The 41946-nt window shown below is 60.6% G+C and carries 41 protein-coding genes and 2 pseudogenes; 18 read left to right on the top strand and 25 right to left on the bottom strand.

Features of this window, described 5'->3' with window-relative positions; translation table 11 throughout:
* A partial coding sequence (locus GTF44_RS19285; protein ID WP_171586963.1) for an autotransporter outer membrane beta-barrel domain-containing protein occupies positions 1-500 on the top strand: 500 nt, incomplete at its 5' end.
* Between the two features lie 370 nt (positions 501-870).
* Here GTF44_RS19285 and GTF44_RS19280 read toward each other — a convergent pair.
* The 4 genes from GTF44_RS19280 to GTF44_RS19265 are packed head-to-tail and all read right to left on the bottom strand — an operon-like array spanning position 871 to position 5351.
* Entirely contained in the window at positions 871-2475 is a 1605-nt protein-coding gene (locus GTF44_RS19280) for an amidohydrolase family protein (protein ID WP_171562845.1), read from the bottom strand.
* 4 nt (positions 2476-2479) lie between these two features.
* Positions 2480-3775: a TRAP transporter large permease gene (locus GTF44_RS19275; protein ID WP_171562849.1), complete on the bottom strand. Its 1296-nt coding sequence runs from the start codon at positions 3773-3775 to the stop codon at positions 2480-2482.
* Complete coding sequence (locus tag GTF44_RS19270; RefSeq protein ID WP_171562852.1) at positions 3772-4308, bottom strand: TRAP transporter small permease; 537 nt, start codon at positions 4306-4308, stop codon at positions 3772-3774. Before GTF44_RS19270 ends, GTF44_RS19275 begins: the two co-directional genes overlap by 4 nt.
* A gap of 50 nt (positions 4309-4358) precedes the next feature.
* On the bottom strand, positions 4359-5351 hold the full coding sequence (locus GTF44_RS19265) for a TRAP transporter substrate-binding protein (protein WP_171562855.1): 993 nt from the start codon (positions 5349-5351) through the stop codon (positions 4359-4361).
* Positions 5352-5451: 100 nt separating this feature from the next.
* Here GTF44_RS19265 and GTF44_RS19260 point away from each other — a divergent pair, with 100 nt between their 5' ends.
* The gene (locus GTF44_RS19260) at positions 5452-6342 is read left to right on the top strand and encodes a LysR family transcriptional regulator (protein WP_171562858.1); all 891 of its coding nucleotides are present in this window, start codon (positions 5452-5454) and stop codon (positions 6340-6342) included.
* Between the two features lie 16 nt (positions 6343-6358).
* Here GTF44_RS19260 and GTF44_RS19255 read toward each other — a convergent pair whose 3' ends face one another.
* Positions 6359-7978: an amidohydrolase gene (locus GTF44_RS19255; protein WP_171562861.1), complete on the bottom strand. Its 1620-nt coding sequence runs from the start codon at positions 7976-7978 to the stop codon at positions 6359-6361.
* Positions 7979-8270: 292 nt separating this feature from the next.
* Here GTF44_RS19255 and GTF44_RS19250 point away from each other — a divergent pair.
* Positions 8271-8465 (top strand): annotated as a pseudogene (locus GTF44_RS19250) (transposase); the annotation flags it as partial.
* Between the two features lie 369 nt (positions 8466-8834).
* On the opposite strand, the gene GTF44_RS19245 reads toward GTF44_RS19250, so the two are convergent.
* Positions 8835-9839 (bottom strand): LacI family DNA-binding transcriptional regulator, encoded by a 1005-nt coding sequence (locus GTF44_RS19245; RefSeq protein WP_171562577.1) that lies wholly within the window; start codon positions 9837-9839, stop codon positions 8835-8837.
* A 122-nt stretch (positions 9840-9961) separates the two neighbouring features.
* Between GTF44_RS19245 and GTF44_RS19240 the strand changes: the two genes are divergently transcribed.
* Genes GTF44_RS19240 through GTF44_RS19215 form a run of 6 tightly spaced genes read left to right on the top strand, consistent with a single transcriptional unit; the run spans position 9962 to position 14571 of the window.
* Entirely contained in the window at positions 9962-11149 is a 1188-nt protein-coding gene (locus tag GTF44_RS19240) for a CaiB/BaiF CoA-transferase family protein (protein WP_171562575.1), read from the top strand.
* Entirely contained in the window at positions 11146-11940 is a 795-nt protein-coding gene (locus tag GTF44_RS19235) for an enoyl-CoA hydratase/isomerase family protein (protein ID WP_171562573.1), read from the top strand. The genes GTF44_RS19240 and GTF44_RS19235 overlap by 4 nt, the downstream gene beginning before the upstream one ends.
* Positions 11941-11951: 11 nt before the next feature.
* Entirely contained in the window at positions 11952-12902 is a 951-nt protein-coding gene (locus GTF44_RS19230) for an MBL fold metallo-hydrolase (RefSeq protein WP_216365181.1), read from the top strand.
* Positions 12892-13848, top strand: a complete 957-nt coding sequence (locus GTF44_RS19225; RefSeq protein ID WP_216365180.1) for a 3-hydroxyacyl-CoA dehydrogenase family protein — start codon at positions 12892-12894, stop codon at positions 13846-13848. The genes GTF44_RS19230 and GTF44_RS19225 overlap by 11 nt, the downstream gene beginning before the upstream one ends.
* 9 nt (positions 13849-13857) lie before the next feature.
* Positions 13858-14247 carry a VOC family protein gene (locus GTF44_RS19220; protein WP_171562571.1) on the top strand — a complete coding sequence of 130 codons (390 nt, stop codon included), beginning with the start codon at positions 13858-13860 and terminating at the stop codon, positions 14245-14247.
* A 27-nt stretch (positions 14248-14274) separates the two neighbouring features.
* Positions 14275-14571: a hypothetical protein gene (locus tag GTF44_RS19215; RefSeq protein WP_171562570.1), complete on the top strand. Its 297-nt coding sequence runs from the start codon at positions 14275-14277 to the stop codon at positions 14569-14571.
* On the opposite strand, the gene GTF44_RS19210 is transcribed toward GTF44_RS19215, so the two are convergent.
* The 11 genes from GTF44_RS19210 to GTF44_RS19160 all read right to left on the bottom strand — a co-directional run bounded on the left by GTF44_RS19210 (position 14568) and on the right by GTF44_RS19160 (position 25356).
* The gene (locus tag GTF44_RS19210) at positions 14568-15476 is read right to left on the bottom strand and encodes a sugar kinase (RefSeq protein ID WP_171562568.1); all 909 of its coding nucleotides are present in this window, start codon (positions 15474-15476) and stop codon (positions 14568-14570) included. The genes GTF44_RS19215 and GTF44_RS19210 overlap by 4 nt on opposite strands.
* On the bottom strand, positions 15473-16537 hold the full coding sequence (locus tag GTF44_RS19205) for a zinc-binding dehydrogenase (protein WP_216365718.1): 1065 nt from the start codon (positions 16535-16537) through the stop codon (positions 15473-15475). Before GTF44_RS19205 ends, GTF44_RS19210 begins: the two co-directional genes overlap by 4 nt.
* Positions 16491-17207 carry an SDR family NAD(P)-dependent oxidoreductase gene (locus tag GTF44_RS19200; RefSeq protein ID WP_171562567.1) on the bottom strand — a complete coding sequence of 239 codons (717 nt, stop codon included), beginning with the start codon at positions 17205-17207 and terminating at the stop codon, positions 16491-16493. Before GTF44_RS19200 ends, GTF44_RS19205 begins: the two co-directional genes overlap by 47 nt.
* Entirely contained in the window at positions 17204-18328 is a 1125-nt protein-coding gene (locus GTF44_RS19195) for an extracellular solute-binding protein (RefSeq protein WP_171562566.1), read from the bottom strand. The genes GTF44_RS19200 and GTF44_RS19195 overlap by 4 nt, the downstream gene beginning before the upstream one ends.
* Before the next feature lie 76 nt (positions 18329-18404).
* Positions 18405-19292, bottom strand: a complete 888-nt coding sequence (locus tag GTF44_RS19190; RefSeq protein ID WP_367383423.1) for a formylglycine-generating enzyme family protein — start codon at positions 19290-19292, stop codon at positions 18405-18407.
* Between the two features lie 91 nt (positions 19293-19383).
* Entirely contained in the window at positions 19384-20133 is a 750-nt protein-coding gene (locus GTF44_RS19185; protein WP_216365179.1) for an SDR family NAD(P)-dependent oxidoreductase, read from the bottom strand.
* Positions 20130-20870, bottom strand: coding sequence for an SDR family oxidoreductase (locus GTF44_RS19180; protein ID WP_171562564.1), 741 nt, complete (start codon positions 20868-20870; stop codon positions 20130-20132). The genes GTF44_RS19185 and GTF44_RS19180 overlap by 4 nt, the downstream gene beginning before the upstream one ends.
* Positions 20867-22366 carry a sulfatase-like hydrolase/transferase gene (locus tag GTF44_RS19175; RefSeq protein WP_171562563.1) on the bottom strand — a complete coding sequence of 500 codons (1500 nt, stop codon included), beginning with the start codon at positions 22364-22366 and terminating at the stop codon, positions 20867-20869. The genes GTF44_RS19180 and GTF44_RS19175 overlap by 4 nt, the downstream gene beginning before the upstream one ends.
* Positions 22363-23853 (bottom strand): tripartite tricarboxylate transporter permease, encoded by a 1491-nt coding sequence (locus GTF44_RS19170; RefSeq protein WP_171562562.1) that lies wholly within the window; start codon positions 23851-23853, stop codon positions 22363-22365. The genes GTF44_RS19175 and GTF44_RS19170 overlap by 4 nt, the downstream gene beginning before the upstream one ends.
* Positions 23854-23856: 3 nt before the next feature.
* Entirely contained in the window at positions 23857-24315 is a 459-nt protein-coding gene (locus tag GTF44_RS19165) for a tripartite tricarboxylate transporter TctB family protein (protein ID WP_171562561.1), read from the bottom strand.
* A gap of 102 nt (positions 24316-24417) precedes the next feature.
* A complete protein-coding gene (locus GTF44_RS19160; protein WP_171562559.1) occupies positions 24418-25356 on the bottom strand; it encodes a tripartite tricarboxylate transporter substrate binding protein in 939 nt (312 codons plus the stop codon).
* A gap of 81 nt (positions 25357-25437) precedes the next feature.
* Here GTF44_RS19160 and GTF44_RS19155 point away from each other — a divergent pair, with 81 nt between their 5' ends.
* The gene (locus GTF44_RS19155) at positions 25438-26451 is read left to right on the top strand and encodes a LacI family DNA-binding transcriptional regulator (protein WP_367383424.1); all 1014 of its coding nucleotides are present in this window, start codon (positions 25438-25440) and stop codon (positions 26449-26451) included.
* Between the two features lie 75 nt (positions 26452-26526).
* On the opposite strand, the gene GTF44_RS19150 is transcribed toward GTF44_RS19155, so the two are convergent.
* The 7 genes from GTF44_RS19150 to GTF44_RS19120 all read right to left on the bottom strand — a co-directional run bounded on the left by GTF44_RS19150 (position 26527) and on the right by GTF44_RS19120 (position 34482).
* Positions 26527-27348 (bottom strand): universal stress protein, encoded by an 822-nt coding sequence (locus GTF44_RS19150; RefSeq protein WP_171562557.1) that lies wholly within the window; start codon positions 27346-27348, stop codon positions 26527-26529.
* A 12-nt stretch (positions 27349-27360) separates the two neighbouring features.
* Entirely contained in the window at positions 27361-28827 is a 1467-nt protein-coding gene (gene tcuA / locus GTF44_RS19145) for an FAD-dependent tricarballylate dehydrogenase TcuA (protein WP_171562555.1), read from the bottom strand.
* A 118-nt stretch (positions 28828-28945) separates the two neighbouring features.
* Positions 28946-29917 carry a D-2-hydroxyacid dehydrogenase family protein gene (locus tag GTF44_RS19140; protein WP_171562553.1) on the bottom strand — a complete coding sequence of 324 codons (972 nt, stop codon included), beginning with the start codon at positions 29915-29917 and terminating at the stop codon, positions 28946-28948.
* Positions 29914-30153, bottom strand: coding sequence for a hypothetical protein (locus tag GTF44_RS19135; protein WP_171562551.1), 240 nt, complete (start codon positions 30151-30153; stop codon positions 29914-29916). The genes GTF44_RS19140 and GTF44_RS19135 overlap by 4 nt, the downstream gene beginning before the upstream one ends.
* A 49-nt stretch (positions 30154-30202) precedes the next feature.
* A complete protein-coding gene (locus GTF44_RS19130) occupies positions 30203-31288 on the bottom strand; it encodes a 4-oxalomesaconate tautomerase (protein WP_171562549.1) in 1086 nt (361 codons plus the stop codon).
* Positions 31285-33312 (bottom strand): tripartite tricarboxylate transporter permease, encoded by a 2028-nt coding sequence (locus tag GTF44_RS19125; protein ID WP_171562547.1) that lies wholly within the window; start codon positions 33310-33312, stop codon positions 31285-31287. Before GTF44_RS19125 ends, GTF44_RS19130 begins: the two co-directional genes overlap by 4 nt.
* A gap of 69 nt (positions 33313-33381) precedes the next feature.
* On the bottom strand, positions 33382-34482 hold the full coding sequence (locus GTF44_RS19120; RefSeq protein WP_253261354.1) for a tricarboxylate transporter: 1101 nt from the start codon (positions 34480-34482) through the stop codon (positions 33382-33384).
* A 128-nt stretch (positions 34483-34610) separates the two neighbouring features.
* Here GTF44_RS19120 and GTF44_RS19115 point away from each other — a divergent pair, with 128 nt between their 5' ends.
* The 7 genes from GTF44_RS19115 to GTF44_RS19085 all read left to right on the top strand — a co-directional run bounded on the left by GTF44_RS19115 (position 34611) and on the right by GTF44_RS19085 (position 40347).
* A complete protein-coding gene (locus GTF44_RS19115; RefSeq protein ID WP_171562545.1) occupies positions 34611-35282 on the top strand; it encodes a response regulator transcription factor in 672 nt (223 codons plus the stop codon).
* A complete protein-coding gene (locus GTF44_RS19110) occupies positions 35279-36664 on the top strand; it encodes a sensor histidine kinase (protein WP_171562543.1) in 1386 nt (461 codons plus the stop codon). Before GTF44_RS19115 ends, GTF44_RS19110 begins: the two co-directional genes overlap by 4 nt.
* On the top strand, positions 36567-36836 hold the full coding sequence (locus GTF44_RS19105; protein WP_171562541.1) for an SMC-Scp complex subunit ScpB: 270 nt from the start codon (positions 36567-36569) through the stop codon (positions 36834-36836). Before GTF44_RS19110 ends, GTF44_RS19105 begins: the two co-directional genes overlap by 98 nt.
* A gap of 65 nt (positions 36837-36901) precedes the next feature.
* The gene (locus GTF44_RS19100; protein WP_253261355.1) at positions 36902-37501 is read left to right on the top strand and encodes a DUF433 domain-containing protein; all 600 of its coding nucleotides are present in this window, start codon (positions 36902-36904) and stop codon (positions 37499-37501) included.
* 9 nt (positions 37502-37510) lie between these two features.
* On the top strand, positions 37511-37891 hold the full coding sequence (locus GTF44_RS19095) for a DUF5615 family PIN-like protein (RefSeq protein WP_253261356.1): 381 nt from the start codon (positions 37511-37513) through the stop codon (positions 37889-37891).
* 826 nt (positions 37892-38717) lie between these two features.
* Positions 38718-39323, top strand: coding sequence for a DUF6088 family protein (locus GTF44_RS19090; RefSeq protein WP_171562536.1), 606 nt, complete (start codon positions 38718-38720; stop codon positions 39321-39323).
* Positions 39298-40347, top strand: a complete 1050-nt coding sequence (locus GTF44_RS19085; protein WP_216365178.1) for a nucleotidyl transferase AbiEii/AbiGii toxin family protein — start codon at positions 39298-39300, stop codon at positions 40345-40347. Before GTF44_RS19090 ends, GTF44_RS19085 begins: the two co-directional genes overlap by 26 nt.
* A 111-nt stretch (positions 40348-40458) precedes the next feature.
* Here the strand turns inward: GTF44_RS19085 and GTF44_RS22195 are convergent, their stop codons facing one another.
* Complete coding sequence (locus tag GTF44_RS22195; protein ID WP_367383422.1) at positions 40459-41277, bottom strand: Fic family protein; 819 nt, start codon at positions 41275-41277, stop codon at positions 40459-40461.
* On the opposite strand from GTF44_RS22195, the pseudogene GTF44_RS19075 reads away from it, so the two are divergent.
* A pseudogene (locus GTF44_RS19075) lies at positions 41260-41624 on the top strand (hypothetical protein); the annotation flags it as partial. The gene GTF44_RS22195 and the pseudogene GTF44_RS19075 overlap by 18 nt on opposite strands.
* Between the last annotated feature and the right edge of the window lie 322 nt (positions 41625-41946).

The raw sequence follows: 41946 nt of genomic DNA, 5'->3' as shown, positions 1-41946 counted from the left end.
ATCTGAGCTCTGACAGCCTTGGGAGCTTGATCGAAGGCAACAGCGGGACGGGCTATGCGCTGTCGATCGAGGCCGGACAGCAGCTTGACCTTGGCTCCCGGCTGTCGGTGATCCCGCAGGCACAGCTGAGCCTGTCCTCTGTCACGTTCAGTGACTTCACGGGTGAGGCGCAGGGGGAGCAGCGTGTGTCGCTGAGCGAGGCGGCCAGCCAGCAGCTGCGGCTTGGGCTTGAGTTTGCGGCGCAGGATCAGGGGGCGAGCGGTGTTTATGGGATCGTGAACCTGTACCATGACTTTGGGTCTGGCAGCGAGGTGCGGGTTGGGTCCGCATCGCTGACGAGTGAGAATGAGGCCTGGGCGCTTGGGGTTGGCGTTGGCGGCCGCTATGCGTGGAATGACCGGGTGGATCTGTTTGGGGAAGCCTCCTACGCCACTGGGCTCGGCAACGCTGGCGATGCCAGCGCCCTCAGCGCAAGCGCAGGCCTCAAGGTGATGTTCTAGGGGTTAAGTTCCGGATCTATTTTAGCATTCCTACTACTGGGCGATGATCCTGCGTAAGGTCTTTGACGACCTTCTCGCCGTGGCCCTGCTTGGTTCCGGGTTTCTGTCTCATCTCCACTCCTTGGTGGTTACGATGTGCCAGAAATCCTCCCTTATCCCGCCTTGCCACTCCTTGCTGTGCGCGCTCGCAGCGCAGATTTCGCCGCGTCTCCATCATCAACAGTGCCGCAAAGCAGCGAGAAAACCTACTAGTCGTTCCCGGCGCAGCGGGATCTCTTCTCGCGGGAGGCAAGTCGCAGCCAAAGCGTTGGTCCGAACTTCCCATGGATTCGGCGCTGTAGCGAACAGCAAATTGGACAAACCAAATCGGTTATGGACCGGCGGCGGCGAAGTCACGTAAGACGGTGCCGTTGTTTACGGATGTTCGGGTTCCATCCCGCATCGAGAGCGCGCCGTTCACAAGCACATGGGCAATGCCGCTGGCATAGCGGCGCGGGTGGCGGGCGGTGGCATTGCTGGTGATGGCCATGGGGTCAAAGACGCAAATGTCGGCGTGGTACCCTTTGCGCAGTTTTCCGCGCTGCTTCAGGCCAATACGCCTCGCCGGCAAGGACGTGATTTTTGCAAGCCCCTCGCCGAGGGTCAGGATGCTTTTGTCGCGGACATAATACTGCAGGAACCGCGCGGCCCAGCCATATCCGCTGAGCGAGCCGACATGATCGCTGAGAACCCCGTCATTGGCGATCGCGACGGTGTCTGAAATTACAGCGCATTCCCCCTGTTCCAAGCAAAGCTCGATATCCTTGTTCTGAAAGCTCTTGGATGACCACATCGCCGCCATCATGTTTTCGCCTTCCTCCAGCAGGATATCGAGAGCCGCGTCATAGGGATCGACGCCGCGCATACGCCCGATCTCTTCAAAGGTGGTGCCAACCAGATCCTTGTTGGTTGTCGCGTTGAGCAGGATGATATCGTGCCACTGCTGCGCCTTTACGATCAGCCACATCGGCTTTGGGTTTGCCTTGATTTGTGCGCGGGTCTCGGGGTCGGCAAGACGTTTGAGCACATCGTCGATGGATCCGGCCTGCGCCCATTTCGGCAGAATCGCGGCCATCAGCGTGTGGTTCCAGTCATGCGGGATAACGTCAAAGGCGATATCTGCGTCGTACCGCCGGGCGAGATCGATCATTTCCAGCGTATGCGCCATCGCGTGAGAGGGCGCGCCGAATTTGGGCTGAATATGGCTGATCTGAAGTTTGGCACCGGCCTGACGCGCGGTGCTGATCGCTTCGGTGAATCCCATATCATATTCGGTGTCGCGGTTGCGCACATGCGTCGCGTAAAGGCGCTCGTGCTTGGCAGCCACTTCGACCATGGGCACCAGATGATCGGGTGCGGCAAGGCTGCCGGGATAGTATTCAAGCCCAGAGGAAAAGCCCCCGGCCCCTTCCTCCATGCATTGATCGACGAGCTTGGCCATTTCAGCGACGTCCTCGGGGTGTCCGGCGTGAAGCTCGTCGCCCAGAACTGCGCGGTGGATGGTGCCGTGCCCGACAAATGCCACCACATTCACACCGAGGGGCGTTTCATCCAGCACGTCAAGGTAGTCGCCAAAACTGAGCCATTTCTTGTGCTCCGCCTTGTCGGTAAACCAGGGGGAGACTTGCCGGATCGCAGAATGGGAGCAGACCGGTGCGCAGGAGATGCCGCATTGGCCGATCACCTCGGTTGTGACGCCCTGGTGCACCTGGCTTTCGGCGCGACCATCGGCGATGAGCGTGAAATCGGAATGCGTGTGCATATCGATAAAGCCCGGCGAGACGGTTAGGCCCGTGACATCGATCACCTCCTCGGCCTGGGCGGTGATGTCTCCAACCTCTGTAATCATGCCGTCCTTCACGCCGACATCTGCGATGCGCACGGGCGCGCCCGTGCCATCGTGGACCTCGCCGCCTTTCAGAATGATGTCAAACATGGTCTTACCTCACGGATGCAGGGCCATAGACCCAGTCGGGTAAAAAGAGCGTCAAACCGGGGAAGAGGATGATGATGATCATGCCAATGATATAGGCGCCAATGAATGGCAGCACGGCCACGGATATGCGTTCAAGCGAGATTTTTGAGATCCGTGATGCGATGGTCAGGTTTGCGCCCAAGGGTGGTGTCAAAAAGCCGATCTCACAGGTGATGACGGTGAAGATGCCAAAGAGCACGGGGTCGATGCCGAGCGACACGACAAGAGGCAGGAACACAGCCGTAAAGAGGACGATCTGCGCGAGGCTTTCCATGAAGGTGCCGATGAAAATATAGAACACGCCGATTAACAGCAGGACCAAAAACGGGCTGGTGGTGATGGCCGTGATGCCCGATTGAACCGCAGCTGGCACGTCATAGAACGCGGTGAGTTGACCAAAGGCCAAGGTCGGTGTCAGCAGGATCAGGATGCCCGTTAGCAAGGCGGTAAACCGCAGCGCCTCCAGCACCTTCTTGACGGTCAGTTCGCGGTATATAAACAAACCCACGAAAAGGGCATAAAATACCGCGACGCCCGCCGCTTCGGTTGGGGTGAAGACCCCGCCATAGATGCCGCCAAGGATCAAGACGGGCGCGCCGATGGACCATTTGCCTTCCCAGGTCGCGTTCAGGAAAGGGCCCCAGGTGAAGCGGTCACCGACACCGCCATAGCCACGCCGACGCGCGATAATGTAGGTGGTCATCATCAGTAGCGTTGTCACGATGAAACCTGGCACGATGCCAGCCAGGAAAAGCCGGGGGATCGAGGTTTCCGACACCAACCCGTAGATGATCATCAGGTTGGATGGCGGGATCAGGCTGCCCAAAGCACCGGCGCTTGCGGTGATGGCTGCGGCAAAGGGAACGTCATACCCTTCTTTCTTCATGGCCGGCACGGTGGCCGATCCGATGGCCGCAGTGGTCGCCGGCCCCGACCCCGAGAGCGCGCCAAAGAGCATGCAGGCGAAGACGGTCACAAGGCCCATGGACCCGCGATAGGCCCCCACCAGCTTGGTGGCGATACCGATCATGCGGTTCGCCATACCGCCCGTTTCCATCAGCCGCCCGGCCAGCACAAACAGCGGAATGGTCAGTAGCGGAAAGGGAGTCAGGCTGTTGTATCCGGTCTGAGCCAGCAGCGTGTAGGGGATATCGATGAGAAAAAGCGCCAGCGCCGTGGTCAGGCCAACAGCGGCAAAAAGCGGCACGCCAATTAGTGTCAGAACGACAAAACAGATCGACAGAAGGAGCAGCTCGTTCAAAACAGGTGCTCCTCGTCCGGGGTCGCATCGCCGTCTTCGACCAGCATCCCCGGAAGGCCCTCGGCGCCATCGCGGTACCAAAGGACATAGGTCTGGATCAGGCGGATCAGCATCAGGCCATAGCCGATCACCAGAATGGTCTGAGGGTAGAATTCATTGATGCCCAAGCTGGGGCTGCGCGAGGGAAATCTCCACAGAACGGTCAGGTATTGCCAGCTGACCAGAACCATCAGGATGCTGAATGCCGCCCAGGCCAGATCGGCGGTGAAGATGGCAAATCGGCCAATCTTGACAGGAAAAGCCTGCACAGCAATCAGGATCCGGATGTGGAAGCGTTCGCGTACGCAAAGGGAGGCACCCATATAGACTGCCCAGACCATGCAGATTGCTGCGGCTTCCTCGGTCCAGTGCAGGGCGACTTCAAAGACGTAGCGCGCCACGACCTGACTGATCACCGCAACGGCGATGACCGAAAGGGCAATACAGCACAAAGCCTCTTCGAAGTGTTTTTCGAGCCAGCGGAGAATGAACATGGCGCGCGCCTTTTTAGGGTGCGGGGGCGATAAGCACCCCGCATGTCATCTTACTCGGTTGCTTCGTTGATCATGTTGACAAGATCGACGAACTCCTGCCCACGTTCGGCGGCAACCGCTTGCTGTACTTCCTGGGCGGCGGCGATGAAATCGGCGCGATCTGGGTCTGTGCGGGTCATCCCGCCCTCACTGGCTAGCCATCCACGGATCTCTTCGGTTTCGGCGCGCACCTCAGCGCTGAACCGTGCGCTGGCATCGGTGGCGGCGCGCATCACCTGTTCTTTCTGCTCGTCGCTCAGGCGATCCATGAAGCTGGACGAGGCAAAGAGTGGCGCCATCGATACGAAATGTTCGAGAATGACAAGGTTCGGCATGAATTCGTAAAAGCTCATGTCGCGGATAAAGGACGTGCCATTGTCACCCCCATCCACGGTGCCGGTTTGCAGCGCGGTGGGTGTTTCCGACCATGCCAGCGGCACCGGATTGGCACCAAACGCCTCAAACGTCTGGAGCATCACGGCGTTGTTCGGCGTGCGGATCTTGAGGCCAGCCATATCGGCCATCGTCTCAATGGGGCGCACTGAATTATAGAAGTCCCGGTAAAGTGCTGGACCGAAGGCAAGCAGATGTACGCCGGTGTCTTCCAACAGCTGAGCCTTGATGAAGTCACCCACTTCGCCATCCACCACGCGGGCCAGATGATCGGTGTTCTGGAAAATGTAGGGCAACACAGTCACGTCCATCAGTGGCCAATGTGGCGAGACATTGTTGGCGGTGATGAAGAAGCCATCAACCGTGCCCAACTGCATCGCGCGGAAGCCTTCATCTTCGGTGGCCACCTGGTTGCAACAGCGCAGGCGCACGTCAACGGTGCCATCGGTATACTCTTCTACCAATTCTTCGAAGATTGCGCCAAAGCGGCCATAAAGAGATTCTTCAGGCGCGCCAAAGCCCACGTTCATTGTAATCTCTTGTGCGGTGACCGTGCCAGCAGAAAGGGAAAGTGCGGCCAGAACGGCCAGCGTGTTACGTTTGAAGCTCATGATCAGTCTCCTTGTCGGTTCAGTGTTTTCAGCAAGCGTTGCACGGGAACGAACGCAGGGATAATATCATTTACAACTTTTTTGATACCTAATAGGCATCATGCGGTCTGATTTCCGTCGCCTTCGTTACTTTGTCGCTGTTGCAGAGGAGCTGCATTTCCGCCGCGCGGCCGAGCGTTTGGGTATTGCCCAGCCGGCGCTAAGCCGTGCCATTCGCACCATTGAGGATGAGATGGGCGCGGTGCTTTTTTCGCGCTCCAACCGTGTTGTGAACCTGACACCTGCCGGGCAGATCTTTCTGGAACGCGCCTATGAAATCCTCAGCCTTTCCGAACGCGCTGGGCGCGATGTGCGCAATGCCCATGAGGGCCGGGCGGGGACGTTGCGGATCGGATATACCGATTTCGCGATTGCGGGGCCCTTGCCCGAGTTGCTGAACGACTTCCAGATCTTGCAGCCCCAAATCACCTTGCGCCCGCAACATGGTGTCACGCTAACGCAGCTTAAACGCCTGGCGGAGGGTAAGCTGGACATCGGGTTTGTCACGGGTCCGGTCAATGCACCGGGATATGCGCAACGCCCAATTCATGCCGAAAGACTGGTATGTGTGTGCCCCGACAGCCACGCCTTTGCCCGGCGGGACGACATCCGGCTGGCCGATCTGGCGGACGAGGATTTTGTGCATGGTGGGGCCACGGACTGGCAGTATTTCTATGACTACCTCAATCCATTGTGCCGGCGCGCGGGGTTTATGCCGCGCATCGCGCAGGAGGCCTTCAACACAGCTGGCATTCTCGGCCTCGTGGCCTGTGGCATGGGCGTGACCGTTCTGACCGAAAGTGTTGTCCGGACACTTGGTCCGGGCCTTCGGGTGGTGCCCATCCGGGATGTGTCCGAACAGCTGATCACCTGTGCGATCTGGCGACAAGACCAGACGCGCGGGCCGATCAGCCATTTTGTTGACTATCTCGAAAACTTGCCTGTGGCGTAAGCCGCATTCAAACGCATCAGGCCGTGACCACCCCACCCAGAACGGTGCCCACGATGGGAATGTCGCGCAGGTGCGCAGGGTCCGTCGTCAACGGATCGCCGTCCAGAACGGTGAAATCGGCGCGCTTGCCTGTTTGGATCGAGCCGACCTGATCTTCCATCTTCAGGACATAAGCCGCCCCCATTGTTATGTTATGCAGGGCCTGGGCCACGGAAATCTGCTGGTTGGTGCCCAGTTGGCGGCCCGTTTCCGTCAGCCGGTTCACGGCAATCCACGCGGTCTGCAGCGGCGCCATCGGCGTCACAGGCGCGTCGGAATGGATCGCAAAGTCACCGTTGAAGACCTCCCACGCGTCGCGGGCGGCATCCATCCGCGCGGCGCGGTCTGGGCCAATCGTCTTCGTCCAATGCAGGTCGCCGAAGTAATGGACGTGGTTTGAAAAGATGTTCACCGTCAAGCCAAGCGCCCGCATCCGTTTGAATTGATCCAGACCGGCCAGCTGCACATGCTCTAGCGTGTGGCGGTGATCCGCATTGGGCGTGCGCATCATCGCATCCCGAAAGGTCTCGATCGCCAGTTCAGAGGCCGCATCTCCGTTGGTGTGCACATGGGTTTTGACCCCTGCACGGTGCAGCGCATCGACGGCGGCGCGAAAATGGTCCACGTCCATGTTCCAGATGCCATGATCTTCCATCCGGAAATAGCCGGGCGCCTTAAGCTTGGCTGTGCCGCCCTGAATGGCCCCATCGGTAAAAAGCTTTGCACGCCCCAGGTGCAGCTTGTCGGTCGAGCGCGTGCGCAGCGCCAGCGCGCGCTCTGCCTCGACTTCGGGATCTGCGCGCATGGCGTTCATCACAGGGACGTACCGCGCGGCAAAGCCATCATCGCTTGTCACGCGCGTCAACATGTCAACTTCCGCATCTTCGAGGTCAGACAGGAGGTCCGCCACCGTTGTGACGCCGCAATTGCGCGCCACCTGACCATAGGCACAAACGGCGTTTGCATCGGCAAGATCTGCGAAATTCAGCTTCGCCGCCGACATCACCGGGCCCATCGCCGCAAATTCCTGCAACTCGCCATTGGGTGTACCATCCGCCCCGCGCATTACGCCTTCGAGATTGGTCTGCACGTTGATCCCTGCCTGCATAAGGGCCGCAGAGTTGGCGGTCAGGAGATGAAAATTGGAATGGATGACAACCACGGGATGGTTGGTTGAGACCTGATCAAGCTGGTCCCTTTCAAGCCGGTTACCTTCTAGGAAATTGGGATCGAACCCCCACCCAACGACGGGAGCCCCCGGCGGCGTTTGAGCGGCAACTTTTCGCAATCTGGTGATCAGTGCGGGATAGTCCCGAAGGCCTGGCCAGGGTGTCCCGTCGGGATCAGTACGGGCGTAATGGCCGCAATAGGTGAACCGCCAGATCCCACCAGCCATGACATGTGCATGTGCTTCGATCAAACCGGGCATCATCACATGTGAAGCGAAACGGTCATCGTGCAAGGCCCGTCCCCACCCCTCGCCGCAATCGGGCCCACCGACGCCAAGAATAATCCCGTCCTGCACGGCAACATGCGTGGCAATGGGGCAGTTACGGTCCATGGTGATGATCTTCTTGGCGCTATAGACTGTAACCATTCGGATGAGCTTTCCTTTAGAGGGCGGGGTGGTTTCTCCAATAGTATGCACGATGTAACTTGGCATGCACTTGTTCATCAATCGGGGACGATTGCGCTTGCTTCTCTGCCAACGAGCACGTTTAGAAAGACTTCAAGCTCAGTCTCGGACTGGCGGCAATTGGAGAAGGGCTCGACATATCTGCAAAAAGAAACTTGGGGCACAGTCTGTCTGACGTCAGCGCCAATGGGACAGTTTAGGGTGATTTGATAAGGGAGGGTTTCTGGCACATCGTAACCACCAAGGAGTGGAGATGAGACAGAAACCCGGAACACGCAAGAGCCACGGCGAAAGTGTCGTCAAAGACATCCGCCGTGCGCCGCGCAAACAGTATTCCGCCGAGGAGAAGATCCGGATCGTGCTGGACGGCCTGAAGGGCGAAGACAGCATTGCGGAACTGTGCCGCCGTGAAGGCATTGCGCAGAGCCTGTATTACAGCTGGTCCAAGTAGTTCCTCGAGGCCGGAAAGAAGCGGCTGGCGGGCGATACGGCCCGCGCGGCGACCTCATGGAACAAGCAACAAGGTTTGTGTCCATTCCAACGTGTCTGGTGCAGGCGCGCAAGAATCCGTTCACCAATTCCGACACGATCAAGATGATGTTCAACCGTATCCCGGCTGAGAAGGAGATGTTCTGACTTAAAGAGCCGACGCATCGTTCCGGTGGCTACAATTGGTTCGGTGACCATCCTCGCGACGTGCTCGATTGGTTCGACAGTTTCATAGATTAGACAATTATGATCCTTGATCGTATGCGCTTAGCCTGAATGGCGCGCTGCAGGTGCCAGAAGCACAATCGCCTAGGCCGCTTCTTCCCTTTCAACCAGACCGTACCGGCGGCGTAGCGCTTTCGCGGATCACAAGCTCCGGCGGCGTCGTGATCCGGTGGATGGTGGCGCGTGCACCGTTCGGGGCGCAGATCATCCCGATGCTGACACGCCCCATCTCGGCCAGGGGCATTCGGACCACAGTAAGTGGCACGCGGAGATCACCGGCGAATTTGAGGTCATGGATCGCGATAACGGAGAGGTCTCCGGGCACGTTTCGCCCCATGGCGCGCGCCGCGCGTAGGGCACCCACCGCCGCGACTGCGTTGAAGCAGACCAAGCCGGTCAGATCGGGGTGGCGTGTCAGCAGGTCGTGCGTCGCGACCTCACCTTCCGGAGCCGTGGGGCCGGAGTAGATGACGCAAACCTCGTCCGCGTCGCCGCCCATCTCTTGACGCCATCCCTGCATCCGGTCTTCGGTAAAGGTCAGCCCGGGTTCGGTCGCCAAACAGCCGATCCGGCGGTGGCCAAGCCCTTTGAGATGCGCCGTGGCCATCGCCGCGGCTTCGGCATCGGGCAACAGGATCAGATGAGCCTCGATATCGAGCCGGGTCTGGAGCAACACAACCGGCACCTCCTGCAGTGCGGCCTGGACAATCAGCGCATCGGTCCAGGTGCCGCTGGCCTGCAGGATCAGCCCGTCCACACCCCCGCCGCCGATCATCTGGGCCAAGCGCGATCCGCTGGTACCCCCAACGGCGGCATCGCCCAAAAGGATCGCCTTGTTCTCGCGCTCCGCCTCTTCCTGGGCGCCGCGCAATATCTCTCCATAAACCGGGTTGGCGATGTCGTGCAGCACAACCGCGATCGTCCCTGACTTGGCCGAGCGCAGGGATTGCGCAGCGACATTGGGCGCATAATTCGTGTCGCGAAGGACGGCCTCGACCCGCTCTCGCGTCTCCTTGGCGATCCTGAGCGTCGTGTCCTTGTTGAGGACACGCGAGACGACGGCGGGGGAGACACCGGCGCGTTTCGCGATCTCTGCCAGAGTTGCCAAACCGGACCCTTTCGACGCTGTGTTTCGATGGAGCCTAGCAGATAGATATTGCGCGCGCCATAGATTTGGTAAATCGTATTACCAATAATAAAACGATTCGGAATCAAGAAGTGAGGACTGCGATGGCTGATACGCCGCAAGCTCTGGATGGTATTCGTGTTCTGGACTTCACCCAGATGATGCTGGGCCCCCTTTGCACCCAGACGCTGGCCGATATAGGGGCCGATGTCGTCAAGATAGAGCGCCCTGGCAAAGGTGAGTGGATGCGCGCGATGCCGATGATCGGGCAATTTGTCGGTGGCGACAGCGCGGCGTTCCATGCCTTTAACCGCAACAAGCGCTCGGTGGCGGTGGACCTCAAACACCCAGAGGGGCGCGCGCTGCTTCTGGAAATGGCGAAAAGCTGCGACGTGGTGGCCGAGAACTTCCGCACTGGTGTCATGGAGCGCCTCGGCCTCGGATACGAGGATTTCCGGGCCGCGAACCCCAAGATCATCTATGCCAGCGGCTCCGGCTGGGGCGCAGGCAGTTGGATGGCTGAGCAAGGGATGCCGGGGCAGGATCTGCTGATCCAGGCGATGTCGGGGCTGATGATGAATACCGGCCGGAGGGGCGACCCGCCCACCAATTGCGGCACACCGGTTGCCGATTTCGCGGCGAGCCAGGCGTTGGCCATCGGTATCCTCGGGGCGCTGATCGCGCGGGACCGGCACGCGGTGGGCCAGAAGGTCGAAACCAATCTCTATTCCGCCACGCTCAACATGATGGGGCAGGAGAATTTCGCTGTCCTGAATCAGGATATCACGCTGGAGCGGTCTGAGGCGGGTGTCGCATCCTGCTGGAACGACGCGCCTTATGGGGCGCATCCAACCGCCGATGGCTGGGTGGCGATCGCCATGTGCCCTCTGGGTAAGCTGGGGCCGCTTCTGGGAGACCCAGGGCTGGCAAAGATGGATGCCTGGGCGGAGCGGGATGCAGCGAAGCTGAGGATCGATGAGAGCACGCGCAAAATGACCACCGAAGAGATCATGGTGCTGTTCGGCGAGGCCGATGTGTGGTCCGCCCCGATCCGCAGCTCGGCAGAGGCGATGGAGGAGCTCGTGCGCCTGAACTCTCCACGGCTGGTGGAGATGGACCATCCTAAAGCGGGCGGCATCCGTGCCATCGCCAGCCCTGTGATCTTCAGCGAAACCCCGGCCAGCCTACGGTTTGTCCCGCCGCAGGTGGGGGAACATACCGACGAGGTTCTGGGCGAATTCCTGGATGTCGAGCGGGTTTCGGACCTGCGCGAAACGGGGGCCATCGGATGAGTGAGGAGCGGCTGCATCCCAACCTGGCGCTGGACCGCCGCGGCCCAATTGAGGTTCTGCGGGTGGATCGCGAGGAAGCGCTGGGCGCGCTCAATTTCGAGACCATGGAGGCGTTGGGCACCTATGTACAGGGCCTTTACGGGCGGCGGGATGAGGTCCGGGTCTTGATGCTGACCGGCACCGGGCGCGGCTTTGTCGCAGGCGCCGATATAGCGGGCTATCACGGGGCGGGTCAGACCGTGTTCGACGGGTTCCAGCGCCGCTCCCGCCAAACCTTCGACGCCATAGCGGGCCTGCCCCAGGCCACGATTTGCGCGGTCAATGGCTATGCGCTTGGCGGCGGGTTCGAATTGGCCATGTGTTGCGACTTCATCTTCGTGAACGAAAAGACCAAGCTGGGCCTGCCGGAAATCAAGCTCGGCCTTCTGCCCGGCGGCGGGGGGACACAGCGGCTGCCGCGCCTAGTGGGCGCGATGCGGGCCAAGGAATTACTGATGACGGGCCGGATGATCACGGCGGCGGAGGCAGTGGAGTATGGCGCCGCGCTTGAGGCCTGTGCGCCCGAGGCGCTGATGCCGCGTGCTCTGGAATTCGCCGAAAGCCTGGCCACCATGGCGCCCGTGGCGCTCTCCGAGGCCAAGCGGGTGGTCGATGACGGGCTCGATACGGCGCTCTCGGCTGGTCTGACCATGGAACAGCGCGTCTTGGGGGCGCTTTTCGCCACCGAGGACGGCAAGGAGGGCATCGCGGCCTTCATGGAAAAACGCGACCCGGACTTTAAAGGACAATGAGGCAAACAAACATGGCAAAATCCGTCATCTCTCACCAATCTGGCCCTTTCGCGGTCGTCTCCATGGGCCTGCCCGGCGATCATGAGGGCAAGACCGCGACGCGGGTGTTCTTCGTGCGCGGCGCGGAGAAAATCGCATTAATCGACAGCGGGCTTTATGGGGGCCTGGGTGACCTGAAACAGGCATTTGAGGAGCTGGGGTTGGCTTACAGCGACCTTGACCTGTTGCTTCTGACCCATGAGCATATGGACCATGTGGGCAATAACGGCTGGCTCAAGGCCGAGACCGGCTGCACCATTCTGGGCCATGCGGGGCGCGCCGACCGTGTGGCCGACAATATGCTGAACGCCAAGGCCATCGTTCATGCCTTCCCTGAGGGCGAGCATTTCGATCTGAATGCGGAGTATCTGGATTGGATGGGGCCGGTCGAAGGGCCGATTGAGCAATTCATCAAAGATGGCGACGTGATCGACCTGGGCGGCGGGGTGGAGTTGGAGGTGGTCGAGGTGTTCGGCCATTCTATGGCAGAGGTCGGGTTTTTTGAACGCTCCACAAAAACCCTGGTCATCGCCGACCCACTTTTGCCACCCTTCAACCCGGTGCTCTACCTTTACGAAGACCCCAATGTCATGCGCGCGACCTTCGACAAGATCGAACGGTTCCTGTGCAAGCGCGACGTCCAAGCGGTGTTGTTTGCACATGACGAGGTAAAAACCGCCGCCGAGACGGTGGAATTGGTGAACGATTGCCGACGGCGGGTGGATCAGGTGGAGACCTCGATGGTCACGCATATGACGGCCAATCCGGGGATCAGTTTTGGCGAGTTGCGCGACAAATGCTGCGACGACCAGAACATGGTGCGGGAATGGCGGGCGCTGGTGTCGATTGACGCAAGCCTGAAGGATTTCGCGGCCAAAGGCTTGGCGGAGCAGAGAAGGGACGGCTGGCATTATGTCGGGTGATCGGCCGGTCTGTGCGGTGCTCGGTGCTGGCACCATGGGCGCGCAGATTGCGCTTTCGCTCGCCCTTGGCGGGGCGGAGGTGCGGCTTTGGGCGCGCCAGGCAGAGAGCCTGGAAGCGGCCTTGGAGCGCTGCGGCGACGGGTTCGACTTTCTGAGCCGTGAGGGGCTGGTTGCGCCCGCCGATCGGCAAGCGGTTCTGGGGCGGATCGGTGTGCAGACCGGCATGGGCGCCGCCGTGGCCGGGGCCGGGTTTGTTATCGAGGCCGCGGCGGAGGATCTGATCGTCAAACAGGACTTGCTGAGCCGGGCCGAAGGCGTAGCCGCGCCGGAAGCGGTCCTGTCTTCAACCACCTCGGCGCTTTCAGCCAGCGATATCCAATCGGCATTGGCCCAGCCTGAGAATTTCTGTGTCGCTCACTACGCTCAGCCCGCTCATTTGGTGGAACTGGTCGAGGTCGTGCCGGGCAAAGCCACCGCCGACCGCACCACTGCGTTCACCACCGCAATACTGATGGACACCGGCAAGACCCCGGTCCTCTGCCCCGACATTCCCGGATTTCTCTGGGCGCGCATCCAGCACGCGGTGCTGCGCGAGTTCGCCGCGCTGGTCGGCCAAGGGCTGGTCACCGTCGAGGCCTGCGACACGATCCTGAAAGTGGGCTATGCCAGCCGTCTACCCGCCATGGGGGCGTTCGAACACGCCGATCTGGCCGGGCTCGACCTGATCAATTCAGACGCGGCCAAGGCGGTTTGGGCGGATCTGTCGAATGCCGCCGATCCCGGTGAGACGCCGGTGGGCACGCTTTTCGCCGAAGGCAAACTCGGTATGAAATCCGGGGAAGGGTTCTATGACTGGACCACCCGCGACCCTGACGCTTTCAAAGCGAAACGGGATGCCGAGATCGTCCGGCGGGTCAAAATCAACCGCGAATTAGACCGAGATTAAAGACAGCCGATGCCGCTCCACGCCTTCGACCACATCAATATTCACAGCGAAGACACCGCGCGCCTGGCCGAGTGGTATGGGGACATCTTAGGCCTGCGTATCGGCCCCCGGCCGGATGGCCTGGGGGTGGAGGGCCTCTGGCTCTATCTGGGTGATCAGGCGATCTTGCATCTGGTTGATGCGCCGAATGTGCACCGACCGGGCGCGGATGTAGTTCCGGCACTGGAGCATATCGCCTTCCGCGCCACCGGTCTGGATGAGTTTCAGAACCATCTCGCCCGCCGACAGATTGACTACACACCGTTCGAGGTGGCCGAGGTCGGGCTGGTGCAGATCAATCTCAACGACTGCGACGGCAACCATCTGCACATCGATTTCCCTCTCGAAGAGATGCCCTGACTGCCAACGCGCCGGAGGGAGGACGCTATGAGAACCAGCAAGAACCGCATCCTGACAACCCATGTCGGCAGCCTGCCGCGTCCGCACGACCTGCCGGGCGTCATCACCCATGCCTCAAGCGTGGTGGAGCATCCGGACTACATTGCCGAACGGATCATTCGATTTGCCGATCGCTGCGAGCGCAAGAATGTTATCGCCTCCACTGATTGCGGATTTTCCAGCCAGGCAATCTATAAGACCGAGGTGGAGAACCGGGTGGTCTGGGCGAAGCTCGCTACCCTGGCCGAGGGTGCACGGATCGCGTCAGAAAGGCTGTGGGGTTAGAGAATATCCGCCCGATAAGGGATCGGGTCGACTGCGCCGTAGCCCCTAACGGTGTCGGCGGCGACCATCACGGCACGTTCCGCGGCGATGCGGGCATCCCCGGTTTCGAGGAAATAGGCCAGCCAGGCCCCGGCGAAACTGTCGCCCGCCCCGGTGGAATCGACCGCTGTGACCTTCGGCACATCCAACCTGGTGTCTTCGCCGCCCATGCGCAAGACCGGCCCCCGGTCCCCCCGTTTCAGGATCACATGAGCTGCGCCAAAAGCAGCGAAACGGTCGAGAATGGTGGCTTCATCGGAGGTCCCAAGCAGCATCTCGGCCTCGTCATCGCTCGGTAGCACGATATCGGCCAAGGGCAGGAGACCAAAGATCGCCTCCCGCGCCTCCTCCAAGGTCCAGAGGTTCAGGCGCAGATTGGTGTCGAAAGAGACGAGCACCCCGGCCTCGCGCGCCACCTCGCACGCACGGGAGACAGCGGCACGCATGGTCGGGCTGATCGACTGGCTGAGCGCTGAGACATGCAGGATGCACGCCTTTCGGATGGCTTCTAATGGCAAATCGTCGGGGCCATAAAGGCTTGCCGCCGAGCTGCGGCGGGGGTAACTGAAACTGCGGCCAGAGGCATGGGGTTGGACAAAATAGACCCCAGTTGGGTCCTGCGGGCGGGTGAGAACGGTGGCGGCATCGACACCCTCCCGCGCCCAAAGCGCCAGCAACTCCTTCCCAAACGGATCGCCGCCCACCGCGCTGATATAGCCTGTGGTGGCCCCCTGCCGCGCCGCCGCGATGATCGCGCTTGAGGTGTCGCCACCAAAGCCTTGGCGATAAGCCGGGCGGCCGTCCACGGGGTCGGGCAGGCGCAGGAATTCGATTAGGGCCTCGCCGAGCGCCAGTATCTCAGTCATGCCGGTGTTATCAGGACTTTGCCCACGGCCCGCCGATCGGCCATCATGTCGCAGGCGGCTTGGGTCTCTGAGATCGGGAAACGCGCCGCCGTGATCGCCTCGAAATCGACGGTCCCACGCTCGATCAAATCGACGGCCTCAGCGAATTCATGGGTGAAGAGGATCGAGCCAACCGACGAGACCTCTTTAAGCGCGTTCAGATGGAGGTTGATCGGCACTTCGGAGGGTTGGATCAGCGAAAGAACCCCGATCACGCCTTGTTTGCGCACAGCGAACAGCGCCTGGTTATAAGCGTGAGGCGACCCGCTGGCTTCGATCACCACGTCATAGGCGCTGTCAGGCGGGGCGGTCTGGCCAATCACATAACCGCCCTTGGCGCTCACAGCCTCCGCCGCCGCGATGGCTTCAGGCTTTAGATCGGTGACCTCGACCTCCGCCCCCTTTGCCACGGAACTCACCACCGCCAACAGCCCCATTGGTCCGCAGCCCGTCACCAGCACCCGTTGACCTATCTGCACCCCGGCGCGGTTGACCGAATGCATCGCGCAGGCGAGCGGTTCGGCGAAGGTCAGATGATTGGGCGCGACGCCCTTGGCAACGCTATGGCAGCAGCGCGCGGGGAAGTCGAAACGCTCTCGGAAAAACCCGTCGATATGGGGTTTGGTGGTGGCCGATCCGGGGAAGCGTTTGGTGGGGCACATATTGATGTCGCCCGTCTGGCAGTTCTCGCAGGTCCCGCAGTTGATGACCGGGTTGATCGCCACCAACTGCCCGAACTCAAAGTCGTGGCCATTGGCGTCCTCCACCCAAGCGCAGGCCTCATGCCCAAGCGTCACGGGGTAATCCAGCGCAAACCCAGCATTCGCGAAATGCCGAAAATAATGCATGTCGGTGCCACAAATGCTGGCCGTGGCCAGGCGCAGGCGGATCTGATCCGGTGCGATCTCGTCGGGCATTTCGGCCTCTTCGATGTCGATCTGCCGGGCCTTGGTGAGCAGGGATTTCGCGTACATCTCAAAACCCGATGGAAAAGCCGCCATCGACCGGCAGGACCACGCCATTGATATGGGCCGCCTGATCGGAAGCGAGGAAGAACACGGCGTTGGCCACATCCTCTGGGCGGCCAAATTCGCCGCCCGGGATGCGTCCTTCGATCTTGGTCCGCCGTTCCGGGTCTTTCTCGAAGATCGCGCGGGTCATGTCGGTGTCGATGAAGCCAGGCGCCACGGCGTTGCAGCGGATGCCGAATTCGGCGCCATCCACCGCGACCGAGCGGGTCAGGCCGATGACCGCCGTCTTCGCCGTCACGTAGGCGGCTGCGAAGGGCAGGGCTAGGAGGCCACCCATCGACGAAATGTTCACAATCGCACCGCCCTGGTCTTTCTGAAGCGCGACGTAGCGCCCGCAGGCGGCAAACACGGCTTTGACATTGATATCGAGCCGCTCGTCCAACTCCTGCGTCGCCACCTCCCAAACCGGCTTTTTTAGATGCATCCCGGCATTGTTGACCAGGACATCAATGTGGCCCTCCGCAGTATGAATGGTATCGAGATACGAGGTATCGCGCCAGTTCATGAGGTCGGTCGTGGTGAAGCGCACCTCTCCCGATAAGGTGTCGATCTCACCCTCGGACCGCGCGACGACATAGACGCGGAACCCGGCCTCTAGGAACCGGCACGTCTGGGCTAGGCCCAGCCCTTTGTTACCCCCAGTGATGACGGCGATCTTCATGCGGCCTCCCAATCTCGGTATTTTCGGTAGAGCGCGTTGACGTCGCGCAGGAACGCCTCCTCTGACCGGTCATTGAGGAAGAAGGAGGGCATGATCTCGCAAACGGCATCGACAAAGCCCAGAAACCAAGGCGCGCGGGGGCGGGTCCAAGCGGCCTCCATCGTCGCCCGTGCGCCTGTTAGGAATCCTGTGTAGCGTGGATCGCCCCCCATCCGCTCCCAAGTTGCGCGATGTGCGGGCTGGCCATCATGCTCCAGATAGACGCCCGATTGGACGGGTTCGGACGCGACCCATCTGGCGAAACCCATGGCCTCCTCCTCCGACGCACTCTGCGCCGAGACACCAATCCCGGCGCCGCCGAGAATGCCGCGCCGGCGCTCGTAATCGGCGAAAATGGGCAAATGGCAATACTCCAACATATGTGGCCGAAACCCGAGCTTGGCATAGTTGATATAGCCGAAGAGACAGGGGCTTTGGGCGAAGTCATCGGTTGTGGCCATCATCTCCAGCACACGGATTGGGTTCCAGGTGACGGCCTCAGGGGGGCCAAGCCGGTAGAGTGTCTTAAGGACTTTGAGCGCCAGAAGGCCGTTGGCCTGAGAGACAAACTCCGTCTCTGAGACGGGCAGATCCTCTTCCCCCCGGCTGGCGACCAGTGTCATCATCATGTCGAAGGCATCGACCGGCAAAAGCGGGGTGACGAGCCGAAATTCCCGGTGATCGGCCCGCAGCAGTTCGTCCCAATGCGTCAAAGGCTCGGCGCAAAGATCGGGTCGACGGACGGCGACCTGGCTGGCCGCGTCAATTGGATAGGCCCAGAGCTGGCCGCGCCAATGGTAGCTTTCCAGGCTTCCGCCGATGGAACTCTCTGCCGCTTCCTCTGGCATCGTCAGAGGGCTCAGGCTCCCGCTTTCGGCGATCAGGCCGACATGGGGGTGATCCAACACGATCAGATCGTAGTCGCGGGCCAACGCCTCAATCGGCGCGTCGGCGAAGGCCTGAAGGCTGCGGCGATCCCAAGAAATCGAGATACCGGTCTGGGTTTCATAAAGCGCCGACGCCGCCTCAAGACAGGCATAGCCGCGTGGGTGGTCCCAGGTCATTCCTTTGAGGGTCGGCATGGATCAGGTCTCGGTTTCCTTGATGGTAAATGCTTTTACCATATATGCGTGACGACGCAAGCAAACATGTCATGGATCACTCCCTATCATAAACAAGCCGCAGGCCCGTATGAGAGGTCGAACTGTCCGGCGAAGTGCGGCTGCGCGCGGCAATCCTGTAGCGGTAGCAATAGCTGAGATGGCAAAGGAAAGACCCGCCTTTGACCAGCTTGTAGCCCCTCTTGCCGCCATGCACGGCGCGGACGGATTTCTTCAGCGATCGGACTTTGAACGGCTCCGCCGTCCATTCCCAGACATTGCCGACCATGTTGTAGAGTCCATAGCCGTTCGGCGCAAAGGACCGTGCAGGCGCCAGCCCGGCATATCCGTCGCGCCCCAAATCGGTCTCTGGGAAGGTCCCTTGCCAGATATTGCAGGGGAAATGGGTGATGTCGTCGGGCTCGGCGTTGCCCCAGGGGAACCGCGCATCGCCGAGGCCCCCGCGCGCGGCATGTTCCCATTCGGCTTCACTTGGCAGGCGGCCACCGGCCCAGCCCGCGAAGGCGCGCGCGTCATGCCAGGAGATATGGACAACCGGGTTATCCGGATCGAACTGGTGCGTGCTGTTCGGCCCGAAAGGCTCGCGCCAAGTGGCGCCGGGGGTCTCGCACCACCAAGGGGCCTCGGCCACCCTTGGGAGTGCGCGGTTTTCGGGCGGCAAGAGGCCCGCGAAGACGAAAGAGGTGCCAAGCCGTTCGGCGTCGGTGATATGGCCGGTGTCCTCCACGAAGTTCTGAAACCGCGCATTATTGACGGTGCAGGCATCCATGCGGAACGGCTTGACCCGGGTCCGGGTCAGAGGGCCTTCGCCATCGATGGGATAGACCGGGGTGTCGGTTCCGATCAGCGCGGCGCCGCCCGGGATCGCCACGGTTTCCGGCGCGGTTTCGCCTCGGCCCCGGCGCGGCAACGGCGCCCGCTGCACAGTCGCGGGCGTCCTGGCAGAAACCGAACCGCAGCAGCTTTGCATCGCCGAAAACCTCCATAGCCCGGATCAAATGCCGGGGTCGTGCCGCTCAATAACAGCTTGCGCCGCCGTCAAGCCGCTGAACCGTCCCCGTCACCTTACGCGCTTCGTCGGAGGCCAGATAGAGGGCCAGATTGGCCACATCGGCGGGCTCGGACGGGCCAAGCAGCGATTTCTGGTAGATCGGATTGCCCGGTCTAATGAAAGCCGCGACCCGGTCGGTCAGCACGACCCCCGGGGCCATCACATTCACGCGGATGCCATGTTCAGCCCATTGCATCGCCATCGCCCGGCTCATCGCCAGAACCCCGCCTTTGGAGGCCGTGTAGGCATCGGCGCCCTTGGTCCCAATCACCGCGCGAAGCGACGAGATGTTGATGATGGAGCCACCGACCGTCTTGACCATCTCGGGGATCACCCGCCGGCAGCAAAGCAGCGTTCCAAACAGGTCCACCCGGATCGTCCGCCAGAACTCATCAAGCGACAGATCGGTGATGGCGCCGTCCTGGGTCGAGCCGCCGCCGGCGCTGTTCAACAGTACATCGACGCCACCGAATTCAGCTACGGCGCGGCTGACGGCGGCATCCACACTGGCCTCGTCACTCACATCGCAGGCCACCCCAAGGGCCGATTGGCGTGAGGCTCCGATCTCACCCGCCAACGCCTCCGCCGCGTCGCGGTTGAAATCAGCAATCACCACATTCGCGCCTTCTTCGGCAAAGCGGAGAACACTGGCCCGGCCAATCCCGCTCGCCCCGCCGGTCACTAGCGCCGTCTTGCCCGTTAGCCGTCCCATCATGTCCCTTTCCTTGGTTCCGCCTTCACCCCGCCCACGGCCTGCTCCGTCGGCAGAAGTTCGATTAGTGAGACATTCACATGCGCCGGCGTGTCGAGCGCATAGAGGATCGCCGATGCGATGTCCTCCGGTGCAAGCTCGGTGATCCCCGACTGACCCATCGCTGCCAGTTTGTCGGGGTCGCCCACGGCGGCGGCATAGAACTCGGACGCCACCCGCCCCGGGGCAATCTCGGTCACCCGGATGCCCGTGCCAGACAACTCGAAGCGCAGGTTCTGGCTAATCCTGTGGACCGCCGATTTCGCGCCGCCATAGACAGTAGAGACCAGCGTGTGCAGCCCGGCTATCGAGCCGATATTGACGATATGGCCCCGACCCGCCGCCCGCATCTGTGGCAGGGCGGCAGCGATCAGCTGCGTTGGCGCGGTAACGTTGATGTCGAACGCCTCTTGCATTTGGGCGGGCTCAAGCCCGCCAATCCCGTCGATCCCATGACCAACACCGGCATTGTTGATCAGGATCTCTGGCTCGAACCGGTCGATCTTGGCAGCAATCCTTTCAGTGTCGCGCACATCGGCAGTGAGCGTCTCAACCCCGGTCTCCGCTGCCAGCGCATCCAGCCGATCCTGCCGCCGAGCCACGGCTAGCACTTGCCGCCCCGAGGCGGTCAGCGCACGCACCGTCGCGGCCCCAATGCCGCTGGTGGCGCCGGTCACAAGCGCCCGGTCCAAACGGGTCATTCCGCGGTGTCCTTCCTGTCGGCCTGCTCCGGAAAGAAGTTCATCAACCCGTCGGGATTGACCGGCGGTACCGGCCATTGGTGGCCGCGCATCAAGCCCAGCCCCCGGTTTGGCGCGGGCCGGTAACGCCGGTTTGGCAGGCCGGTCAGCGTGCTGCCGGTCAGCCAGTCCTGATCGCTGCCGTAAAGCGCCGCGATCAGGAGACCCTTGAGACGGTCGAGGATCTCGCCATACCCCGGATCATCTGCAAGGTCGGAAAGCTCCATCGGATCGGCCTCCAGATCAAACAACTGACACCGGTTCCCGGCAGCGTAATAGATCAGCTTGTGGCGACCATCATGGATCATCCGGCTGGACAACTCGCCTTCGCCGAATTCGCCATAAAGATGGTCGCGCCGCTCCCCCAGCATCGAGCGGCCCGTGACGGTTCCCGGCACTCTCACCCCCGCCAAATCGAGCAGCGTCGGCATGATGTCAGCCAGGCAGACAAGGCGATCATCGACCTGGTCGTTCCCGACCCGCGGGCAATCCTTCACGCCCAACAAAAGCATCGGGATACTCGCCGAGGCCTCATAGAAGTTCTGCTTCGCCCAGATGCCGTGATTGCCCAGGCTCTCGCCATGGTCCGAGGTGAACATGACGATTGTGTTGTCGAGCTGCCCCTCCTCCCGCAGGGTTCCGATCAGCCGTCCGATCTGCTGGTCGATCTGGGTGCAGAGCGCGTAGAAATGTTTGCGCGCCCATTGCGCCTCACCATGGCTCAGCTTGTAGCGCGCGCGGAAGGCCTGAAGCGTCAGCGGCAGGTCGTCGTCATCGGTCCAATCGCCGGAATAGGCCTCGTCCAGATCTACATCGCGGTAGAACTCCAGAAAGCGCTGTGGCGGCACCAGGGGCGGGTGTGGGTGGCGATAGCCCAGATACCAAAACGCGGGCCTTGCCGGGTCGCGGCGGCGCATGATCCGGCACATCTGCTCGGTCGCCCAATTTGTCGCGTGGGCCTCCTCCGGCAGGTGCCAGGAGGTCGCCGCATAGCCGTTATTGGAGATGCCATGGCCGAACTGCTTGCCTAGATAGCCCTGATCACCAAGGAAAATCTCGTAGTCGTCGGTCACGCCGTGATGCGTGCGGCCCTCGTCATCCATCAGGATATCGTCGAACCCCAGCCGATCCCGCTGCGGATAGGTATGGGTCTTGCCTACGCCGTAAGCCTGGTACCCTGCGTCGCGGAAGCTTTGTGCCATGGTCGGTAGTTGGGCGGGCATCGGCAGTTTGGCTTGGAAGGTCCTGTCGCCATGTTCACGGGCCGAGGTGCCGGTCATCAGCGTCCGGCGAGCGGGGATGCAAACGGGGTGTTCGGAATAGGCGTTTGTGTACCGTGTCCCGCATTGGGCCAACTGGTCCAGCGTGGGGGTGCGGATCGCCGGATGGCCTGCTGCGCCCAGAAGGTTGGCGGACCAGTGGTCGGTGACGATCAGAAGGACGTTAGGGCGCGTCATGGGGCCTCCTTAACGGGTGTGGGGCGGGCCGCCCGGGCGATAGAGGCCACGAGGATGACGGCGGTTAAGGCGAAGATCGGCAAGGCGATGGGGTCGGTTATGAAATCCCAGACGCTGCCGCGGCTGGCGATTAGCCCCTGGCGCAGCTTGGCCTCAAAGATGAAGCCAAGCGCCACGCCGATCACAATCGGCGCCACCGGGTAGTGTGCCAGGCGCAACAGGACGCCTGCCATCCCAGCCAGAACACAGACAATCAGGTCAAGCGGGTTGCCGCGGACCACAAAGGCGCCGACCAGCGAGAACAGCAGGATCATCCCCATCAACAACGGCTCCGGCACCCGCAGAAGGTGCCGGAACAGCCGAGCCGAGAAGACACCGGTGCCGACCATGATGAGATTGGCCAGAAACACCATCATGAAGGCAGCGGTCAGGACATGGGGGTTGTTGTTGACCAGATCAAAGCCGGGCGTGACGCCTTTGATCGTCATCACACCGAGCAGGACCAGCGTGCCGCCATCGCCCGGAATGCCAAGCGCCATGGTAGGGACCAGCGCACCGCCTGTGACCGCGTTGTTGGAGGTCTCCGACGCGATCAGCCCGTCGGGCTCGCCCGTGCCCAGCTTGTCGCGGTTTGGCGAGAAGCGTTTAGCGGCGGTGTAGGTGGCGAAAGTCGCGGCCATGGCACCCGTGCCCGGCAGGATGCCGATGAAGGTGCCCATGACACTGGCGCGCAGGAACTCCCGCCAACGGCGCAGCATGTCACCCATCGGCGGCAGCCGGAAGCCCACATTCATCTTGGCGCCCGGCGTGGCCTGGCCAAGATTGGCGGCGCGTACAAAAACTTCGGACAGCGCAAAAAGGCCGATCAGGATTGGGATCAAGGTCAGCCCGCCTCTTAGCATCCCGGTCCCGAAATGGAACCGGGTCATGCCGGTGTAATTGTCCGGTCCGATGGTGGTTAGCCACAGCCCGATCATGCCGCCGAGCAGACCTTTGGCCATGCTCCCTTCCGACAGCCAGGCGATGCAGGTGAGCGCGAAGAGAACGATGGCAAAGATCGCCGGCGGGCCGAAGGCAACCGAGACTCGTGCCAGGGCCGGGGCGGCCAAGATCAAGATGATGAGCGAGAAGATACCGCCCACAAAACTCGCCACCGTCGCCCAGCCAATCGCCAGATCCGCTTTGCCCGCCTGGGCCATGGGAAAGCCGTCCAGCACCGTCGCGGCCGATTGCGGGGTGCCGGGTGTGTTGATCAGGATCGCCGAGATCGAGCCGCCATAGACTGAGGTCACATAGATCGACAGGAACAGCGCCATCGACGCCTCGGTGGTCATCGCAAAGGTAAAGGGTAGCGCGATGATTAGGGCGGCAACCGTGCCGATCCCTGGCAAGACGCCTGCAAGTGTCCCCCAAAGCCCGCCAATCACCAGCGCGATCAGCACGGTTGGGCTGTTGAATTGGCCAAAGGCTTGCAGGATCAGGTCCATGACTCAAAGCCTCCCAAACCAGGGAGAGCGCGGAAGCAGGAGCTCAAAGCCGAAGGTGAAGAGCGCCCAAATCGTTAGCGGGGCGGCAATACTGAGGGTGATCAGCACCCCAAGCCGCCGATATCCAAGCGCATAAGCGAAGGCGAATAAGCCCGGGATCGCCGCGATAACAAATCCCAACCAGAGCATAGCAAACCCGGTGGCCACACCGACCCCCACCACCGCCAGAAGCCGCCGCATATTGCCGTAATCCGACAAGGGCGCAGGGTTGGCCTGCTTGGCCTGGACCAGGATGATCAGGGCCAGCGTGATCCAAACGATCAGATAACCGCGCGGCGCAAAGGCCGGGCCGACATCGCCGCCAAAGGTCGGCACATCGAAGGCAGGCGAGAAGGTGACCGACAAAAGCCCGATGCCCGTCAGCAGCAGCGTCGCCGCAAGTGTGAGTTCCAGATGTCGCATCGCTACGGATACTCTAGCAAATCTGCCGGCCCCTTACCTCTGTCGGGCGGTCCGCCGACCGAGGGCGCCGCCGTAACGTGGCGGCGGCGCGTAGGCGCACTGTCAGTTGTTCACAAGACCGGCATTGCGCAGAAGCTCTCCATTCTGCTCATAGGCGGCGTGGAAGAACGTGTCGAACGCGGCGGTATCCATATGGCGGATCTCGCGGTTGGCCTCGGTCATGTTGGTGACGAACCCGTCCGAAGACACCGCCGCCGCGCAGGCCGCATCGAGGGTTGCGATCACGTCATCCGGGGTGTCTGCGGGCGCAAAAAGCCCCATCCAGACCGCGATGTCGGAGGGGTGGCCAAACTCTCCACTCGTCGGCACATCTGGGTGAATCTCCGAGCGTTCCGGTGCGAAGATGGCCAGCGCGTTCAGCCCGAACCGCACATCGTAGTCTGAGAACCAGGCCGTCGCGTCGGCGCGCCCACCCATCACTTCATTCACCGCTTCGCCGCCGCCAGAGGTCGGCAGATACCCGATTTCGCTGTCGAACATGGCGCCCAAAGCGACCGAGGTGACATGGGCCAGCGACCCCGGCGCGGCGCCGGTGAAGGTAGCACCTTCGCCAGTGGCCTTGGCCTCAAAATCTTCCCAGCTTTCAATTCCGCCGTCAGGGCTGACCACCAGATAGAAGGGGCCAGAGGCGACCATGCAGATTGGTGTGAAGCTTTCGTCGTTATAGCTTGTGCCGCGCAGATGCGGCTGTGTTGTCGTAGTGCCCACTGGCATGAAGCCCAGGTTGTACCCGTCCGTGGGGCCGTCGGCCAATTGCGTTGCGCCGATGGTTCCGCCCGCGCCGACTACATTGGTCACCACAATCGACTGGCCAAGCTCGCGCTCCAGCTCTTGAGCCAGGAACCGTGCGGGCACATCGGCCCCGCCACCGGCGGCAAACGGGACCATGATGGTCACCGCGCGCTCGGGATACTCGGCCATGGCGGCGCCTGCGGCCAAGGCAAGCGCGCTCGCGCCGATCAGAGTGCCTCTCATCGTCATTGGTTTGTCCTCCCTTAGAATTTGGGGGAACTGTAGCCGCCGCCCCCTCGGCCTGATACTGTTGAATGTCTAACGTCAACAATTAGGGAAGAGAAGCTGACCAACCACCGATATACACAGAAGGACATCGCCCGGTCACTGGGGCTTTCCGACATGACCGTCAGCCGGGTCCTGTCGGGCCGTGGCACCGTCTCCGCCAGAACTCGGGACCTGGTGCTCGCCGCAGTTGAGGAGATGGGCTATGTGAAGAACCGCATGGCCGGATCGCTGAGTTCTGCGCGGTCGAACCAAATCGGCGTGATCCTTCCGTCCATGCAGATCGGCATCTTCCCCGAGGTTCTGGCCGGGATCACCAAGGAGCTTGAGAAGGCTGGATATAACCCGGTTGTGGGCGTCACGGATTACGATGTGAACCGCGAGGAGAGCCTCGTGGAATCCCTTCTGTCCTGGAACGCCGCCGGCCTTATCGTTAACGATTTCGTCCACACGACCCGGACCAAGAAACTGTTGTCCCGGGCCGAAGTGCCGGTGATCGAGATCATGGAAGTATCGGGCGAACCGATCGACCGCTGCGTCGGGTTCGATCACGGCGCGGCGGCCCGGGCATTGACTGATCACCTGCTGTCCAAGGGCTACCAGAGAATTGGCTTTCTCGGCTGGCACGGGACCGAGTTCGCCGCCTCCGCCCGGTTCTCGGCGGTTCGCGGCCACCTTGCCGCACGCGGCTATCCAATTGTGGCGCCGAACCTCTACGACGCTCCGCCAGGAGTTGCCGAAGGCCGAGCCGGCCTGATCCGCTTGCTCGAGAAGGACGATAAGATCGATGCCGTCATTTTTGGTAATGATCTGATGGCAGTGGGCGCCGTGTTTCTCTGCCAGGAGATGGGGTGGCAAGTCCCCGGACGTGTCGGGGTTGCCGGGTTTGGCGGCCTCGACATTGGTCAATCACTGCCCCGAAGGCTGACCACCGTTCGTTTCCCGCGCTATCGGGTTGGTCAGCGCGCGGCGCGGGCGGTGCTGAATGCTTTGGCGGGCCAAGAGGTTCCGCGCGTGACGGATCTTCAGTTTACGCTGATCCCGGGCGAAACCTCATGAGCCGCGCGCATCGAGATTGATGTCGAACTACGCCCATCCGAGCGGTTTTGGTCAGAACCGACCATGGCAATTCACTCAATGCGCCATGAGTAAAGGAATCTGCGTGTCATTCAGCGCATCGGTTGTCGCCCCGCCAATGAAATCATGGCTGAACTTACTGTGTTCGAAGGCGCCCATGAGGATCAGATTGGCGTTCTGGTCCGTCGCGTGGGACAGAAGCGTCGTTGCGATTGACCCTTGCTGTGGGACCGTCAGGGCCTCAACCGTTACCCCATGACGGGCGATGGTCTGCTGAAGCCGGCTTGTGTTTCGAGGTGTTGTTCCAACTGAAAGGAGCGTGACCCGCGCCCCGTCTTCGAGGATTGGCATCGCGGCCACAAGCGCGCGTGTGGCGGCTCGTTTGCCATCCCAAGCCACAATGACATCACCCGCAGAGGTCGTGGCGCTGTCATACCTGTCCGGCACTATTAAGACGGGGCGCCCGCTGCGCAAGGCAATAAGGTCGGGGTGGGCGGCGTATTCATCCTCATAGGGTGCGCCTGTATGATGTCCGATCACAACCAGATCGAAGGCACGGGCAAAGGCGGCGATGGGACCGTCGGTTTTCGGGTCAAGCTCCACAAACTCGGCCCGGTCGCCAAGCTCGGCTGCACGGGCCATGGCCATGAAACGGTCCGAGATCTCGGCCAGTGTCTTGCGGCCATTGGCCTCTAGCTGGTCTCGGACACTCTCAGGGACTTGGGCCGAGAAATGCCGATGCAGGAAGGCCAAGCCACCCATCTTGGCAACACCGGTCAGGTAAGCGTCGTGATGCTGGGCCAGACGCAAGGCGTGGCGCAGTCCGCTGCCTTTGGCCGGATCGCCGCTATAGGCGCAGAGAATGGATTTGATGCTCATAGTCTCCTCCCGTTATCTCGCGGCATGGGTGCCGGCGAGGCGTCCGAAGACGGCCCCGGATGTCAGGCCAGACCCACCTGGATAGCCCTCAAAGAACACGCCGCCCACCATCTCGCCACAGGCGAAGAGCCCCTCGATTTCGGTCTCGTGTCTATCCAGAACCGCGGCCTGGTTAGATACGGCGACACCTCCATAGGTGAACGTGATGCCGCCCGTGACCGGGTAGGCCCGAAACGGCGGTGTATCGAGGGTTTGGGCCCAGTTCGACCGCGGCACATCCAAACCCCGCGCGCTTCTGCCGTCTAGCACCGTTGGGTCGAAGGCGGTGTCGGCATCGACCGCCTCGTTGAACGTGGTCAATGTCTTGAACGCGGCCGCCTGATCGACTCCATCGAGTTTTGCGCACAAGCCTTCTAGCGTATCCGCTTCGACAAAATGGGCGTCCTTGAAACTGTATTCACCGTAAAGAAGATGCGAGACCTTGGCGTCGAAGACCTGCCAGGCGAAATGACCCGGCTGATCAAGCACAGCGCGCCCGAATTGCGCATATGTGTAGTTGCGGAAATCCTTACCCTCATCGACAAACCGCTTTCCGTCCGCATTCAGCATGACACCCAGGAAATAGCAGATCTTGCGGTAGTTCTTTCGCTCGATCGGCGGCAGATGCAGGCCTCCGAAATCGGCCATATGTAGATCCATCGGCGTGGCGTGGCAGCCGTCATAAAGCCCGCGCGGCCTCGCCCCAATCGCGCGGGCCATCTTTAAACCGTCACCGGTGTTGTGCGGGGTCCCGCGGACCTTGGCCTTTTTCCAGTTCCCCCCCATCCAGTTGTCGCGCAGATCCTCTGACGCTTCAAATCCGCCGCAAGCCAGGATCACTGCGTCGGCTGGCAGGCCCTCATCTCCCACCTGAACGCCGGTGATCCGCCCGTCCTCCTGCGCAAGTCCCGTAACACCCGCCTCGTATCTGATCTGCCCGCCAAGGCCGAGGAATGCGTCGCGCTCCATCTCGAATAAGCCGACCCCCTCGTTCTCGGCGGCCAGCGTCAGGCCTCCCCAGAAGACGATCTGCCCGTCTTTCTCAAAGCTTTGGCGGCTCCAGATCGGTTCAAAGGTCACGCCATGGGTGGCAAGCCACAGCAGTGTTGGAAGAGAGTCGTCGATCAGGCGCCGCTGCTCTGACGACAGGGGGCGACCGCCATTGAAGCTAAGAAGATCGTCGGCGAATGTCGCGGCGCTGTAGCTGCCGAAATCGGTGCGTTCGAGCCGCGGGTCAAACCGGTCGCGCAAGAGCGGCAGCAGATCGGCGGTTCCGTCATATGCGAACCGCATCGCGCCCGCGGTGTATTTTGTGTTGCCGCCCGCCAGCGCCTCGTCGGCTTTCTCCAGCATCAGGACCTCTGCGCCCTGTTCAAGCGCCGCGATCCCGGCGCAAAGCGCCGCGTTCCCCGATCCGACGACAATCACCTGTTTTGTCATGGGCTAAGGCTTTCTTTGTTGCGTTTGGCGTCCGCTGGTCTGGCGCACCGGAGGGCGTGCTTCCGCGTGCAGACGGTTCCGCGCCCTTGTGGGACAGACGGGTTTCGGTCGCGCCAGATCATGGGCGCCACACTTCGGGATTGATCATGTGGATCGGTTTGCCCGTGTCATAGGCGTTCACCTGGTCAAAGATGTCGTTGAACTGCAGGTCGAATTCGTCCTCCGTGACATAGCCCAGATGCGGCGTCGGCAGGACATTTGGGTGCGTCAGAAGCGGGTGATCCGTCTCGGTCAACGGCTCCTGCTCAAAGACGTCGACGGCGGCATAAATGCGCCCGCGGGCAATCTCGACCTCAAGAGCCCCCGTTTCAATCAACCCTGCACGGGACGTGTTCACCAAGAGGCTGCGTGGCGCCATCTGTGCAAGGTCCTGCCCGGTGATGAGGCGGCGCGTTTCAGGCTTCAGGCGGACATGCAGGCTGACAATATCTGAGCCGGCGAAGAATGCCTTCCGGCTTTCGGCCACGTGCTGACCGTCCGCCTTGGCCCGCGCCCGTCCGGCCTCAGAGGCCCACCACTGCACCTGCACGCCAATCGCCTCGGCATAGCCCGCGACCGCACGCGCGATACGCCCATAGCCATAGAGCCCAAGGGTGCGGCGGCGGAGTGTCCGACCGACACCAGCCTGCCAGTCCCCATTGCGGATCGATACAACTTGCTCTGGGATCTGTCGGTAGCTGGCCAGGATCAGCGCCAATGTCATCTCAGCGGCGGCGTATGATGGCGTGTCGCGGTGCATGTTTGAGGAGAGGAGGACACCCGTATCCGTGCAGGCGGGCACATCGATATGGGGACAGACGCTCCTCTGGGAGATCAGTCTCAGGTTCGGCAGGCGTTCCAGCAAGTCGCGCGTGATCTTCGTCCGTTCGCGGAACAAGACCAGGCATTCGGCGTCTTGGGTGCGGGCGGCAAGCCGGATCGGGTCCGGTTCATGATCGGTCCAGACGGTCACGTCATGTGCGGCCAACTTCGCGAAGCAGGGCAGCCCGCGGAGTGTATCGAACCAATCGTCGAGGATGTGAACGTTCATCGGCTTTCGATTCCGGCGCCTTCGTAAGGTGTTCGCGGTGTCGCCACGAAAGGCGTGCCTGTGAGCGCGGTCAACGCCGCATGCACGCGGTTTCGTTCGGCGATCAGGTGGTTGTATTGTGCGTCGCAGCCCGAGACAGGCATGGGGTAGGAGCGCATTTCGTCCGTAAGGGCCTCGGCGGCGGACACAAGGTGCTTTTCGGCTGCCGCAATCAAATCGGACGGGGTGCTGGGCATCACGAGATCTCCAATTGTATACTATAGTATACCAATAGCTGATTTGATATCACGCGCCAAGCCCTTGAGGCACCAAAACCTCGCCTTTGGCCAGAAGACGTGCGGTTCGGATCAAGCCAGCGGAGCGGATCACGGTATCTGGACCGTCGCGCTGGAAATCGACGACCACCTCTAACTGCCCAGTCGGATGCTCCAGCGTAATGGTTGCGGGGCTCAGCTCTGGGACCTCACACAGGCCCTCGGCCACCGTACCGGGTGTCAGGACACAGGCGGCCAGGCATTGCGCCCCCGTCACGGCCAGCGCCGGATGGGTCTTCCACGGCATGAAATAGCGCGTCGCAATTATGCCGCCAGCCCTGGCGGGGGCTAAAAGGCCGAATTTAGGCGTTACGGATTGGGTGATATCGCCCATGCCCATGGCGCGGCCGGCTGCGATGCGAATACTCTCCATCCGGGCAAAGAACCCGGCGTTTTTGTTCAAGTCTTCCACGGTTTCCTGGCCGATCAGGCCGAAATCGGCGGCGCGCGCAATCACCATCGGCATGGCCACATCCATACAGGTTAACGGGATCCCGTCGAATTCGTCGATCAGATTGCCGGTCGGAAGAAGCGCGCCGGTCACACCGCCCACCGTATCCATGAATTGCAACGTAACGGCGGCAGCGCTGCCCGGCACACCATCGATCTGCGCGGTTCCATCATAGCGCACTTTGCTTTCGGGCGTCTCCACTAGCGCCTCGATCCGCGCACCGGTGTTCACGGCCCGGATGCGGACCCGGGTGATCGGCCCAGTTGCTGAGATCAATCCCATCTCGATCGCCGCGGGACCGACGCCGGACAAAATGTTTCCGCAGGTCGGCTTGAAATCAACGCGCCGATCCTCGACCCCGACTTGGGCGAAGAAATAGTCGATGTCGGTCGACGGATCGTCAGACCGAGACAGCATGGCGACTTTGGTTGTCACAGCATCGCCACCGCCAATTCCGTCGATATTCAGTGGATGGCCCGAACCGAGGGCGGCCAGAAGTACAGCGGCCAGCGTATCGCGATCCTCTGGAAGATCGTCTCGCCTGAAATAGGGCCCGCGCGATGTCCCGCCCCGCAGAAACCAGAAAGGGATGGCCGACTGGGTCATGTCAGCGGCCACGGCAAATCGACCCAGGATTGAAGCAGCCCCGGTGGAAAATCCCGGTTCAGCGTCGCTGCCATTGCGCAGATGAAGGCGATCCCCGCGCTCGTGTAGATCACGGCATAACCCCATGGTTTCCCGGCGCGGAACCGGATGAACAGAAGCAGAAAGACCGCAAGAGCAAGAATGAAGCCGACAAGCGCGGTGAGTGTGAGAAGACCTGCAAACCACGCTAAGGTCGCCCATAGACCGAAGGCATTGCTGTCTCGATCCTCAACCTCCCGATCCGCGAAAAGCGCATCCGTTTCGGGTTTGAGCCGCATCTGCAGCAGCAGGATCGCGCAGCCGATAAGCCCAACGGTGGCCACAAACACTGGGAAGACACGATCGGTGCGGGCGTAATCCGGGATCGTCGCGGCATCCAAATACGCAATGCCGATATAGGCGGTGACGGCCAGCAGGAACATGAGCGGCGCACGCTTGCCGCCGGAATTGACCGACCCCTCGGCCTGAATGCTCTTGGCTTGCCGCAACCCGATAACAACGGAAAGCAGCGTGATGACGATCAGGACAATCACAATCGGGCTGAAGATGTAATCCAGCCCCTCTTCAAAGCTGCGCCGGAAGCGGGAACTGGCGATTTGATAGGCTTGGTTGGTGTAACGCTCCGCCGGTGTCGACAGCACAAAGCCGATCAGAAAGGCGGGCCGCGACCAATCGAACCGCCGCATCAGAATGCCCAGAAGGCCAATGCCGAAGAGCGCGACCAGGTCCCAGATGGATTGCCGAGATTGAAACGCGGCGAAGGCGATGATCATGAAGAGGAACGGGGCCAGGAGCGCAAAGCGGATATTCGTGAGCCGCGCAATGCCTCCCGCCGCGCCAATACAGATAAGGGTGCCGATAACATTGGCGAGCGCCAAGAGCCAGACAATTGCATAGGTGAAATTCAGGTTGTTGTTGATCATCGAGGGGCCAACCTCGATCTGGCCGGTGCCCAGAAGGGCCACGCCCGAGATGAAGATCGCCATGGAGCCCGATCCGGGGATCCCAAACAGCAGCGTCGGCACCAGCCCGCCGCCCTCCTTGGCGTTGTTGGAGCTTTCGGGCCCGACGACCCCGCGAATGTCGCCAGAGCCGAATTGCGATTTGTCCTTCGAGGTCTGGACCGCATGACCATAGGCGATCCAATCGACCACGGACCCGCCAAGCCCCGGGATCACACCCACCGCGACGCCAATCAGCGAGCAGCGGATCGATAGCCATTTGTTCGCCCACCAGTCCTTCACGCCGGTCAGCCACCCGCCGCCCAGGACCTGGCGGTCCGCAATGGCCTTGTCTTGGCGCAGAAGGGCGATGATCTCGGGCACCGCGAAGATGGCCAGGCCCACGATCACCAATTTGAAACCGTCGACGAGATAGGGCAGGTCATAACTCGCCATGCGCAGCTCACCCGAGGCGGCGCCTTCGCCGATTGTGCCGATGAGCAAGCCCAAACACGCCGCGACGATGCCTTTGATCGCCACGCGGCCGGCCAGAATCCCAACCATCGACAGGCCAAAAATAGTGACCATCAGAAGCTCCGGCGTTTGGAACGCCAGGACAATCGGGCGCGCGGCTAATATGAAGAAGGTCAGAAACGTCGCGCCCAGGAGACCGCCGAAGAGAGATGAGGTGAAGGCCGCCGAAAGCGCCCGGGCGGCCTGGCCTTTCTTGGCCAAGGGAAAGCCGTCAAGAACGGTTGCCTGGCTGGCCGATGAGCCCGGAATGCCCATAAGCACACTTGCGAATGTGTCCGATGTCGGCACAACCGCGACCATCCCAACCATCAGCGCCAGACCATAAAGCGGCTCCATCCCGAACATGAAGGGCAGCAGCAGGGACAGACCGGCAATGCCGCCCAGCCCGGGGAAGACCCCGATACAGAGGCCCATGACGACCCCCAGGACGAGATATCCCAGGACAATGGGTTGAAGGATCATCCCGAATGCTTCGCTGAGCGCGGGCAACGCTGCCGCAAAGAGGTCCATGGCGGCCTCCCCGATTTCTTGGAATAGGCGGCGCCTCCGTGTGATCGGGGGCGCCTGCTAGAGTCGCGATTACTCGAGCACGACGCCGTAGCGCTCGGCGAGCCAGTCGATCACGAAGGTCTGCGCTTCTTCCGGCACCGCGGTGGCGCTTTCAAGCGCAGTCTGCGCGGCAGCACCTGTCATCTGAGGATAGACCCCCAAACGGGTCGCCGAGATTTCCGCGAAATCGTCGCGCTCGGTGATGGCCTGGAACGCTTCTGTATAGGTGTCGATGGCCTCCTGCGGCGCGCCGGCGGGCAGAAACACCATCTTCTGGGCCGGGAAGCCCGCGGTGAAGAAGGCGAGCCAAGCATCCCATGCCGGCCCCGAGGTTTCGCAGGAGGGCGCGGCTTCGCAGACTTCGGCGAAGCTCGGCATGTCCGGGAATGTCGGGTCCCGCACAACATTGCCATCGGTGTCCAACGCACCAAAGGCGAACCACGGCACGGCAGTCCCGGCTTCGACCAGCGGCGTCACACCTGACAGGAAGGACGATGAGGTCTGGTAATCGATATTCGCCTCGCCGCGTTCGAACATCAGACGACCGTCGCCGCGGCCTTCGATGCCAAAGACCGGCTCCACGTTCAGGCCCAACATCTCCCAGGCCAGAAGCGGCACCAGATCAAGGCGCGTCGCCCCCTGACTGCCATAGATGAAGTTTTCGTCCAAAAGCGCTTCGACGCCACCGGCGTCAAGCTCTGCGGCCAAATCAGCCGGAAGATAGGCCACGCCGCCGGTGCCGGAGGCCAGAACCACATTCCAGTCGCCGTATTCATAGCGCACGCGCGGATCGTTCAGCAGATAGGGGAACTGGGTCGAGCCCGAGGTTCCGAAGATCAGCGTGCCGTCTTCATATTCCTGTTCTTGGAAATGGTTCGCGCCGCGGGTCGATCCGGCTCCGGGCATAAAGGTCACGACAACGGTTGGGTTGCCGGGCAGGGCCTCGCTCAGAAGCGGGGCATAGAAATTGGCCCACCGGGCTGAGCCGCCGGTTTCCGAGAACGGGATGATCCATTCAACGGTTTCCCCCGAAAGGTCTAGCCCGTGGCCGTCGGCGAGCGCGGGCGCCGAGAGACCCATGGCTGAAACTGTCACCAAAAGCGCGGTGGAGCGCTTGAAGATAGTCTGCATTTTTTCCTCCCAATGCGCCGGGCCTCCCAACCCCACGCGTCTCATTGAGGCGGCAATCTGTCGCCGCCTTGATAAGCGAAGAGTTCAATGCCAATCTTTCACGAACCTTTCATCGGCAGAAAAACTCCATGCGTATTGTCATTGTTGAAGACAATGTATCGGTGGCGAAAGGCATCGCATACCGTCTCCAAGACGAAGGACATGCAGTCGATCTTCTACATGATGGGGTCGAGGCTGACCTCTATCTACGAGAGGATGGCGCGGACCTCGTGATCTTGGACATTAAGCTTCCAGGGATGGGCGGGTTAGAGGTTCTGGCCGCGATGCGCGCCCGGGGGGACCAGCGCCCAGTCCTGATGTTGACCGCACAATCGGATCTGGATGACAAGGTGATCGGTCTTGACGCGGGTGCCGATGACTACCTCTCAAAACCATTTGAGATGGACGAGCTAAGCGCGCGGCTTAGGGCGCTCAGCCGGAGGCCGCCGACCACCGACCCCGATCTGCAAAAGATTGGCCCGCTTGTCTTCGATCCGATGGCCAGGGCGGTGCTCGGCCCCGATGGCGACCTTTCGGTGCCACGTCGGGAGGTGGCGCTTTTTGAGACCTTGCTCGGCGCGCGGGGTCGTTTTGTCTCTAAGCAGCAATTGCTCGACAGCATGTATGGCACCGGCAGCGACGTGGAGGAGGCCGTTGTCGAGGTTTACGTGTCCCGTCTGCGGAAGCGGATTAAGGGGTTTGGCATCGATATCTCAGTTCGGCGCGGCATTGGATATGCGATGTCCGAGGCCGCGCAATGACACGTACTCTGTCGCTTCGATTGCGGCTGACGATCATTATTCTCGCCCCGCTTCTTGGGATTTCTGTGGGCGTTGCCATTTGGGCGGCGGGCGATGCGCAGGCGCGCGCGGCCGACCGGTTCGACCGATCCCTATTGGTGACGGCGCTTGGCATCTCCAGGGATACTGCGAACAGTGGTGGCGATGCGCTCAGCCAGGATACACGTGACCTTCTGCGCAACACGTCAGGTGGCCGGGTCTTCTACCATGTTTATGCGCCCGACGGCGTGTTCGTGACCGGATACGCTACACCGCCGGTTCCGCCAGGCATGCTTGAGGCGCAGGACTACATCTATTTTGATGCGCTTTATCAGGGGCGCCCTGTACGTGCCGTCCGCTTCACGGACCGAATGGATATCGACGGTCTCTCTGGCGACTTCACCTTCACCGTTTGGCAAGACCTCGCTTTGCGCGATGGCTTTGTGCAAAGCCTTTCGCGGCGGACCTATGCCGTCATGGCGACCCTTGTGGTGGCGGTTGCGCTGATTGTCTGGTTCGGCGTGCGGTTAGGGATGGGGCCGCTTCTTGATCTGGAGAATGCAATTGCCCGCCGGTCGTCCCAGGATCTGACGCCGATTGGTCGACCTATTCCTGAGGAGGTCCAGGGAATTGTCGGGCGGCTCAACGCGCTTTTCTCGGAGATGTCGGCGACCATTCGGGCAAAAGACATCTTCATTTCAGACGCTGCCCACCAACTGCGCAATCCAATCTCGGGCGTTGTCGCGCTGTCGGAAGCTGTCGCAGCATCGAAGACGGAGGAGGACTTCAAGGCACGATCCGCGGACCTGACCGAGGCCGCGTCACATGCGGCGAAACTGACCGAAGACTTGCTGGCATTCGAGCGGGCCAGATCGGCGCCACCGGTGGAGGACCTGCCATTCGAAGATCTGGCCGACGTCTTGGATGACGTTGTGGCCCGCCAGCGGCGACGGGCAGATGAGCGCGGTGTTCACCTGCAACTCCTGGCAAACGAGCCACCTGTGCAGGTTCGCGCGGATCGGACCCTGCTGGAACAGGCCATCGAAAATCTCGTCGCCAACGCCCTTCTCCACGGTGGCGATGCAATGAGTGAGATTGAGGTTTGGCTCGAAACCTCGGACCAAAACGCCACGATCACGGTCGGGGATAACGGGCAGGGGATCGACCCAAGCAAGTACGACACCGCGCTGTCGCGGTTCGGGCAGGTGTCACCGGGGTCAGGCAGTGGCCTGGGTTTGCCGATTGCCAACGCTGTTGCAGAAGCGCATGGCGGTCACCTCGCGTTGTCTGGAAACGGCGGCTCTGGTCTCATGGTTCGGATGTCGATCCCGAGAACTTCTGAACGGCAGATCAATATGCTCTAAGAAACTCCTCGCCCGGCTGCGTTACAAGGACCTGATCGCCAGCGGCCCGCGGTCGCCGCGTCCAGGGCCCCCGCATACATTCGTGACGCCGGATGCTTTTCTGGCGACGTTCGATCTGCAGAGTCTGCGGGACCTGCCGGAACTAGAATTGTACCAGCGAGATCACGGATGACCGGACTCTCGAAATCTTGACAAATTGGCCGTCTGTCTTTATTTATCCCCTTGAAGGGAAAGATTATGGCACCGCATGCATTAGAAGACCTCACAATCAAAGAAGCGGCACATCTTGCTGGAGTCGCCCCAAGGCGGATCGAGAAAGATTGCGAAGAGGGTATCATTCCAAGGCGTAAGTCAAAGCTCTGGATGCGGAAGACCATGGCCGCGCATGTGCCAATGCATGCGGTGGCCTATGCGCGAGCGATGCAATCCCTCGATGGCATCAAGATGGAAAAGAAGTCGAAGCGTCTGGTTTGGAAATTCCTGCGAAGCTCGAAGACAACCAAGTTTGGGAGTCTGGAGCTGTCACCGGGTCTGACACTTCATCTTGAGCCGCTCGTCACTGAGGTTTGGGATCGAACACGTGTCTATCTTGAAACTAGGTATGAGCACTTGGCGGTAGATCCGGATATCTTAGGCGGTGAGCCGATCCTGAAAGGAACACGCATTACTTGCCAATCCGTTCTCGGGCGCATTGAGGGTGGCGAGACTTTGGGCGATTTGGTCGAGGACTATCCCGAGATCAGCAAGGAGGCGTTCGAGGTGGCACTCGTCTATGCGAAGGCGCATCCGCCACGGGGCAGACCCAGTGCTGGCAAGCCTTGGCGCAATGCCGCATAAGCCTTATTGATGCGCCTCTTTCTGGACGAATGCCTGTCACCGCGCGTGGCAAATGAGCTCATGGCGGAGGAAGGCTACTATGTCGTTCATCCGCGCAATCAGGGCGGGCTCGGTGAGGCAGATCATACCGTACTTGCCCGTTGCATCGAACATGACCTCACTATTGTCACGGAGAACGCACGCGACTTCCGGACACTTGCATCGCGCGCCGAAATACACCCTGGTATGATCATCCTACCGTGTCTCGGTAGGGTTCAGGCGAAGGCGCTTATCAAAGCTGCCATCGCTCATCTGGAACAACTCGGAGACCTGGCCGACGTGATGTTGAACAAAGTCTTGGAAGCTGACGCCGACGGCACGATGACGCTCTACGATCTGCCAGAAGGGTAGTAAGGCGTCGCAGCCTGCGGGTTTGAGTTTCCGTGAGAGACGGCCCAAACTAGCCACTCAAAGTTTAGTACCGAGCTGCGCCACAGCATCCACAGAGCAGACATTCAATCCGCCAAGTGCTACGGAGAATAGTTGCCGATTTGATCACGTCAGTGACACTCGTTTCGTCCAATCAAACGGAGCAGCAAAGACATGCGAAAAAAAGCACATGCGCCTTCGTTGTCCTGTGAGGAGAACGTTAGAACGCTACGGCCACGAAACAGCCCTTATTAGAATATCTTGGAGTTTTGCCGCCGCATTGGTTTACAGAAACATGCTTCTTGCAGGCTTTTCTGGATGGCTCGAGTTCGCCGGTTGGACGGCGGGTACGCACGAGCAGCCGAGGCTCAACTCAGAGCCCGACGACTAAAGCTGTTTGGACGCCTCAAACGGAAACGTGATCTCAATACATGGAGATCGGCATGCAACCTAGTTGCATCGGTTGGCTTTAGAGTGATTGGACACAGGCGAAGTGGATCCCACTTTTGGATGTTAAGTGAGCAAATCGCTCCAAGTGGGTGCTCGCGTGCAACGCATACTTCTGGTGCCCGCGAGAGCAATCTCCTGCTGCGCTTCGGAGGGAGGTCGTGGTTGGCGACCGTCGCGTATAGAGCTCGCCGCTGGTTTTCCGTTTTCGCAGTGGTTCGATGTTCATATCGCGTCAATAATCGCCTCAAATCAATTCGTTCCTTCATCGGCCGGCGCCTTCTTTCGTGCGCACACAACCATGCTTCTAACTTGCAAACTGTCAGAAAACAAGATATGTATCTGACAGTAGGAGCAAACCATGACCACTACATCTCAAGCGATCAAAGCCTATGCGGAAGCTTTGCCGGAAGGAGGAACGCTTTCCGCGAAGGAGTTGTTGCATCTTGGCGAGCGGGCAGCCGTGGACCAGGCGCTGTCGCGGCTGGTCAAGCGCGGCGAGCTTTTGCGCGTTCGACGCGGTCTGTTCGCTCTGCCGGTCAAGACCCGGTTCGGTGAGCGAGCACCTTCCGCAAACACAGTGGTTGAAAACATCGCCAAGGCCACGGGAGAGCGCGTATCGATCAGCGGTGCCGCGGCTGCTAATATTTTGGGGCTGTCCACGCAGAACCCCGCGTGTCAGGTTTTCTGGACGTCCGGTCCTAGTCGTCAATTGAAGCTGGGTGCGCAGGCAGTCGAACTCAAACATGTTCCAAGCTGGCAACTTCGCGCTCCAAACAGCCGGGCAGGGCACGCATTTCGCGCTCTTGCCTACTTTGGGCAGCCGGAAGCCCGCGAAGCCTTGAACAGGATCAAACCGCGGCTCAATGAAGAAGAGCGCAGCGAGCTGTTTGAGTTGCGCGCCAATGCGCCAACCTGGATGGCGAAAGAGTTGAGCGCTCTTGCCGCTCCAAATCGCGCATCGTGATTTTGCGGTGACGGACTACTTCGGGCTCTCGGCTACCGATAAGATTGACGCGCTGGAAACGGCCGCCTCCATCTCGGGGCGGCCAGCGGATTTACTCGAGAAAGACATCTGGGTCGTCTGGACACTCGACGCACTGTTTGAGAGTTCGGTCGGAGACCACCTCGTCTTCAAAGGCGGAACATCGCTCTCAAAAGCTTACCGGGCGATCAACCGGTTTTCCGAGGATGTCGATCTGACCTATGATATCAGACAAATCATCCCTGACCTGATCGATGATCCGGACAATCCCTATCCGCCGAACCGCTCCCAAGCAAGGAAGTGGACTGACACCGTCCGCGCACGCCTTTCGACATGGGTCGAAGCCGACCCCCTTCAGATTTTAACTGAAAGGATTCAAACGTCTGGCATGGACGCAAAAGCGGTCCTGAACGACGACAATATCGTCCTGGAGTATGAGGCGGTTCGCAGCGGAACAGGTTATGTTCGTCCGGCCGTTCTTTTGGAATTCGGTGCTCGCTCAACGGGTGAACCGGCCGATCCCCATAAAATCACCTGTGATATCTCCGGAGCAATTACAGATCTGCAGACGCCAATCGCAAATCCGCGCGTCATGCGCGCGGAACGTACATTCTGGGAGAAGGCTACCGCCATTCATGCCTATTGCTTGAGAGGCGCGTTTCGCGGAGGTGATCGCTATGCCCGGCATTGGTATGATCTAGGTTGTCTTGATCGTACCGACATAGCCGTAAATGCGATCAGTGATCACGACCTCGCTGAAGATGTGGCAAGGTACAAGCAGCACTTCTTTCGAGAAAATGATTGCGACGGCAATATCATCGATTACCAGGCTGCGGTGTCCGGGGCATTGTGCCTCATACCGTCCGGGGAGGCATTCGACGCCTTGAGCAACGACTATCGGCAAATGCTTGACGCGGGCCTCCTACAATCGGACGCCGTTGGTTTCGAAACCCTGATTGAACGGCTTTCCGACCTTCAGGATCGTGTCAACGAATTGCACACATAGAGTCGCGCGCGCCTCATTGAAGGCCAATGACATCAAAGCAGCGGATAGAATTTCGAGTGGGAGAGGGTGTTTGGAAGTAGAAATTCACCAAGACGCGGCGAAACAAAATGTCTACTTTTTTGGCGTTACCTCAGCCAAGAAGCCTTGTAAGAACCCTTCGACAACACTGTGCCTTGCGTTTGCCAAGTCTTGCCCTGCCTTGGTCTGAAAGCAGCCGGATAGTTTCAGCAGTTTTGTCTTGAAATGATCAATGGCGAAATCGAGATCATTCAGTTCGCGATCACCAGCCTCAGGATCTTCGGGATCATAGAGTGCTCTCGCTAGTCGCCCGGACACATAGAAGCATCTTGCCACTCCGGTGTACCCAATTGCATCGAGGCGGTCGGCGTCTTGAAGGACTTTTGCCTCGATAGAGGTTGGCTCAATTTCAGCAGAAAAACTATGCGCTTCAATCGCATGAATCACCTTCTCGACTTTACTGTCGACCCATCCGTAGCCGGTTAAACGACCTTGTGCCTTTTGCGCCGCCATCTCAAGTCCCGCAACCTGCATAAGGGTATCTAGCAGCGTGAGTTGGCAGCGCCCGTTGCCCTCGCGAAATGGATGGACAGCGTTGATGTCGGCAATGTAGTGCGCCGCGCGCCTGGCGAAGTCCTGCAAACTATTCGTCTTGGCGAGGTGGTTCTCTTCGGCGAGTTCTCGAAAAATACGGGTCATCTCAGTGTCGATGTACTCTGGATAGCAGAACCAGTTCCCACCTTTGGCGGTTCGAATTTGTCTTGGTTGTCCTGCCCATGCGTAGACATCTTGGAAGAAGTGATAATGGATCGCCCTGTAATGTGCATAGTCAACATCCAGTGCTTTCAGTTGTTTTGATGGTGTGATCCTTTCGTTGGAATGGAAGGAAGCATTATGGGACAAGTTCGTCACGGGAGCGCCACGACCACGCACGCCGTCAGAGCAGCAATACAGCGATCCCCTGCCCGGCAGGGTTATGCGCAGCATGATCCCGAGAGGGGCAAGCTTCGATCGCGGCACTGAGCCGCGAGCTTGGGATCAATCCGAAGACGGTGGGCAAGTGGCGCAAGCGTCAGACGGTCGAGGATCAGAAGACCGGGCCCAAAGACCCGCGCTCGACTGTTCTCAATGCAGAAGAAGAGGCCATGGTTGTCGCGTTCCGTCGGCACACTTTGCTGCCGTTGGACGACTGCCTCTACGCTTTGCAGACATCGATCCCTCATCTGACGCGATCTTCATTGCATCGCTGTCTTCAAAGACAATCGCGTTTTCGAACCGTGAATCACGCCGTCCCTCCGAAATCAATGGGTCCTGACCCTAGGCCGTGTTGACAGAATGAAAGCCTGACGGCGCAGGTCTCTCCATAATTTTTACCTATCCAAGTATAGGATTTGGGAATTTCCTGAAGGCAGCAAGCTGGTTCTATTGTTCGGTATGGAACGATTTGATTGGCCAGCGAGTGCTTGGCTAAAAACCGCCAATTTCCACAATAGATTCAGCCTGTTACTTGCGGGTCAATTAGCTGTGCCGTATCATCGGTTCATCGGTTCATCGGTTCATCGGTTCATCGGTTCATCGGTT

The organism is Roseobacter sp. HKCCD6576-2 (genome assembly GCF_013179285.1).
Lineage (GTDB): Bacteria > Pseudomonadota > Alphaproteobacteria > Rhodobacterales > Rhodobacteraceae > Rhodophyticola > Rhodophyticola oceani.
The sequence above is the reverse complement of the archived record's forward strand: the minus strand, read 5'-3'. Positions and strand labels throughout refer to the sequence as shown.

Coding starts and splice junctions, on each gene's coding strand:
- GTF44_RS19165 (WP_171562561.1), bottom strand. CDS start 24,315: ATGCGACATCTGGAACTCACACTTGCGGCGACGCTGCTGCTGACGGGC.
- GTF44_RS19225 (WP_216365180.1), top strand. CDS start 12,892: ATGTCGGGTGATCGGCCGGTCTGTGCGGTGCTCGGTGCTGGCACCATG.
- GTF44_RS19195 (WP_171562566.1), bottom strand. CDS start 18,328: ATGCCGACCCTCAAAGGAATGACCTGGGACCACCCACGCGGCTATGCC.
- GTF44_RS19100 (WP_253261355.1), top strand. CDS start 36,902: ATGGCACCGCATGCATTAGAAGACCTCACAATCAAAGAAGCGGCACAT.
- GTF44_RS19205 (WP_216365718.1), bottom strand. CDS start 16,537: ATGGCGTGGTCCTGCCGGTCGATGGCGGCTTTTCCATCGGGTTTTGAG.
- GTF44_RS19170 (WP_171562562.1), bottom strand. CDS start 23,853: ATGGACCTGATCCTGCAAGCCTTTGGCCAATTCAACAGCCCAACCGTG.
- GTF44_RS19215 (WP_171562570.1), top strand. CDS start 14,275: ATGAGAACCAGCAAGAACCGCATCCTGACAACCCATGTCGGCAGCCTG.
- GTF44_RS19115 (WP_171562545.1), top strand. CDS start 34,611: ATGCGTATTGTCATTGTTGAAGACAATGTATCGGTGGCGAAAGGCATC.
- GTF44_RS19095 (WP_253261356.1), top strand. CDS start 37,511: ATGCGCCTCTTTCTGGACGAATGCCTGTCACCGCGCGTGGCAAATGAG.
- GTF44_RS19260 (WP_171562858.1), top strand. CDS start 5,452: ATGCGGTCTGATTTCCGTCGCCTTCGTTACTTTGTCGCTGTTGCAGAG.
- GTF44_RS19180 (WP_171562564.1), bottom strand. CDS start 20,870: ATGACCCGTTTGGACCGGGCGCTTGTGACCGGCGCCACCAGCGGCATT.
- GTF44_RS19255 (WP_171562861.1), bottom strand. CDS start 7,978: ATGGTTACAGTCTATAGCGCCAAGAAGATCATCACCATGGACCGTAAC.
- GTF44_RS19185 (WP_216365179.1), bottom strand. CDS start 20,133: ATGATGGGACGGCTAACGGGCAAGACGGCGCTAGTGACCGGCGGGGCG.
- GTF44_RS19230 (WP_216365181.1), top strand. CDS start 11,952: ATGGCAAAATCCGTCATCTCTCACCAATCTGGCCCTTTCGCGGTCGTC.
- GTF44_RS19140 (WP_171562553.1), bottom strand. CDS start 29,917: ATGAACGTTCACATCCTCGACGATTGGTTCGATACACTCCGCGGGCTG.
- GTF44_RS19265 (WP_171562855.1), bottom strand. CDS start 5,351: ATGAGCTTCAAACGTAACACGCTGGCCGTTCTGGCCGCACTTTCCCTT.
- GTF44_RS19210 (WP_171562568.1), bottom strand. CDS start 15,476: ATGACTGAGATACTGGCGCTCGGCGAGGCCCTAATCGAATTCCTGCGC.
- GTF44_RS19130 (WP_171562549.1), bottom strand. CDS start 31,288: ATGACCCAGTCGGCCATCCCTTTCTGGTTTCTGCGGGGCGGGACATCG.
- GTF44_RS19280 (WP_171562845.1), bottom strand. CDS start 2,475: ATGTTTGACATCATTCTGAAAGGCGGCGAGGTCCACGATGGCACGGGC.
- GTF44_RS19240 (WP_171562575.1), top strand. CDS start 9,962: ATGGCTGATACGCCGCAAGCTCTGGATGGTATTCGTGTTCTGGACTTC.
- GTF44_RS19270 (WP_171562852.1), bottom strand. CDS start 4,308: ATGTTCATTCTCCGCTGGCTCGAAAAACACTTCGAAGAGGCTTTGTGC.
- GTF44_RS19160 (WP_171562559.1), bottom strand. CDS start 25,356: ATGACGATGAGAGGCACTCTGATCGGCGCGAGCGCGCTTGCCTTGGCC.
- GTF44_RS19220 (WP_171562571.1), top strand. CDS start 13,858: ATGCCGCTCCACGCCTTCGACCACATCAATATTCACAGCGAAGACACC.
- GTF44_RS19135 (WP_171562551.1), bottom strand. CDS start 30,153: ATGCCCAGCACCCCGTCCGATTTGATTGCGGCAGCCGAAAAGCACCTT.
- GTF44_RS19150 (WP_171562557.1), bottom strand. CDS start 27,348: ATGAGCATCAAATCCATTCTCTGCGCCTATAGCGGCGATCCGGCCAAA.
- GTF44_RS19090 (WP_171562536.1), top strand. CDS start 38,718: ATGACCACTACATCTCAAGCGATCAAAGCCTATGCGGAAGCTTTGCCG.
- GTF44_RS19110 (WP_171562543.1), top strand. CDS start 35,279: ATGACACGTACTCTGTCGCTTCGATTGCGGCTGACGATCATTATTCTC.
- GTF44_RS19125 (WP_171562547.1), bottom strand. CDS start 33,312: ATGGACCTCTTTGCGGCAGCGTTGCCCGCGCTCAGCGAAGCATTCGGG.
- GTF44_RS19175 (WP_171562563.1), bottom strand. CDS start 22,366: ATGACGCGCCCTAACGTCCTTCTGATCGTCACCGACCACTGGTCCGCC.
- GTF44_RS19120 (WP_253261354.1), bottom strand. CDS start 34,482: ATGCAGACTATCTTCAAGCGCTCCACCGCGCTTTTGGTGACAGTTTCA.
- GTF44_RS19235 (WP_171562573.1), top strand. CDS start 11,146: ATGAGTGAGGAGCGGCTGCATCCCAACCTGGCGCTGGACCGCCGCGGC.
- GTF44_RS19105 (WP_171562541.1), top strand. CDS start 36,567: ATGGCGGTCACCTCGCGTTGTCTGGAAACGGCGGCTCTGGTCTCATGG.
- GTF44_RS19200 (WP_171562567.1), bottom strand. CDS start 17,207: ATGAAGATCGCCGTCATCACTGGGGGTAACAAAGGGCTGGGCCTAGCC.
- tcuA (WP_171562555.1), bottom strand. CDS start 28,827: ATGACAAAACAGGTGATTGTCGTCGGATCGGGGAACGCGGCGCTTTGC.